Genomic DNA, 57,098 nt, shown 5'->3' on the forward strand with positions numbered 1-57,098 from the left:
TTATGGCCTTGTTGGTATGGCGACGAGAAAACAGCTGAAAGACGGAATCGCTGAGCTGCTGGGCCGGGATAATTTGACTCGCGGCGTCGAGGTTCGTCGTGATCATGAACGACTTGAAATCGATCTTTATATTATTGTCAGCTACGGTACCAAAATATCCGTTGTTGCTGGCAACGTTCAAACGAAGGTTAAATATATTTTGAACGATGTTGTAGGACTTCATGTGAACGATGTGAATATTTTTGTTCAGGGTGTTCGCGTAGCCAAGTAAAAGCCCGGTAAGTAGGAAGGAGAATCGCTTTGAGTAAGCGCTTTATTTCAATAAATGGAAATGACTTCACTGCCATGGTCTTGGCGGGAGCGGATAACCTGCGCAGAAATGTAGATAGGGTTAATGGACTGAATGTGTTCCCCGTACCCGACGGAGATACAGGCACCAACATGAATTTAACGATCACCTCCGGTGTGGAGGAACTGAAAAAGAAGCCATCGTCTCATATTGGGAAAGCTGCCGAGGCATTGTCCAAAGGATTACTGATGGGCGCAAGAGGCAACTCGGGTGTTATTCTGTCACAATTGTTTCGAGGTTTTGCGAAGCATGTGCATGATCTTGAGTCTGTCAATGTTCAGCAGTTTGCTTCGGCGCTGCAGCAGGGAGTAGAAACGGCTTATAAAGCTGTTGTCAAACCTGTAGAGGGCACGATCTTGACGGTTTCGAAGGAAGCGGCCAAACATGCTATGCAGTATAAACGAAGCGGAGATTTGCTGGATCTCATGCAAGAGGTGTTGGATAAAGCGAATGAAGCTCTTGCCCGAACGCCTGAGCAGCTCCCTGTACTCAAACAGGTAGGTGTGGTTGATGCAGGCGGGCAAGGACTTGTTTGCGTCTATGAAGGCTTCGTGGCTGCGCTGAATGGCAGCGACGCAAATGATGATTATGCGATGATGGATACCAAGCTAGATATGGGTTCTTTTGTACCTGTCATGAATTTGGCTAAGGAAGCACACGCGCACCTTCCCGCACAGGCGCACTTAGCCACGGAAGATATTGAGTTTGGCTACTGTACAGAATTTATGTTAACGATTCAGCCGGGCAAGGTCAAAGGACAGACGTTTAATGAAGGAAAGTTCCGCAACCAGCTTAGCAAGCTTGGGGATTCTCTGCTTGTTGTGGCTGACGAGGAGCTGGTGAAAGTGCATATTCATGCTGAATATCCAGGTGAAGTTATGAATCAAGCGATGCGTTATGGCGCTTTGAGCCGCATCAAAATTGAAAATATGCGCGATCAGCATTCACATATATTGGAAGATTACACAGAAGCTTATGCGACTTCGGAGTCCGCATTTGTTGAGACGGTAGCTCCTGCTGCATTCAGCAAACCTTACGGTTTCGTAGCCGTAGCTCTTGGGGACGGCATTACAGATATTTTATCCAGTGTTGGGGTGGATGTCGTTCTTTCTGGCGGTCAGACCATGAACCCGAGTACGGAGGATATCGTCAATGCGGTTAACCGTATCGATGCGCAAACGATTTTTGTCCTGCCAAATAACTCGAATATTATTTTGGCCGCGCAGCAAGCAGTAGAGCTCGTGGAAGAGAAAGTGCTCGTTGTGATCCCATCCAAATCGATTCCACAAGGCTTGGCGGCAATTCTAGCCTTCCAAGAGAATGTAGACGCTCAGGCCAATGCCGAAGCGATGAAGAATTCGCTGCAGCGTATCAAATCAGGTCAGGTCACCTATGCGGTGCGTGATACGAACATGGATGGCATTGAAATCAAGCAAGGTCATTTCATTGGCATTCAAGATGGGCGTATTGTCAGCTCCCAGCCAAACCTGATCGATGCTTGCAAGAAGCTTCTAGAGGAGATGATCGAGGAAGGCAACGAGATCGTTACGATCCTCACAGGCGAAGATGCGAAAGAGGAAGAAACGGAAGAGTTGGAAGCTTTCATTCAGACCCTATATCCGGATATGGAAGTTGAGCTTCACCCGGGTGGGCAGCCGTTGTACGCCTATCTGTTCTCCGTGGAGTAAAAATAGGAATGGGGTGAGCCCTGTTGAAGAGCATTCGAATCGTAACAGACAGTACGGCAGACATTCCGCTATCGGTCAGACAAGAGCTTAACATCGAGATGGTGCCGCTTAAAATTCATTTTGGCAGCGACGATTATTTGGATGCGGTAACGCTGCAGTCCGAACAGTTCTACGACAAACTAAAGACATCTTCTCACTTCCCTAAAACCTCGCAGCCGTCTCCGGCTGAGTTTCTAGATGTGTATCAGAAGCTGCTTGAAGAACCTGATACCGAGGTGATTTCGATTCATCTGTCCGCGGCACTAAGCGGGACGTATCAATCCGCCTTATTAGCCTCGACGATGCTGGAAGAATCCGTAGGCAGCGTTCATGTCGTTGACTCCAGATCTGCTTCGTATGGAATCGGAGCGCTCGTTGTAGCAGCCGCGAAAGCGGCGAAGGCGGGACAAAGCGCGGAACAGATTTTGCAGCTTATACAAACGATGAGAGCGAATTTTTATATATATTTTCTTGTAGACACGCTTGAATTTTTGCATAAAGGCGGGAGAATCGGCAAGGCTTCGGCTTTGTTCGGCTCTTTGCTGAACATCAAGCCAATTCTTTCTCTTGATAATGCGGGTGAAGTTACAGCGATAGAAAAAGTCCGCGGACACAAAAAAGCAATCGCACGTATTTTGGAACTGCTGGGAGTAGAGGTAGCTGGCCGCAGCATCCAAACGCTGCATATTGCGCATGCCAATAATCTGGAAGGCGCGGAGCAGCTGCGCGAAGTCATCATGCAAAACTTTACAGTGGAGCATGTGGACTATATTACGCTAGGGCCTGTTATCGGCGCGCATGCCGGTCCAGGAACAATCGCAGCATTCGTGAGTACGGTGTAAGCATGATGGATTTAAATCAATGTGCAGTACGCGAAGTCCATGGCGTTGGAGCTCAAAAGGTAACCGAGCTCAATGCCATGGGCATTTTTACCGTTATGGATTTACTTGAATATGTGCCGTTCCGTTACGAGGATTACACGGTTCGCGATTTGGCTAGTGTGAAGGATGGCGATCGGGTTACCGTACAAGGGGTTATTATCGGAGAGCCGGTGCTGCAGCGCTACAGCGGAAAATCTCGACTATCATGCAAGGTCATCGTCGATGAGTTTCTGTTGACGGCGGTGTGGTTCAACCGCCACTTTTTGAAGGACCGCTTGCGACCGCAGCAGGACATTGTTTTGACCGGCAAGTGGGATGGCAAGCGCAGACAAATGAGCGTATCCGACTCCGAGTTTCCGGGCGAAGGGGCTACCAAAACCGGCACGGTTCAGCCGGTATATTCGGTTGCAGGCTCCATGACGCAGAAGTGGATGCGCAAGGTGATCCAGCAGGCGCTTACGCAGTACAGCGCATTCATCACGGAAGTGCTGCCGGCAGACCTCGTCAGCCGGTATGGATTCATGTCGCGCAGCGAGGCGATGGCTGTCATTCACACGCCGAACGGTGTGGAGGAAGGAAAGCAGGCGCGCCGGAGGATGGTGTATGAGGAGCTGTTTCTCTTCCAACTCAAACTCCAGGCTTATCGCGCAGTGACACGCAGCCGCGCAGATGGCTTGAAGCAGCAGGTGGATCTGCCTGCTGTGCGTGCTTTCGTGCGCGCGCTACCCTTTCAGCTGACGGAATCGCAAAAAAAGGTCGTCAGCGAGCTCCTGCACGACATGCAGGAGCCTTATTGTATGAACCGACTACTGCAGGGCGATGTGGGCGCAGGGAAGACCGTAGTGGCGGCCATAGGGCTGTTTGCAACGGTGAAAGCCGGTTACCAAGGTGCATTGATGGTGCCTACGGAAATTTTGGCCGAACAGCATAAGCGCTCGCTCGACAATATGTTCGAGCCCTATGGGATGCAGGTCGCGCTGCTAACAGGCAGCTCAACAGGCCGTCAGCGACGGGACATACTGGCCTCCTTGCAATCAGGCATGGTCGACGTGCTTGTCGGCACGCATGCCCTTATCCAGGAGGATGTGTATTTTCGCCAGCTTGGGCTGGTCGTCACAGATGAGCAGCATCGCTTCGGGGTGAACCAACGCAGCATTTTGCGGCGCAAGGGGATGAACCCCGACGTGCTGACGATGACGGCGACGCCCATTCCGCGCACGCTGGCGATCACCGCGTTTGGTGATATGGACGTCTCTACGCTGCGCGAGCTGCCGAAGGGCCGTAAGCCGATCAAGACGTATGCTGTCCAGCACGCGATGCTGGAACGCGTGCTCGGTTTCATTCAGCGGGAGGTCGCGGCTGGTCGACAAGCGTATGTCATTTGTCCGCTCATCGAAGAGTCGGACAAGCTCGATGTGCAGAATGCCATCGACGTCCACATTCAGCTGCAGCAGCAATTTCCGCAGATGCGGATCGGTCTGCTGCACGGGCGCATGAGCGCGCAGGAGAAGGAAGCGATTATGCGCGCATTCAAGGATGGCGGCGTGGAGACGCTCGTATCGACCACGGTCATTGAGGTGGGCGTGGACGTTCCGAACGCTACGCTGATGGTCATTTATGACGCCGATCGCTTCGGTCTGTCACAGCTGCATCAGCTGCGTGGACGTGTCGGCCGCGGCGAGCATCAATCCTTCTGCGTGCTCATCGCCGACCCGAAAACCGAGGTTGGCAAGGAGCGCATGAAGGCGATGACGGACACGACCGACGGCTTCGAGATCGCACGGCGCGATCTGGAGCTGCGCGGGCCGGGTGACTTCTTCGGCACGAAGCAGAGCGGGCTGCCGGAATTCCGCATTGCCGACATGATGGTTGATTTCGAGATCATGGAGCAGGCGCGAGATGATGCGTCTGAGCTCGTTAGCGACTCATCCTTCTGGACGGGGGCGTCGTTTATGCCGCTCAGAGCTTATCTGCAGCGCGCGCAGGTGTTTGATAGCGAAGTGCTAGACTAATTCGTTTAATAAATTAAAAACGCTAGGATGGGCTGATGACAAGTAGCCCATCCTAGCGTTTTTTTTGCAATTCTAATGCTTCTTTGACTTCTGACTTTATCTTATTTCCTAGGATCGAACATTTGCTCTGTATTCCGTGGGTGGGAACCCGGTATCTTTACGAAAGCTTTTCGTAAAATGGTTCGTATCCTCATAACCGGTCTGCTCGGCAATTTCTTTCATGCTTAGCGCTGTGGTCGTAAGCAGAAATTTGGCCTTGTCGATTCGCTTGCGCTGCATATATTTGGCAGGCGGCATACCAAAATGCTTTTTAAAATATTTGATTAAATAATTAGGATGCAGATGTACGGATTTGGCCATTTGCTCCACGCTGATGCTCTTGTGCAGATTCACTTCAATGAACTGTCGCAATTGACTGAGGCGATCCATTTCATTGGCGCGTCTTTGCAGCACCTCTACAGGAACGGCTTCCAGGTAACTGGATAGGATTTGCAGCAGAACGGCTTTTTCTCGCAGCCGGGAAGTAAAGGCTGGTTGGTGATGTAGGGCGGTCAGCTCTTGGAACCATGCCGTCATTTGCGAGGCATCGCTTACAGGGATGCACAAAGGAATGTCCAGCCATTGGAATAAATCGAAAGAACCGATATGGGCTGTGAAATGGCACCAGTATTTTAAAAAAGGGCGATCGCTGATTGTGGCGTAGGATTGCAGCGCATGGGCAGGGAGCAGACATAGCTGATCTGCCAGGGGCTTGAACTCTTGATTTTCGACCTTGAGCCAGCCTTCTCCGTCCAGAATCCAATACAGCTTATTGTGTTCCGGGGTGAAATCCAGTTCCTTCCATGAAACGGTGCACTGTGTAAGATGGGCTTCCAATACGTGGATCTGAAGGTTCTGAAGAAGGTCCGATAAGAAGGCAATCTGCTGTGTGTTCATCATTAGGTTCACCTGAGAATGTTAATTATATCCTGATTAAGGTTAGTTTCGTACCTGTCTATTATAGCACAGCCTTGATAGACTGAAGGTGTGAAGTAGTGAAGATTTCATTGGCGAAAGGTGTGTAGGAGATGTCAAGCAATCATTCAATTATTCAAGAACGAACAGCGCGTACAGAATGGTTTTTGCAGGATCGATTCGGTATGTTTATTCATTGGGGGCTGTATGCGATTCCAGCCAGAGGAGAATGGGTACGCAGCGTCGAACGCATGTCGGTAGAGGACTATCAGACGTATTTTGATGAATTCGATCCGGTTCGTTATGATCCTAAAGCGTGGGCGCGTGCAGCGAAACAAGCGGGGATGAAATACGCTGTCCTGACGGCGAAGCATCATGATGGCTTTTGTTTATTTGATAGCGCTCTCACAGACTATAAATCAACTAACACAAGGGCTGGCCGCGATTTGGTTCGCGAATTTATTGAAGCTTTTCGAGCGGAAGGCTTGAAGGTAGGACTCTATTATTCGCTGCTAGATTGGCACCATGAGGATTATCCCGCTTACGGCGATAGGATTCATCCGATGCGGGCCAACGAGAACTATGCTAGAGAACCAGAGACATTCCATCGTTATGTTCAGTATATGCATGGGCAAGTGAAGGAACTGCTGATTAATTATGGCAGGCTGGATATTATGTGGTTTGATTTTTCGTATGATCACATGAAAGGGGAAACCTGGCAGGCCACAGAGCTGATAGCCATGATTCGATCTCTTCAACCACATATTATCGTTGATAATCGGCTGGATGCCAGCGGGGAGGAAGGTGGAAGCATTTATACGAAAAAGCCGGTGAGCTATTCGGGGGACTTTGCTTCACCGGAGCAAATCATTCCGCCGGAAGGCGTGGTTGACGACGAAGGCAATTCGCTTCCGTGGGAGGCTTGTATCACCCTCAACAATAACTGGGGTTATACCGCCAAGGACATGCAATATAAATCGGCTGCTACTGTTATCCGAAAGCTGGTGGAATGTGTCAGCAAAAATGGGAATCTGCTTTTGAATGTGGGGCCTGATGCACTCGGTGAGATCCCGAGGGAGTCACTGGATATTTTGGCTGAGGTTGGAAGTTGGATGCAGAAAAATAGCGCTAGCATATACGGCTGTGGTCAAGCGAATTGGCCCAAACCAGAGTGGGGCAGGTACACGCAAAAAGGCAACTTGCTGTATGCGCACTTGTTTGAAGAAAGCATAGGTCCGATTAATTTGAACGGATTGGCTGGCAAGGTAGGGAAAGCTAGATTAGTAGCGGATGGTTCCCAGCTCTTTTTAAGCCGTCCTTGGAATGCTGCGCAGTATCCAGACGATGCGTTCCTTAGCTTTGCTAAGCCTGAGAGCGCTAGTTATCCGCTGCCTGATCAGAGAGCTACGGTGGTGGAGCTAGAATTAATTTGAAGACGATTGTAAGGTAATTCTCCAAAAAGAACGAGGATCTGGGCTTCTGCTCAGGTCCTTCTGCGCGCTGCAGCTGCTTGAATTGAATAATTTGACAATGATAATCATTATCACTTATTATGGGGGTAATATCTTCACAGATAACTAGTTATATTGACTTCGGTCTAGAAGGAGCTGAGCTTGTGCTGCCACGTTCCCCCAAAGATGACACAGATGATTTTCTGTTTCATTTTTCTTCCATTAAAATTTTCAAAGAGGAAACACTGGTAGCCGCTCCTATGGGAAAAGGTGTGTTCTTTAAACATAAAGAAGGTGACTGGGAGGGGCTTCGCCACGGGTTACCGGACGGTGTTCATGTGAACCGACTGATCGTTTCGGAGGGGGTGCTCTTTACCTGTACAAATAAGGGCTTGTTCGAATTTGATTCGGTCAGTGAGCAGTGGTGCGATACCGAGCTTGCCATCGGTTGCTATCAGTATAAAGAAGTGAACGGACGACCGTGGGCCGCGACGTCGTATGGCTTATGGAGCCGCACATCCAATGGTTGGCAGAAGATGGCTTATTCCCATGCCATGGTCTATGATTTTCTTTTTTATCCCGAATATATGATTCTGGCGCTCGATTTCGGCATTGCGGTTTATGATCGATTGATGGATGCGTGGATGGATTTTTCTTTTGCACAAGCGGTGACAGGGCTTGCTGTTTACCAAGGGCATATTCTTGGTATTACTGAAGATGGCGCATTGCTTCAAGGGGATAAGAAAGGTGGATTTGAGCAAATCAGGTTCCCTCATCTGTTTCTCTTCTCCTTGGTCACGAAGGGGCCGGATGTATTTGTTTGCTCTGATCATGGTTTGTACCGCATTAGTTATATCCAAAATCGGATTACGCTGCTTTCTGTGCGGCTCGGTTGTCCAGTTACGGACATTGATTGCAACGCGGACTGTTTGTATATGGCTACGTTGTTTCAAGGGATACAAAGGATGGAGAGGTGACGAGGCAAGTCCAGAAATCCTCAAGCGCAAATTAACATTTGACCGTGCCCTCATTCGATTTTAAGATAATAGTAGGCTTACTATTCTTTTGGAAACGAAGGTGTGCGGAATTTGACTTATTTATTGTGTTATTTATTGCTGATCAATATCGTTACGTTTATAGAAATGGGACACGACAAAGGACAAGCCAAGAAAGGCGGCCGCCGAGTTCCCGAGAAGAGGCTGTTTACGCTCGCTGCGCTGGGCGGAGGGATTGGCGGATGGCTTGGTATGCGCACATGGCGTCACAAGACCAAACACCGTTCATTTGTCATCGGCATACCGCTTCTGATTGGGCTTAATGCCATTTGTGTCATTGTGATCGCCATTTATATGTAGAACAGATGGAAGAAAGACGGTTGCCGATAGCGGCAGCCGTTTTTGCGTTTGCTTCAAGGCAAACAGATGACGAGTCAAGTTTGTGGGCTTTGACTCATAAGCTAGGAGCATGACGGTGATGGGGGGTGCGTTCATGAGCTATCAACAGTACGGAATTGATCTAGCCTTGGTGGAACGCGTGAAGTTTAAGATGAAGAACCTGGAGATTAAGGAACGCATGAAGATGCTGCTCCAGGGTATTACGAAAGCGAATTTGCAGAATCGGGGGAAGGTCACCCGCTTGTTGGGTGTTGCAGCGGGTATCTTCGGAGAGAAGCTCGTTGGCGTCAAGTAAGTCAACTTACAGACTTCGTCATCGCGCAGAAAATCGACCCCGCTAACACGTTTCATCTTATTAAGTTATGGGCGATGTTTCGTTGAGGCGTATTTTGACTTTAACCATAGGGGTTCATCTTAGGTGGGACGACTTTTTTAAGTTCCAAAAAATACACTTGCATAACGAATGTATGTTCGGTATATAATGAGTAATACGAATATACGTTCGCATAATGGTGGTGAGAATATGAGTGTTAATCCAAGAATCGAAAGTGAAGAGGATGTTCAAATCATCAAGGAATACACATTGCTGCCTATTTTGTTGGATATGTTAGCAAGGGATATTGAGGAACTCAAGATTAATAAGGATAAGATTGTGTACAATCATATTATTTTTTACCTTAGGGAAGTTGAAACCTCTATTTACCCGGAATTGCAAAGCATCAAGAGCAAGATGAAGAGGCGAGACATGAAGGTTTTGAACACAGACATGAATGCACTCGGCATTCATGTCGAGTATAAAGTCCGTGGTTATATCCATCATTTCACGATGCTCCGAAGTTTGATCAAAGCAGAGCTCATGACCGCGCTCATGAAGAGGAGAGGAGGAGCGCGGTGAGAACATCAAGCGAAAGGACGATCTTTCTAGCGGACTGCCAAAGCTTCTATGCCAGCGTGGAAAAGGTGGATCATCCTGGGTGTAAGGATATGCCTGTCGCTGTGGCAGGCGATCCTGCGCTGCGCTCAGGTATTATTTTGGCGGCATGTCCGATTGCCAAGAGCTATGGCGTATCTACGGCGGAACGACTGGGTGAAGCGCTTAAAAAATGCCCCGATCTGGTGGTGATGCGTCCCCGCATGCAGCATTACATTGATATATCGCTTATCATTACCAAAATTTACGAAGAGTTCACGGATCTCGTTGAAATTTTCAGTATCGATGAGCAATTCTTGGACGTTACCGCAAGCTTGTCCCTCTTCGGTGACGCGGAAAGCCTTGCTGCTGCGATTCAGCGAAAGGTGATGATTCAAACGGGCATACGCATCCGAATTGGCATCGGCTCCAATAAAATATTGGCCAAGATCGCCACCGATATATGGGCGAAAAAAAATGACAGTGGTATCTTCACCTTATCTGCTGCGGAAATTGAAGGCACGTTGTGGAAGCAGCCTGTCAATAAGATGTTCGGCGTGGGATCTCGTATGACTGCCCATTTCGCTCGTCTAGGTATACTTACAATCGGGGATATTGCCAACACGCCGCTGCCCAAGCTCAAGGATAAATTTCGCGCGCGCTTCGGCAAGCAGTCCGACATTCATGCCGAGATCATGTGGCGGACGGCGAACGGCCTTGATGATAGTCCAGTTACACCTGGCACCTTCGATACGCCGCCTAAATCGGTTGGTCATATGATGACCTTGCCCAGAGACTACAAGGAAACGAGTGAAGTGGATACGATTCTGCTTGAGCTTACCGAAGAGGTGTGTCGGGATTGTCGGCGCAAAGGCTATATGGCTTCTATCGTTACGGTAAGCTGTATGTGCAGCCCTTTTGATGCACCGACAGGATTTTCGCGTCAAATGAAGATGCCTGATCCTACGAATAGTACGAATGCGGTATTCCAAGCGGTGAAGCAGCTCTTTTACAAGTTTTGGGATAAGATGCCGGTGCGTCGCGCTGGTGTAATGCTAAGTCAGCTGATGAATGACGATCAATATCAACTTACCTTGTTTGAAGATCAAATCAAGACGAGAGCTTTGGAGAAGGTAACAGACCGGATTAAGGATCGATACGGCAGTGCCGCGATTGTGCGGGCTTCTTCGGTCACAACAGCCGGTCAAGCGGAGGCAAGGTCGCTCAAAATCGGAGGGCACTATAAATGAGTAAGAAACTGGAGGGGAATGGCTTGTGGGAGTCAAGCAGGATGATGCTGCCCCAGCATCGAGAGGCTCTGCAAAACCAGCGGAATGATCGACCTACGCCTCCAAGCAAGCCTACCCCGGAAGATATCGGGATCATGAAAGATTATGTTTTGTTGCCTGTTATGCATGGCATCATTAAAAAAAAAGCGAATGAAATTGAAAATTCCTCCACTATGCTGCGAGCTCTCTATGCAAAAGTGGCGCATGCGCTTGCCGCGCATATGCTGACTGATTTAGCCGAAATCAAAAATCGCATGTCGGTTAAAAGCATCCAGGTGTTTGAACAAGAAAAAAATGACCGTGTGATCCATTATCGATATATATGTCGCGGCTATGAAGATACATTTGCTATGGCTAAAGACTATATGCGAGCTGAAATCAGTGTTAGAACGTCTCGCTATATCGATCATCTGGTGGCAAGCGTCTACACAGCCCGTAGGGGAGATTAGTAAAAGAAGTAAGACATAGAGCAGTCTGAGAGGAATAGTCTCAGGCTGTTTTTCAATAAACTTGAAAGTGTACCGATTAGTCGGTACACTTAAGGCATTCGCAGATGAAAGGGAAGGGTAACGTTATGCGTCAATCCAAACGACAGATCATCTTAGAAGCGGCGACTAAATTTGTTCTTTCTCAAGGCGCTGCCCAACTTACGCTGGATGCGGTTGCCAAAGAGGCTGAGATCAGCAAAGGCGGTTTATTTTATCATTTTGCTACGAAGGAAATATTAATCAAAGCGATGGTCGTGCAGGCAAGGGAACATATGACGGATTCGATCCAAAAATTTTACGACCAAGATAATGAACCTAAAGGCAGATGGACACGCGCCTATTTAAGATGGGCACAGGAAGATTTAGAAAGAAATAAAGAGCTTTACTCAGCTTTATTAATTGCTATGGTAACCAACCCAGGCTTGTTAAATCCGGTAGAACTGTTCTTTCAGCAGCTCTATGAGAAAGTCGAGGTCGATCAACTTGATCCTGTTTTAGCTAATGTGATATGCCTTGCGGCGGATGGTCTCTGGTATGCAGATATGTTCAATTTTAATCCGCTTAGAGAAGAAATGAGAACCAAGGTCATCGGTAGATTGATTGAACTAACGAAGGAGGGGACGCGATGAGCAGTTATATTTTTTTATTCACCTCGATTTTCTGTGAGGCATTCGCTAGCGCGATGATGAAAGCGTCCAAAGGTTATTCACGCGTTTTACCTACAATCTGCATGATTAGTGGATACGCGGCTGCCTTCTATTTTCTTTCCTTAGCCGTCAGAAATATCCCGCTTAGTTTTGCTTATGCCACTTGGGCAGGTCTGGGCACTGTACTTGTGGCGATTATCGGACGCTTCGCCTTCAAAGAAACGATCAGCAAAAAATCTGTTCTTGGCATGACTATGCTCGTGGTTGGCGTTGTGCTGCTGAATCTATCGGGATCCAGTCATTAATTCGTATGCGAGGTGGCACACATTGAATAAATATGCATTGCTGAGCTTGACCATTTTATTTGAACTATTTGCCACGACGATGCTTAAATATTCAGATGGATTCAGCATACTGCTGCCGAGTATCGGCGTTGTCGTTGGTTATCTCTTGTCATTTACATTACTGGGATTCGTGTTGAAAGTATTCCCGCTTAATATGGCTTATGCCATCTGGTCGGGCTCAGGTGTAGCTCTAGCGAGTTTAGCAAGTGTCATTCTCTTCGGAGAAACGATGAATGCGATGGCTATAGTGGCAATTATCTTCATTATAATCGGTGTCGTAATTTTGAGCGGAACGAAAACGGAAGATCACGTTACAGAAAAGGAAATTAGTTAAGCGATTTATTTGCACGGGGAACCTGTAGGCAAGCCTCTGCCGTTTTCTTGCGAATTGACGTGGGTAGTTGTTTTTCTCATAATGGAGGGAGTAGAAAAATGGTTTGGAAGGGTGATCATCCATGTGCGGGCGTTATACGATTACCGTGACGCTAGAGGAGCTCATGCTTCGTTATGATGTGTATTATAAAGTCCCCTCCAAATATAGCCCTAAGTATAATGTAGCGCCTGGACAGCTTGTGATGGCCATTGTCTATGACGGGGAAAAGAACAGACTTGGCGAACTGCGCTGGGGACTTATCCCTGAGTGGGCCAAGGATGAGAAGATCGCCTACCAAACGATCAATGCCAGGGCTGAGTCTTTGACGGACAAGCCCGCTTTCCGCACATCCTTTCAGCGCAAGCGCTGCCTCATTCCTGCCGACTCGTTCTATGAGTGGAAAGGGAAGGGCAAGCAAAAGCAGCCGATGCGGATCATGCTGAAGAGCAAGAACATCTTCAGCATCGCTGGGCTTTACGATACGTGGGTATCGCCGGAAGGTACGCGAATTTCTACCTGTACGGTCGTTACGACGGCGGCTAACGAGCTTGTGGCGGATATTCATGAACGCATGCCAGTTATCCTGCGGCCTGAGTCCGAGGCGACGTGGTTGGATCGCCGCATTACGAACGCTGAAGCGCTAAGTTCACTGCTAAAGCCCTATCCGGCGGATGAAATGCTCGCGTACCCGGTATCGAGCCGGGTAGGAAATGTGCGTAATGACGACGAGTCCTGTGTGGAGGAGTTGAATCTTTTGTTGTAATTGTGCAGCAGAAGTAGCAGCGAGACGGAAAAATGGGAGAGTAGCTTAAATGAAAACACGCACTATAATGAGCCTTACACTCGTCTTCTTGATTGTGTTTGGGATTAATGGATATATCGGCTGGCATGGTCAAATCTTTCTATCAGACCTACTAGGTGTTTGGTTCCATCGCGGCATATATTGGAGTTGTTTCTGGATCGTTGCTTTAGCGTACCTGCTATCGTGGGCAGGTTCTCGAGTGCTTCATGCCCATGTATCTCGGGTATTGAAAATTATCGGTTCGTATTGGTTCGCGATGATGCAATACGGTATTTTGCTTCTGTTGGTAACGGATTTGGTCGCGGGAGTTCTCGCTTTGGCAGCGATCCCCTCACAAACATTTATCCCCGTCCTCGGCTGGCTTGATGTGTTCATTTTCTTGGTTATTTTCGCACGAGGCTCTTATAATGCAAATCATCCTGTCATTCGCAGTTATGACATTACGATTCCCAAAGAAGCGGGCGACTGGAAACAGCTCCGCGTCGCGATCGCCTCGGATATTCACTTGGGTTCGATCGTTGGGAATCGCCAACTATCTAAGCTCGTGGAACAAGTCAATGGGTTGCATCCGGATCTGATTCTGCTGCCAGGGGATGTCATTGATGACGACATCCGTCCGTTTATCCGTTATGAGATGGGCAAAACGATGAGGGAGCTGCAAGCTCCACTTGGTATTTATGCTGTGCTTGGCAATCATGAATATATTGGCGGGCACATTCCTGCCTTTGTGGAACAAATGAGTCAGATCGGTATTCGCGTCCTTATGGATGAAACGGTGCACATCGCAGAACGATTGTACATCGTAGGCAGAAAAGACAAGGCGGCTGAAAGAACGGCTGAAGGACGGCAATCGTTGGACGCCTTGATGGATGGGGTGGATACCACGCAACCAATTATTGTCATGGATCATCAACCTTATCACTTGGACAAAGCCGCGGATGCTGGTGCGGATGTCATGCTGTCAGGTCACACACACAGAGGACAAATGGCGCCGAACCATCTCATTACAAGGAGGCTGTTTGAGCTCGATTGGGGATACTTGCGCAAAGGGAACCTTCACGCTATTGTCTCCTCAGGTTTTGGCACATGGGGACCGCCGATTCGGCTTGGTAGCCGTTCGGAAATTATACAATTGACGATTCATTTTACAACTGAAGAGAGAGAAGAGGCTTAATGCATGCAAGACATACACAAAAAACAAATTAAACCAATCGAAGTGGCTGCAGCGATGATGCAGTTTACGATGAAAAGCATAGAAAACAGTTGGGAAACGATAAAACCAGCCATGTCTGCTTATTTAACAGAGCCAGCGCTGTCGGAAACGAAAGAAGACGAGCTTTTGAGAGAATTTTACATAGCGGCTTTATCACTGGAGATTTATTGTATCCCGCACGCTTTTGCTCCCGAGATCGCTGGTCTTGTAGGATTGGGAATGGGTGAGGTCATGGCTTCTGAAAGCTTATCTTCACATCAATTATCGGAGCCAATCCGTCAGCACTATTTACCTCAATTCGAAAAAATTAGCGCAGCCGCGCCCTCGGACCTTGCGCTTGCACTTGTAGAAACGGCGGCGCGGATTTTATATGATCGCTTAGAGTTGCCGCTAAAACCTATCGAGCCTGCTAACACATTGCTGTGGGTGAAGCTGCTCCCGTTTCTTGCTCAATTGGTTGGGAAATGGCCGATGCTGTTGAGCAAATTTACGATTCAGTCGGAATAGAGGGCGGAATAACGGACTGTATCGCTTGACTAAAAGTAATTATTACGAATAAAATAAAGAGATGGAAATGATAAAATGAATAGGTTAGTTTTCATGTTGTATGGAGGTGGATGTTGCGATGGGAATAAAACGAGTTACGGTTTATATTTTGTCAGGCTTTCTAGGGAGCGGCAAAACGACGTTATTGACGAAGGCTATTGATCATTTTACGGAAGCGGGACGTAAGCCAGCGGTCATTATGAATGAGATCGGCGAAGTCAATCTTGATGGGCAATTGATTGCCAGCGAGGTGCCGATGTCCGAGCTTCTGGGCGGCTGTATCTGCTGCTCAAGTCGAGGGGATCTCGCCACGGCGCTTAACGATCTTGTGACGGACGAGCAGCCTGATCTTATTTTTATTGAATCGACGGGCGTGGCGAATCCGCTGGAAATTATCGATGAAGTAACGGACGCTTCGCTCATTCTTCCAGTAGAGCTTAAGGCCGTCATTACCGTTGTCGATGCGCCACAGCTGTTGGAGCTAAACCGGACGAGTCGCGGTAAGACGTATCGACTGATGAAAGAGCAAATCCGCTGCGCGAATCTGTTGCTTCTGAATAAGGCAGACCTGCTACCCGCCGGAGCGCTGCAGGAGGTAGATGCTCTCGTTCGCGAATGGAACGCTTATGCATCCGTGCACTATACGGTGTTTAGCCAAATCGAAATGCGGCTTATTGAAGCGCTGGAAGATGAGAGCGGGTACAAAGGCGAGATTGAACAGGGGCATGCGCACGAGAGGGAACGCAAGTGCGAACATTCGCACGAAGAAGGTGATCACGCTCACGAAGTTTGTGCCTGCGCTACAGTTCGCAGCGAAGATATGGACGATTCCCATGGGGATCATCATAACGAACATGCTTACGAACAAGGGCATGGACGCGAGAGTCACCACCACTCCCACGATCATGTGATGGCATACACGCATTTTTTTGAGCGGGCAGTTGATAGTAACGCGTTCGAAGAGTTTGTCAGCAAGCTGCCTTCAGAAGTATATCGCGCGAAGGGAATTCTCAGCTTCTCCGACACGGCCAGTCGTTTTTTGTTCCAGTACGCCTACAGGGAGATGGATTTCGTCAAAATCACACCCAAAGGCGAAGTGCCGGATGTTGCTGTATTCATCGGTGAAAACTTTTCCAAAGAAGCGGTTCGAGGAGAACTGCGCAGACTGGAATTATTGGCGGATAAGGATAGCGAATAAAGCCATAAAAGCGAATCCGAGCAGAGGCTCGGATTTTTCTTTTATTTTAACATTTTGAGGTAGGGGCACCTTGCAAACGAGGAGCTTATAAGTTCGTTTTGTCAACAAATCGGTCAGCAGTAGTAGTTGAAGAGATACTACGAACACTCTCCATTTAGCTCAGGAAGCACTTTTTCTCAGCGTATTTAAAGCTTCATAGCTGTGACTCTGACAGGGTATTCGTTAAAGCAGGAACGGTATGAAAGGGTTCTGTTTAAGGGACTCTGAGCGTAGGGGATAGTGTGGATAGACAAGTTTCAGATGATCGATATGTAGTGCGATAGCGAGCTATCGGCAAATCAGATATAACCTAATTGCCCCTAATAAGCACAAAAGCCGCTAAAGAGCCCTTCAAGCAGCTCCCAAGCGGTTTTCGCTAGTCTAATTCTTTGAGGGGTTCGAAATTCGGATAAATATAAGGCGATTCGGGTGCTTTGATTTTTTCAATGTTGCTTGCTTTAATCGTGAAAATATCATTGCCGTTGTAGCTGCCATTTTGAATCGTACCGCTCACTTTCACCCACATGTCTTTGGTGTAGTTTTGGGCCGTTGGGAAGTCAACCATGACACCATAGGGTGTAGCATCGGCGGAACAGCAGCTTACGGCGAAGCGGCCAACAACGAATTGGTCATTTTTCATGTTGTCTTCGCGGTATACGAACCCGCTGAGTTCTATTTTTTTACCTATGAAATTGTTTTTAAATAGGTCGATCGACGATAAAATTTCCATGTAAATCTCTGGTTTGACGACGATCGTATCCTTTTTGTAAAGACGCATTCCGATTTTGGAGAAATCCTCGTCCCATTCATTATCGGCGTGAAACAGCTTTTGCAACTCGGCGTCGGTCTTTACGGCTCCTGGGGCAATGGTCGAAGCAGCACTAGTCGTATTGGTGGCAGCGGAGCTAGTTGCAGAACCAGAACGATTAGGGTCTGAAGCCGTAAATCCAGTACCGGATGAACTTATTTTCGAAGATGAGCCAACATCTATTTTAGGGCTTGGGTTTGTTGTAGAGCTTGGGCTTACCGAAGGATCCGCAACGGTATCTGAACTCGTATCTGCAGTAATCATTGTCTTGTCGTCAATAGTCGTAGTAGATCCAACTTCAGCTGCCTGCTCATTTTGGGTCCCGTTTTGGGCAACTTGCTTGACTAGACTTGATTTGGCTGCCGAAAGATTCATCCCCTTTGCAGCAGCCATTGCGCTGCCGAGCGCTGTGTTCGGCAGAAGGAAACCAATCAGCAGCGGCAAGATGAGCAGTCCATATGCAATCGTATTACGAAAGGCTGAGCGAGAAACGGGGTGCTCACAATCACACGTTACTTGTTTTCCCCAGTAGGCACGTAGTGCAGAGTATCCTTGAAAACAGGCAATGACATATAAGGCTACTGCTGCGCATTTGACATAAATCATCATACGTGGGGCTATGTAATACTGAAGAGCATCTGATTTGGCTAAATATACGATATAACTGGAGAAACCAAGCAAAATAAGGGTCCGAAATAAATAATGAAAACTAATGATTCGATTCTCGCTCATAATAGTTTCTCCCACAGTAATGATCCCGCCAGAACCGTTATGGCAATGAATAGCGACAGGATGAGTACAAATTTGGTTTTAAACACCGAGAGAAGCATCAGTGTACTTTTGAAGTCAAGCATCGGACCGATTACAAGGAACGTAAGCAGAGAACCGGATGTAAAGGAGGTTTGAAAAGAAGAAGCGACGAAAGCATCTGATGTGGAACATAGCGACAACACGTACGCAAAGCCCATCATAAAGAGATGGGAGCTAAGGGGACCTTGTCCAATGGCAACTAGGCTCTCTCGCTGTATAAAGGTTTGGATGATTGCGGTGAGCAGGGAACCGAATACGAGATATTTTCCCATTTCAAAAAACTCATCAGATGCATGCACGAAAAAAGATGTGAATTTGCTGCCTTGATGCTGATGTTCCTCCAGTGCGTTTTGACCTGCAAAATGTGCGCGGCTGATGCGTAAAGGATTGTTTTTGATGAAACGGTACAGCAGTAGTCCGATCACCGCAGCAACAGTGAAGGCTAGTCCCATGCGAGAGTAGGCCAGATAAGGATGATTGCGGAAAGCCATGAATGTCGCTGCAAATACGATGGGATTAATAATTGGTCCTGTCAAGATAAAAACGACTGCGACGTAGACGGGCATTCCTTTCAGGATAAGCCGCCTCACGACGGGAATCATACCGCATTCGCACATCGGAAACAGAATGCCTAGCAAACAAGCAAATAAAATGCCCAACAATGGATTCTGTGGTATCCAGCGACGAATAGTCTGCTCGGAAACGAAGCTTTGCAGTAAGGAAGAGAGGATCACGCCGAGCAAAACAAACGGGATAGCTTCCAGTAAAATACTGATAAACATGGTCTTGAATGCTTGAAGATGGTCTGACGTGAAGAGGGAAAGTTGGGGAATCTCTCTGTTCATCATGATTAAAACAATCAAGAGGAAGCAGATGACAGCCAGGGCGTGAATACTTGATCGAAATAGGGTGGTTGGCATTGCATAAGCTCCTTAATCATAATTATTACTATTATAACCTATGAAAGGCGAAAGCGAAACAGGACAAAATTTACAGGAACTGATCACACAGACTTGACTCGAGTGGATGACTTGCGGCACTATTAGGAGAGAAGATTCCATGACAGAGGGGTAATGCAAGTGGGCACTCATACGCATACGATTGACGAGATGCTGAAGGTGATGGCTAGGCAAGGGTGGAGAATTACGGAGCAGCGCAGGAGCTTGGCAACGTTATTCGCTGAATCAGAGAGCTACCTGTCGCCCAAAGACGTTTATGAATATATGAAGCAACAATATCCGGGTGTCAGTTTTGACACGGTATACCGCAACCTTCGCTTATTAAGTGAGATGGGGGTTTTAGAACAGTTTCATTTGGCGGATGGATTGAAATTCAAAGCAAGCTGCCAAGCGTACCACCATCATCATATGATTTGTGTGACCTGCGAAAAGACGGTTACCTTCGAATTTTGCCCGATGAAGCATTTGAAGGATATACCGGAGAGCTTTGACATCCAGAGTCATCGGTTTGAGATTTTTGGCTATTGCTCGGATTGCAAGTCGCCTTCGGGAGATTCACAAGTTGCACATTGAAAGAAACCGTGGGACTTTTTGTTCTTGCGGTTGATACCCAAAGTGGAAAAGAAGAGCGCCGAGTTCCAACGCTTGCAAATGAGTCATGGTAAACAGCTGGACAGCTGGATCAGTGACGACAACAAGGAAACCCCACCCAGCCAAATTCGGCCAAGTGGGGAATTTTTTATTTACTAAGTTAATCTGCCTTTTTAATGCCTCTTAGAAGTCGTTGAAGAGAGGGGGATTTAATTTGTGTTTTGTAATTTCCAGTTGATCTCCCCGTTACCGGAGCGAATCTTCTTCATCCCCGGTTTTGCGTAGATAATTAGAATCCCGCTGTCCGTGATGTACGAATCTTTATCGAAAATTTGTCTAAATTTGATGAAAATTGAATGCGAATAGGTAAAGTATCGTTTACAATTTGGTGTAATCATTCGAACATAGGAGATTACCATCAGATGAAAAGCTATCTTGGGAGAAGAGTTAAGCAGGATGTCGTAAATACAGTTGGACTCGTTCTTCTTCCTGCGCAGTCTATTATAGGCAGCGAAGAGCTTGAACTTCTAATGATGCATCGTGTCGATCTGTTTTCTATCATTTTTGATGTGGAGGCAGAGGCAACCAAGGTTTCATGCGAAACGCGTATGCAGCAAGTGGTGCAGCACGCGAAAGAATTGTTTAGCGCGATTGAGATGACTCGTAAAATTCCTTTGCTGGAGATCCGAGAAGAAGTAATTCCCAGTGTGCAGCAACTGAGTGAAAATCCGAATGTTTTTCAGCTCTTCGAGGCCGTGCGGGCGAAGGACGATTACACGCATGAGCATAATATTGGTGTCGGTGTGCTTGCAACTTTAATTGGCAAATGGTTGAATCTGAGTGGCAGAGAGCTTACAACGCTCAGTCTGGCTGCTACTTTGCACGATGTCGGTAAGGTCAAGATTCCTGTCGAGATTTTAAATAAGCCTGGGAAGTTGACAAAAGAAGAATTCGAAGAGATGAAGCGGCATAGTCTCTATGGCTATGAGATGCTCAAGGAAACGGTCGGCGTAGGACCGAGGGTTGCAGTTGTGGCCCTTCAGCATCATGAGCGTGAGGATGGCAGAGGGTACCCGTACGGTTTGAAAAAAGAAAAGATCGATTTATTCAGTAAAATTGTGGCCGTTGCTGATATTTTCCACGCGATGTCCTCCAAACGCCCTTACCATGAACCGATGCCGTTCTATGAAGTCATAGGGGAAATGCGCAAGGGGACATTTGGCGAGCTAGAGCCAGAGATTGTTTCTGTCTTTCTAGATAATATTACTCGCCATTTAATTGGGAATCAGGTCGTTCTTTCAGATGGTCGCCAAGGGGAAGTTGTTTATATTAATCCGCATGATGAGGGAAGTCCACTGATTAAAGTCGAGCGGGAATTTATTGATTTGAGTAAAGACCGTCACATTCATATTCAGACTATTATTGCTTAAAAAAGCAGCCCGCTTGAGATGGATTATGAACTCAGCAGGCTGTTTTTATTTTAAATAAGACACCGTATAAACGTTATTGGCTTAACCCTTTTTGCCAATCTTGTTCCAATGTCTCTGCGTCTAAGTCTATGCCAATGAGTATGAGATACGGCTTACCTTCGAAGTGCGTTCGCTGCCAATTCGTACGTTTACCAGCGTACTGCATGATGAAGGATTGACCAGCGGGTTCAAAAGAGAAATAACCTTTGGCGCGAAGCAGTTGAGCGCTCCATCTGGTTAAGTAACGCTCCACAATACGCTGAGTGATGAAATGGGGATAGTCAGCGTTGAGGGTTACCGTTTGAATGCGAGAATAGGAGAGGTTAGACTTGGGCTCGGACTGGCCGCTGTTAGATTTCATATTCTTAACGACTTGCAGCTTGCGATTGAATGTTGGTGAAGCGGGCGTTGGTGCTTCAAGCTGCTTAAGTGAACCGAAAATGAGGCTCAAGTCGAAAAGGCTATGTGTCGTAGGAAGCAGTAAGGAACGTTCATTCCATTTACGAATCGTTTTTTCGATCGAATGTCGCTGTTTGTCCGTCACGAGGTCGATCTTGTTGAGCAGCAGCAGATCAGCGACGGCCATTTGTCGACGGAGCGTATGGACAAGCTCGCGATCAGAGGCAAAGATGCTGTTATAAGCAAGCACGTGTTCAGCGTCGAGGACAGTGATGACGGTTTGCAGCTTAAAGTAAGGGAGCAGGGCAGGTTCTGTGAGCGCATCGGCGATTTCTTCGGGGTTGGCCACGCCCGTCAACTCGATGAGGATGACGTCTGGTTTACGTTTGAGAAGTTGCTTCATCGCATTGTTGATCTCATTCTTTTTGCTGCAGCAAATGCAGCCGTCTAGCAGCTTTTCAACATTGATGTCGGGTGAGGCAGATTGAAGGAAATGGCCGTCTACATCTTGTTTGCCCAATTCGTTCATTAGCACAGCAGGCGTGAGCCCGAATGAAGCTGCTTCTTGCAGCATACGGATCAGGAGGGTTGTTTTGCCGCTGCCTAAAAATCCGCTTAATACAATAACGGGAACTTTGAACACAGAAAAACCCCTTTCCATCACATAAAATAGTAATATTTACGAATAAAAGTATAGCGCAAACAGAGGACCTCTGCAAGGTTGGTCACCCATGTCGACGAGGGGTTTGCTGGGAAAAGATTCGTATAACGATTCTTCCCCTTGTGAGGGGTTAGCGTTATGGTACAATGAAGCCATCTTGGGACAGTTTGCTGATGCTGCCTTCAATGACGCAGACACAGGCGCGTACGATTCTCGGCTGCTTCCTTTTTTCAGGGGAAGACGTGTGTAAACGTATCGGTGATTTGAGTATGGGCGAGCGATGCCGAGTGGCCTTCTTGAAGCTCTATTTCAGTGGTGCGAATCTGCTGGTGCTTGATGAGCCAACAAATTATTTAGACATCGATACGCGGGAACGTATCGAGCAGGCGTTGCTGCACTACCCAGGGGCGATGGTGATCGTCTCCCATGACCGCTTCTTTGTTCGTAAGCTCGCAACGAAGCTGTTATGGCTCAGCGCTGAACGCAGCCCGGTTTCGTTCATAGGCAGCTACGACGAGTATGCGGAAGCGAACAAGCTGCAAGAAAGCTCTCCGGAACGTTTGGAGCGAGCCAATGAGAAACGCCAACTAGAGCTAACCTTGGCGAAATTGATGGCAGAGGGGACATGGCGTCCCGAAATCATGCAGGCTCAACTCCAGCAGATTCGAGACATCAAGTCGCGGCTCGCTGAGCTGGAATAAACGAAAAGCCAGGTACGCATCGGGATGATGCGCATCTGGCTTATTTGCTTTTTGGGACGTGAAGCAGTTCAGGCACAGTGACGAAGGAGTAGCCGGATGTTTTGAGCTTACGGATGAGGGGTTCAATGGCTTGTACCGTCCCAGACAAATCTTGACTGTCCGCACCGCCGGAATGCTGCAGGATGATGGAGCCGGGTTTCGTCTGCTGCATAATGTTTTGCAGCACTTGAGCAGACTTGAGTGATTTCCAATCGAGAGAATCCACATTCCAATTCACGATTAAGTAATGATGGTCGGCCACCCATTTAACCTGCTCTTCATTGATTGCCCCATAGGGAGGGCGGATTAACTTGGGGGTGTATCCGATTAAGTTTTGTAGAACGTTTTCTGTCTGCTCAATCTGGCTTTGGAAACCATCGACACTGAGCGTAGGCAAGTTGGCATGGCTGTAAGAATGATTGCCAATTACGTGTCCCTCGTTGACAATTCGTCTAACCATATCTGGGTGGGCATTTGCTTTTGAGCCCAGTAAGAAAAAAGTCGCTTTCACATGATGCGCTTTAAGCGCATCCAGTACTTTCGGTGTGAACTTGGTATCCGGACCGTCGTCGAAGGTGAGAGCAACTTTTTTCTCATGAGACGAACCGCGCAGCTTGAAGGTTTCGGGATATTTGATGGCGAGCTGGGAAAGTGTGAGTTTTTTCTGTGCGATTTTTGCTCGTCCTTGGTTTTGCTGAACCGGGACGGACGGTTTTTTGGATTCAGGTGACGGTGTAGCTTTTTTAGGAGTCGCCTTCGGTTTAGGGCTTTGTGTTACAACAGGTGATGGTTGAGTCTCAGGTGATGTGGTCGGTACCGACGTGGGCGTAGGTAAAACCGTAGTGGTTGCCCAAGGAGTCGAGTTAGGACGCTCGTCAAGTATGCTTGATTCAACGCCATGCTCGTTCCCAGCTGCCTTCTCCCGTTTATTAATGACTGGATCTTCCTGCCCGTCTGAATCTTGCGTGTAGCGCTGATCGTGATAAGGTTTACTTTTGGATATGCCACAGCCTGTCGCTAAAAGGCAAACGATGGCGATGGACCAGAGCCACTTAGTCATGATAATCCCCCTGAACATAAGACTATACTCTAGGTTTTGCTAAGGCGGGATATCCTATCCAGTGGAAATTAACGAATGGACGAACATCTCGTCCTAGTGGGGAATGAAAGAACGTGAACCATTTTGGAGAAATGACCGTCATTACTAATACCAAAGAGAGAGAAGAGACTTGAAGGAAAGGGAGCGAAGCGAAGATGGCGTTGCAAAGCACGAAGAAATTACTTGTGCTTCTACTTCTTTTGCTATGTGCAGGCTGTTTTTATAAGGAAGTTTCGGTCACTCTCCGGACAGAAACGGCTTCTCCAAAACAGACAATGAAAATGGTGTTTTCAATTACTGCGGGGGTCGACATTACGGTCGATAGCCAGTCCGACGAGGCTCCCGAAATTTATAAGAGGCCCAATAAAGCAATCACCTTCGTGAACGAGCTTCAAGGGTATGGCGTAACCTCACAAAACAACGATCTTCTTATTATGGAAACCAAGGATCGTGGGCAAACATGGCGAAAAGTGAGCAGCTTCACGAATACAGCCGCGTCGTCGTCGCTATCGTTTCTCGATGTGAATACGGGATGGCTGCTCACCAAGGATAGTATTGATAATAAGGCGAAGCTTCAACTGACTTCGGATGGCGGTCAAACATGGGAAGTGATCGCGAGGGATTTACCTGATCTGAGTGGGCTGAATGGAACCCCGGTTTTACGGTTTTTTGACCGACAGAATGGACTAATCGCGGCCAAAGGCAATCAAGATATGCTGCTGCTGCGCACGCAGGATGGAGGGCTGACTTGGACACCTGCTAGTCGCGTAGCGCTGCCGAAGGAAGGCACAGGCGTATTTACGTTTATCTCATCCACGAGTGGATGGTATGTGGCTCAAGGGAAGAAAGGTGATTTATCGAATGTACTCTACCGTATGACCGATGGAGAGACGTGGCAGGAAATCGGGAAGCTTCCAGCTCTATTCAAGCCGCAGGTCATCACATTCTTAAATTCAGAAGAAGGCTGGCTGCTTATGCATAGCGCTGAGCAAGGGGAATTGGCTCGGTGGATGTTACTGCGGACGGAAGATGCTGGAGGTACGTGGAGTCAGCATGAATTTCCGGAGACGTTTCGTTTATTGGCAACGGATGTGCAGATGAGCTTTACTTCATCGGAAAACGGTTGGTTGCTGGGCGCGAATCGGTTGTGGGTGACCGAAGATGGAGGTCTTACTTGGAAGCCGTGCGCGCCCTGACAACCTTTAAATGATTTTCTGAAAAGTCACAATATCAAGAAATTTCCCCCATTTAAAGCCAACTTCACGAAAATGTGCACATTGGAAGTAACCATTTTTTGCGAAAGAGTGGATACTGGGGGCGTTGTCTGAACATATCGTCGAGACAAGCACGTGAAAACCATGTTGTTTGGCGATAGGCTCAATATGCTGCAGAGCGGCAGTTCCGACGCCCTTACCCACACATTCCGGATGCAAATAAATCGTAATCTCACCTGTCGTATCGTAAGCTTGTTTTTTCTTGTGAGGCATGACCTGCACATAACCTTGTAGATTCCCATCCAACAGGATGGTGAAGGTTCGATAACGTGGGTTAGTATGAACGAGACTCTCGGTAAATTCCGCTAGCGCGACTGGTTGTGCGTGGAGTGACACGGTCGTATGCGTCACATAGTAATTGTAAATATCCATGAGCAAGGGAATATCTGTCTCCTCTAGTTCCCTAAAAATAATATCTGTTATCATGCGCGAACTCCCAACGGGTTGTAGTGTTAATACTTCTTGGGAAATATCCTACAGAAGAGAGGTAACTCCTTTTTCTCGTTAAACATATAGCCACCATGTATGGATATTGGATATAATGTGAAAAGAAGATAGAGGCATAACAGAGAGAATCGGGGGAAATCGCATGTCGGGAAATTCGGGATACATACTCGTCATACTCATTGGAGTTATCGTACTAGCAGGTCTTACCATCATGAATCTTCGCAAAATTAGCAAATCCACAGCCGATCTGACGATACTCAAAAAAAGGACACTGCTTTGGACAGAAATTTCATTGGCCTTGTTTGTTGTCCAATTATTTTTTCGAGATCGTCAAGGTGGTTTTCTTTTGTTTTTTGGGATTTTAACCGCATTCACAGGCGCCCATTATCTAGGGGTTCTGTATTACTCCAGAAAAAAAGGCAAGTAAAAGCGAAGAGGTTAACCATTGTAGAGATTCTACGAAAGGGTGGCCTCTCTTTTATCGCATAATTAAATTGAACAGGAAAATTTTGTTATCTATAATCCCGCCGAGAGGCGGGTGTTTTTGTTTTACTATAAAATACCCATGTCAATATGTAATCCCTTGCAATTCCGGGATAGTTCCAGAAATCGTAATCGAATCCATCGACGAAGGAGTAATGTTCTCGAATCTGGACAATAAGTTTGACAACAAACTAAAGCGCGCGATCGGCAAACTCGATAGGAATATGGATTGGTGTACGATTTGGCTGTTCATGCTCAAAATGTTTATAAGTGGTAGGAACTTGCATAAGGCACAAGATGAACCGAATGAAGTGATGGGTGTGGTCGATTTGCAAGTAGCTTTACTTCTTACCCATAGCGATTCTATACAGACACACGCTGCCTTTATTAAGGGAACCGCAGTTATTCGGGGCGCTAATAAATAACCGTCATCTATGCTGGCTGAAGCATTTTCAAGACGGATATGTGGGGTTTGGGTTAAAAACCAACTTGACTGACAGTCCAATCACCTCGAAGCATATGGAATATAATTCTAAATGTTGAATACAATTGTCATTACTAAATAAAATGTCGAGGTGTAGAAATGAAGGTATTGCTTGAGACTAAAATAATGCCGAACACAGAGAAGAAGGGGGATGTAGTTAATTTCTTGAAAATGAACTATAAGGGGTTGTATCACATTAACGATTTGATTGAAAATCGAAAAAAAGCAAGTGTTAAATCATTGTCAAGCTGATTAGGATATCTGATTGCTAACCAGTCGTTTGAAATTTTATGAGCGGCATATGCAGTGGAATATCTATCCCTAACTGATTTGGGTGATACTTACGATTCGAAGATAATAAGCTAACGAACACATTTCTTGGGTTCTATGTTTAATCATTTTTTTTTCAAGGTTCCAAGCGCGCGGAATTTACAAAGAGGCTGTCCCAAAAGTAACAATTAAAGATGTGTGGGACAAATCCAAGCGTTAAAAAAATTAATAGTTAAACGGAAAAGGAGCTAAGCGGCTTGTATGTGCTTAGCTTCTTTGTTTTTGGCATTCACTGCTGCTTTTTTCAGGTGCAAAGAAACCGTCTCCTTCGAAATGGGGTGGTACCTCCATTTTACCAAAGAACGGTTTCTTTTTGTTGCATAAAATGAAAAAGTGGCCCTCCCTCAGTCATTATTCATGACTTTTGGGACAGCCTCATTTTTTAATTTCTTAAAGCTTTTGTGAATTTTCTCGCTCCATGTGTTTCTTCATATAAAATATTCAATCTATGGTACCAATCCTGAATGTCATAGTGACCATTATATAAGAGGAAGATCATATAGTCGGTGACTAATGGGTGAGCATTTGAATAAAAATATCAGTCTGTTATATTTAAAATCTAAAATAATAACGGCGACTGCTTGCGCAGCCGCCTCATGGGAGAGGAGAAACCGGACGAAGAGCTTATGGGGAAACGTAAGTCTTCTCCGCGGTTGTCTACGACATTCTCTGATGTCGATAATTCAAGCATTTCCGGTTTACAGGAAATTTATACATGGCAAGGATAAAATTTTTGTGTACAATTAGAGCTTGTGGTACGATAGCAACGTAAATGAGCCAGCTAGAAGGGAATGCGTAAGGATGAGAGTCATTTCAGGCAGTGCTAAAGGCAGGTTGTTAAAGGCTGTACCCGGTACAAGCACACGACCGACAACGGATAAAGTGAAGGAATCAATCTTTAGCATGATCGGACCATATTTTGATGGTGGACAAGTGCTGGATCTATTTGCTGGCACGGGAGGACTAGGCATCGAAGCGCTAAGTCGCGGGATGAATAGGGCCGTGTTTATTGATATCGAAAAGAAGAGTGTCGATACGATTCAGCACAACTTGCAAGCGACGGGTCTTAAGGAGCAAGCTGAAATTTATCGCACGGATGCTACACGAGCGCTGAAATCGCTGGCGAAGCGGGAGCAGCAATTTGAGCTCGTTTTTCTAGATCCGCCTTATAAGATGAAGGTCATTGCAGAACTTATCAGCTCGATGGAAGCCCAAGGGCTTCTGGAAGCTCAAGCGATCATTGTCGTGGAGCACGATGTTAAGGATGTGCTTGTTGAAAGCATTGGTGAGTTTGTGCAGCAGAGAAGAGCTGAGTATGGTGACACTGCTGTCACCATTTATAAGAGAGTCATACAGCACCTGCAACTGTAAGCTTACGATGCCGGTTATTGTGGCAAAATGCAAAGGAGATGAGCAGCATGAAGCAAGAACACGGCATTACGGTCGCCGTTTATCCTGGAAGCTTCGACCCGGTGACGTATGGTCATCTCGATATCATACATAGAGCGGCCAAGGTATTTGACAAATTAATTGTAGCAGTTCTCAATAATACCTCTAAGAATCCCCTATTTTCTTTAGAAGAACGAATGGATTTAATTAGGCAAGTGACGAAAGATCTCCCGAACGTGGAGGTCGATGGTTTTCGCGATTTGATGGTCAATTATATGAAAACTCGTAATGTTCATTTGATTGTTCGTGGACTTCGCGCAGTTTCGGATTTCGAGTATGAGCTTCAAATGGCATCGACTAATCACAAGTTGAACGAAGATGTGGAAACGTTCTTCATGACCTCTAAGCCCAAGTATTCCTATTTGAGCTCTAGTATTGTGAAGGAAATCGCTCGTTTCCATGGCCCGGTTGGGGATCTCGTGCCACCTGAGGTTGAAGAGGCGTTGAAGAAGAAGTTCCCGGTGATCGAAGTGGACGATAACGTTTAAAGTTAGCGGGAAATTCTGTTTCTAATTATTTGGATAGACACAGAAGCCATGAGCATAACAATTAGTAATAGCATCAACTGAGAGAGCATAGGTCCCAAGAGGCCCCATGCCGTTTCGCCGTTCAAAGGGAATGTTGTCGCTTGGTGCTCGCTTACCGCCGAATCCAACCAAAGGAAGCTGGGCTCTGCATCTTTAAGCAGCCAAACTAATGGTTTCCATAGGAATACCGTTAGCACAAATGCAAGCCCTGCATGCAGGGCGCGAGCTAGTAAGAATGATACATAGCGCGCGTCTGTTTTCTGATGGAAACTGGCTACTTGGGCATGGGTGGACAAGCCTCCCCACCCTAGAAATGCCCCAATCAACGCCATTTGCGGAAGCAAGGGAAAATCCTCTATCTGGCTGAACGCGTATGCGCCAAGATGAATCTCGAACACACCTTTGATCCATTGAGGCGCCGTATCGGTGGTGATGTTTAGAAAACCAAGTAGGCTACCTGTTACAAAGCTAATGCTTTGTGTCAAATGGACGATGTTCACGACATTGATCAGTACGGAGAAAATCATCATGTATCCGCCAATAAGCATCAAAGTTTGAACCGAGGATGTTACGGAGTCGCCTAGGAGTTTGCCAAATGCTCGTCCGTCGTGCAAATAAGCTTCGCGCATGGTAGTTAGCGCGCGTTTCCAGATCGAAGTCGAAACTGGTTTTTTCGTTGATTGAATAGATGCCGAGAGCTCGGGAGACGATTGCGTTATTCCCCGATTTTCTTTGCTGTTTCTCATTAGGAATCCGGTAAGAAGAGCTGATGTGTAATGAATAATTGTCAGCAAAATACCAAGCTGTGCATTATGCAGGAAACCTACACCAACGACCATAATGATAAATATGGGGCTGCAAAGATGAGATAATGCCGTTAATCGTTCTGTTTCAATTCGAGTGATGAGGCCTTTTTCTCGCAGGCTAGCAGTAATTTTGGCTCCCGTAGGAAATCCTACAATAAGACCGGAAGCAAGCGCCCATCCGCTAACGCCAGGAAGTCGAAAAAGGATGCGCATAAGTGGCTCGAAAAGTGTTCCAGCTCCTTGTATAACGCCGAATCCGATTAACAACTCGGTCATGATGAAAAAAGGCAGCAGCGCTGGAAACACGAGCTTCCACCAGATGGTAAGTCCCTCAAGCGAGGATTGAAACGCCAGATCAGGGAATAAAATGATAGACACAACAACAAGGGCAGCCAGGGCCCCCAACAGCAGCGTTGTGAGTGTACTACCGGACTTCGAATGCATGCGCTGCATGAAATTCACCTCATCCTACTAAATATGCTACATTTGTACGCGTGTAGGCGAGGCTTTAGACCAAGCTTTTGCTTGTTGAGGGACAGGAATTGTCAATTGTAATTAGCAACAGGAGGGGAAACCTGTATGAATGAGAAAGATGAAAGCAGCATACGCACATGGTCGAGCGATTCGTACAGCCATCCCAAAAGAACGGCGACCAGACGCTATTTACTTTCTTTTTTGGTTGGTATTGTTATTATTTATTTGATGTTTTTTATCCAGCTTCCTTATTTTATTTTCATGCCTGGGACAGCGGAAGAAATAAAGCCGATGGTAAGCATTCCCAAGGGTTCTGATCCCGAGAAAGGCGCACTTATGCTGACGACAGTAAGAGTCGCTGATGCCAATTTGGTTAATTACTTAATTGGTCTCGTGCACCCGTATGAGGAAATTCAACCGAAAACAAGTGTGTTTCGAAAAGGGGAGTCCGAAAAAGAGTATTCGCAGCGGCAAGAATATGTTATGCTCACTTCCCAGGCCAGTGCTATTCAAGCTGCTTATACGAAAGCGCAAGTTCCTTTTCATATTAGCCATGAGGGGGTAATGGTGCTCCAAACGCTTCCGGGCTTAGCTGGAGAGAAAGCGTTAAAGCCAGGTGACGTTTTGCTGAAAGCCGGAGACAGGGATGTTAAGGTCGCTCAGGATCTATTGGATTCGCTTAAAGGCAAGAAGGTCGGAGATACGGTGGAGATTACGTTTACGCGTAATAAAATAGAACAAAAGGTTACCCTCACACTCGGTCCGTTACCTCAACAAGAGGGCGATAAGGGGGAGCAAAAAGCAGGTATTGGCGTGGTGCCGGCTGACATGCAGTTGGTAAAAGCTGATCAAACGGATCAGCAAGTGTCAATCAAAGCCGGCGAAATCGGCGGGCCATCCGCAGGTCTGATGTTCTCTCTTGAGATTTATAATCAGCTTATCCCTACGGATATTACCAAGGGTCACCGCATCGCGGGAACTGGAACAATTGATACGAATGGCATTGTTGGGCCTATTGGCGGTATCCAGCATAAGATCATCGCTGCGGATAAAGAAGGGGCGGAATTTTTCTTTGCGCCTAAAGACTTGAACTATCCCGATGGTACGAAAATTCAGAATTATTCGGATGCGGTTGCTAGAGCAAACCAAATTAAAACCAAGATGAAAATCGTGGAGATTGGCAGCTTGGATGACGCCATTAAGTTTTTAGAGGCATTACCGCAGAAGTAATTGTTTACTAGCGAAAATAATATATTTATAATTGACAAAAGGTAAGCAAACTGGATATAATAATCTTTGTTTGTTTGGGGTGATAAACATGCAAATTCGTTTTAAAGAGTTAGCTCTTAAAGGACTACCGGTGCACATGACACAAGATATGAATTTGACCGCGCCTTTTGAGGGGCGTCATGATATCCTTGGCTATAGTCCCGTACATGTCGATCTTCATGCCGTGCATGAAGGAGGAGCAGCGAAAGTTAACGGTACGTTAACGCTAGACTTGGAGTTAAGCTGTTCACGATGCTTATCCCACACTAATCAAACAATCGAGCTTCCTTTCAAGGAAGTCTTCATGCAGAAGCCAGAAGATGATGCCGAGATCGACGAGGATATTCATCTGGTGATTGGAGATAAAATCGATTTAGAGCCTTACGTTGTAGAAAATGTAGTGGTGGGTTTACCTTACATACCACTTTGTGACGAAGCGTGCAAAGGTCTCTGTCCCGTGTGCGGAGAAAATCGCAATCTCTTGGATTGCGGCTGTAAGCAGGAAAAGGTTGATCCTAGACTTGCTGGGCTCGCGGACTTTTTTAACAAAGAATAAGGCAACATTGAAATTCGTTTAAGGAGGTGTTTTGAATATGGCAGTACCTCAAAGAAGAACGTCCAAAACTCGTCGCGACAAGCGCCGTACTCACTTTAAATTGGAAGTTCCAGGCATGGTGAAATGCGAACAATGTGGAGAACTGAAGCTAGCACATCACGTGTGCAAAACTTGCGGAACTTACAAAGGTAGAGAGATCGTAAAAGCATAAGAAAAGACATAGTACTTCATCCTAGTGTGAGGTGCTATTTTTTTTGCTTTCTTTTTGGTGGTAAATTTAATATACTACAGTTTAGTATCTGGTAATAAGATGAGATATAAGGCAACTTGATCCAAGATTGAAGCGGGCAATTTGTCATTCATAATCACAATGCCATATAAATAGCATCTCACGAGATAAGGTGGTGCTTGCCATCGAACGTCTTCCCAAACGACAGAGGCAGCAACAGCTGCTTCAAGCGATTGAAGCGAATCCATTTATGACGGACGAGGAGCTTATGCGAACGTTTCAAGTGAGTATCCAAACCGTTCGATTGGATCGTCTGGAGCTTGGTATTCCCGAATTGCGGGAACGAATGAAGCATATGGCGGTCAAAACGCATGATCAAGTGCGATCCCTGCCGATTGATGAAGTCATTGGAGAAGTGATCGATTTGCAGCTGGATCAAAGCGGTATTTCGATTTTTGAAATTAAAGAAGAGCATGTCTTTTCAAGAACCAAAATTGCTAGAGGACATCATATATTCTCGCAGGCCAACTCCTTGGCTGTTGCCGTCATCGACGATCCAATTGCTCTAACAGCTTCTGCTGATATTCGCTTTATTCGTTCTGTGAAGTTCGGAGAGAAATGTATCGCAAAAGCATACGTGCGTTCTGTTTCCAAAGGGAAAGCTCGGGTAGAAGTGTTTTCGTACGTGGGCGACGAGGACGTGTTTCGGGGCAACTTTGTGATCTTTCATTCGAAGAAAGAGCAACATCTAGATAAGGAGGACAAGCTGCATGCGGATTGCGATTGATGCAATGGGGGGCGATCATGCCCCTAAAGTTGTAGTAGAGGGTGCGCTCGCAGCGGCCAAAGAGTGGAGCGACGTAGAAATTATTCTTGTTGGTAACTCGGCTGCGATCGAGGCGTGTCTGACTGAGAGGCCATCGAACTTGACTATCCGGCATACGGAAGAAGTTATTGAAGCCGACGATGAACCTGTGAAAGCAGTACGTCGCAAAAAAGACGCTTCCATGGTGGTAGCAGGTAGACTTGTGCGTGAGAAAGAAGCGGAAGCGATGATCTCCGCAGGTAACACAGGTGCGTTAATGACAACCGGACTACTTATCGTTGGAAGAATTCCAGGCATAGAGCGCCCGGCGCTCGCACCAATGCTGCCGACGACCAATGGCAACGGTGTGCTGGCACTTGACTTAGGTGCTAATATGGATGCAACGGCTGAACATTTGACGCAGTATGCGATCATGGGAAGTATTTACCGTAATAAAGTGCACGGCATTGCCGAGCCGCGAGTAGGACTCTTGAACGTAGGTACGGAAGCGATGAAAGGGAACGAGCTAACGAAGGCTGCCTATCCTTTATTGGAACAAGCGCCTGTTCGTTTTATCGGGAACGTTGAATCGCGTGATGTGCTTCGCGCAGAGTGCGATGTCATTGTTTGCGATGGGTTTGCGGGTAACATTATGTTGAAATCGCTAGAGGGCGCCGCTTCTGTATTTTTCTCCGTTTTAAAGGCGGAATTTACGAAAACTTGGTATTCCAAACTAGCTGCGGCTATACTAAAACCGGGCATAATGAAATTTCGTAAACAATTTGACTATAAAGAGCACGGCGCGGGACCTCTCTTAGGGATCCAAGGCTTAGTACTGAAATGCCACGGATCGTCTGACGCCAATGCGATCAAAAATGCAGTCCGCCAAGCGAGAATCGCCTTACAGAACGATTTGGTTGGTGCGATATCTGCAGAAATCAATCACGGGAAGTGAGAGAGAACAACATGAACCTTATACCGGTTGGGGTACTCGGAACAGGCAAATATGTGCCTGATCGCATTTTGACGAATCAAGAACTTGAAACCATGGTTGAAACGAACGATGAGTGGATCGTCACCAGAACTGGAATTCGTGAAAGAAGAATTGCAGCGGAAGGACAAGCAACATCGGATCTCTGCTATGAAGCTTCACTCGTCGCACTTGCGAATGCTGGAATCACGCCAGAGCAACTGGATTTAATCATTGTGGCTACGATTACGCCGGATATGTCATTTCCGTCTACGGCTTGTATCCTTCAAGAAAAGCTAGGCGCCAAGAAAGCGGCAGCATTTGACCTGTCAGCTGCATGCTCGGGTTTCGTTTATGGATTAGCTAATGCATCGAACTTCATTGCTACGGGTACATACCAATACGCGCTTGTTATTGGCGCTGATTGTTTGTCCAAAATTACGGATTATACAGATCGTAACACTTGCATTCTTTTCGGAGACGGTGCAGGCGCGGTTGTGATCGGTGAAGTGCCGGAAGGCAGAGGATTCAAGTCATTTGAATTAGGAGCAGACGGCACAGGCGGTCCGTTGTTGAAGATCGAGGGCGGGGGTTCTCGTAACCCGGCTTCACAAGCATCTCTTGACCAACGTTTACATTATATATACATGGCTGGCGCTGAAGTGTTCAAATTCGCGGTTCGTATTATGGGGAATGCAGCGGATGAAGTGCTTCGTAAAGCAGGCTGGGAAAAAAGTGAGATTGATCTCCTTGTTCCGCATCAAGCGAACATGAGAATTATTCAAGCGTCCCTCAACCGTTTGGACATGACGGAAGATAGATGTATGATTAACTTGGACAAGTACGGCAACATGTCAGCTGCCTCCATTCCGGTAGCATTGGCTGAAGCTGTTGAGCAGGGCAGATTGACCGAAGGCGAGCGCATTGTACTTGTTGGCTTTGGCGGGGGTTTGACATGGGGCGCATCTGCGCTAGTTTGGTAAGAAAAATGCAATTATATTTAGCCTAAAAGCAACAAATTAGCATAAGAAATCAACAACATGATAACATATGAACTGATCGCGGAAGGGAATTTTTTCTTGTATGGGTAAAATTGCTTTTGTTTTTCCAGGGCAGGGTTCGCAGTCGGTCGGAATGGGGTATGATTTATATCAAAACCATCCTGCTGCTAAAGCGTACTTCGACCGCGCCAATGAAGCGCTAGATTTTTCTCTTTCAGACCTGATTTTCCAAGGTCCGGAGGAAGAATTGAAAATCACGTATCACACGCAGCCGGCGTTGTTGACGACAAGCATCGCTTGTCTTGAAGCGTTCAAGGCTGCGGGAGTTACTCCAGACTACGTCGCAGGACATAGTCTGGGGGAATACAGCGCGCTCGTCGCAGCTGGCGTGCTTAAGTTCGAGGACGCTGTCCGCACGGTACAAGCCCGCGGCAAGTTCATGGAGCAGGCCGTTCCTGGCGGCCTGGGCGCTATGGCGGCCGTTCTCGGAGCCGAGCGCGGAGCGCTGGCGGAGCTTTGCGCGGCCATCACGAGCGGCGGCTCCGTTGTGGAGCTCGCCAATGTGAACTGCCCGGGACAGATTGTCGTCTCGGGCAGTAAGGAGGGCGTTGCAGCGGTCGTAGAGCGCTGCAAAGAAGCAGGCGCGAAGCGTGCTATCCCGCTTGAAGTGAGCGGTCCTTTTCACTCATCGCTCATGAGGCCGGCTTCCGAACATCTCGCAGAGGTACTCGCGTCTGTTGAAATGAGTCAAGCGTCCGTACCGGTTGTAGCCAACGTAACAGCACGGTCAGTGACGCAGCCTGGCGACATTCGCGGGCTGCTGGTCGAGCAGGTTTACTCCCCGGTTCTCTGGGAAGATACCGTTGCTTACTTGATTGGTCAAGGCGTTGACACGTTCATTGAGCTTGGCTCGGGTACTGTGCTCGCAGGATTGATCAAGAAGGTCGATAGGAGCGTTAGAATCATTTCTATCGGAAGTTTAGAAGCTTTGGATAAGTATTTGCAGGAGGTTGTTCACGAACATGCTAACGGGTAAAGTGGCACTTGTAACTGGCGCATCTCGAGGTATTGGCCGCGCGATCGCTTTGCATCTAGCTGAATCTGGAGCAGATGTGGCTGTTAACTACGCTGGCAGTGAGAACGCTGCCCAGGAAGTTGTGGAACTGATCGAAGCGATGGGGCGCAAAGCCGTTAAACTTCGTGCAGACGTCAGCAGCTTCCAAGAAGCAGATGATTTAGTGAAGCAAACGCTTGAGATTTTTGGTAAGATTGATATTCTTGTGAATAATGCAGGCATAACAAGAGACAATTTAATCATGCGAATGAAGGAAGAAGAGTTCGATCAAGTAATCGCTACGAATCTGAAGGGCGTGTTTAATTGCGTGAAAGCCGTTACTCGTCCGATGATGAAGCAGCGCTTTGGTCGAATCATTAATATATCTTCCGTAGTAGGTGTGCTCGGCAATCCGGGTCAGGCCAACTATGTGGCAGCAAAAGCAGGCGTCATTGGGCTGACCAAAGCGACTGCAAGGGAGCTTTCTTCTCGAGGTATTACCGTGAATGCGGTTGCGCCAGGTTTTATTGAAACCGATATGACCGACAAGCTGTCGGCCGAGATGCGTGAGCACATGTTGAAGCAAATACCATTGGAGCGCCTAGGACAGCCTGAAGAAATCGCTAAGGTTGTTCGCTTTCTAGCCTCCGACGATGCGTCTTACATGACAGGCCAAACGCTTCATGTGGATGGCGGCATGTACATGTAAGTTTTTCCAAAACGGGAAACTCAAAATTGCCTACTGGCAATCTGTCAAAGATTCTCGTATAATACCAAAGAGGAGGTGAACCGGATGTCCGACGTATTGGATCGTGTTAAACGAATTGTAGTCGATCGTCTAGGGGTTGATGAGGCTGAAGTCACCCTCGAAGCATCTTTCAAAGAAGATCTAGGTGCTGATTCTCTTGATGTAGTAGAATTAGTAATGGAATTAGAAGATGAGTTCGATTTAGAAATTTCAGATGAAGATGCTGAGAAGATTACGACAGTAGGAGAAGTTACGAATTACATAAAATCTCATACGTAATAGTCTACCAAGTCCCGTTCTCTTTCAAGACGGGACTTCTCTCCATTTTCCATTCACAAAAAAACGATGCTTTTCTACATAGAGGTGGAACAAATGAACAGAGTTGTAATTACAGGTATGGGCGTAGTTACTGCCCTTGGTCAAGATTTAGAAACGTTTTGGGGTAACCTGACATCAGGGAAATCGGGCATCAGCAGCATTGAAAACTTTGATGTAAGCGAATACCCAACTCGCATTGCCGCTGAGGTAAAAGATTTTAATATTGAGAATTATGTAGATCGCAAAGATGCACGCAAGATGGATCGTTTCGTCCAATTCGCAGTTGCAGGAGCACTCAACGCGCTTAAAGACGCGAAATTAGACGTGAAAGCAGGTACTGATCCTGAGCGCGTGGGCGTCTCTGTAGGTTCTGGTATTGGTGGCTTGAATACGTGGGAGGAACAGCACCGCATTCTGTTGGAAAAAGGACCTAAGCGTGTTTCGCCTTTCTTCATTCCGATGATGATTGCGAATATGGCATCTGGCTATATCTCAATGATTACCGGAGCGAAGGGGCCCAACAGTACAGCGGTAACTGCCTGTGCAACAGGCACGCATTCCATTGGAGATTCGTTCAAAATGATTCAAAGAGGCGACGCCGACGTGATGATTTGCGGCGGTGCCGAAGCGACGATTACGCCTATTGGTGTCGCAGGCTTCTGTGCACTTCGGGCGATGTCTACGCGTAACGAGGAGCCGCATTTGGCAAGCCGTCCGTTTGATACCGATCGTGATGGTTTTGTCATGGGAGAGGGCGCCGGAGTTCTTATTTTGGAGTCGCTTGAACATGCGGAGCAGCGCGGAGCTCATATTTACGCTGAAGTGATTGGTTACGGAATGAGCGGCGACGCTTATCATATGACTGATCCAGATCCAGACGGCGCTGCGCGTTGTATGGCTAAAGCGATCAAAGATGCAGGCATTGCACCAGAAGCAATTAATTATATTAATGCCCACGGAACTTCAACGTCAGCTGGAGATAAATCAGAAACTATAGCGATTAAGAAGACTTTTGGGGATCACGCGTACAAAGTGGCTGTGAGCTCTACGAAATCCATGACAGGTCACTTGCTTGGTGCTGCAGGAGGCGTAGAGGCTGTCGTTTGTGGTTTGACTATTTCTAATAATCTGATTGCGCCAACGATCAATTTAGACAATCAAGATCCTGAATGTGATTTGGATTATGTGCCGAATACAGCACGTGAGGCGCAAGTCGACATCGCAATGTCGAACTCCTTCGGTTTTGGCGGACATAATGCAACGATTATCTTGAAAAGGTTTGAAGCATAAATTGCCTTCCTACGAAGAAAGATAACGGAATATCATTCTCTCTGGGTGGTGAAACAAGGAAATGAACCGTGATATTAAAGAGCTGCAGCAACGAATAGGCATTAGTTTTCGTAAATCGGAGCTGCTGAAGCAGGCATTTACACATTCCTCTTATGTCAACGAACATCGCATCGCTGGACATAAGGACAACGAGCGTTTGGAGTTTCTGGGGGATGCCGTTTTGGAGCTGACCGTTTCTGAATTTTTATATGATACATATCCAAGCCGTACGGAAGGCGAGTTGACCAAACTCAGAGCGTCTATCGTGTGTGAGCCTTCCCTCGTTACGTTCGCTGAAGATTTGGATTTTGGCGCGTTTGTCCTACTGGGCAAAGGTGAGGAGTTGACAGGAGGACGCTCGCGTCCAGCACTTCTTGCCGATGTATTCGAGTCGTTTATCGGTGCGCTTTACTTGGATCAGGGGCTTGATAGTGTAAAAGTGTTTCTTAAGCGCCATGTATTCACTAAAATTTCCAGTGAAGGTAAGCTGCTTGTCATCGACTACAAGACACAACTGCAAGAGCATACACAGCATCACAACATGGGATCTCTAGAATACCGCATCGTTAATGAACGGGGCCCTGCGCATGAACGTGAGTTTGTAGCAGAAGTATACATGGAGGCTTCGCTTCTAGGGACTGGCGTTGGCCGTTCCAAGAAGGAAGCTGAACAGCAGGCTGCCGCTCAGGCGCTGTCCAAGCTTAATGTTGCTGTTGAGCGGTAATGGATGTACATTGTTGCTAAAAAAGGCGGCTGCGGCTGCCTTTTTTGTTTTTATGTCTTATTTCATAAGGGATATGTTACAATAATTTTTGAGGTGAGACCATGTTTTTAAGGCGGATTGAATTATCCGGATTTAAGTCTTTCGCGGACCGGACAGAGCTGGAATTCGTGCGCGGGATCACCGCGGTGGTAGGTCCGAACGGCAGCGGTAAAAGTAACATTTCTGATGGTATTCGCTGGGTGCTTGGGGAGCAAAGTGCGAAGTCTCTACGCGGCGGTAAAATGGAAGATGTTATTTTTGCAGGTAGTGATGCACGTAGAGCGGTTAATTATGGTGAAGTATCCCTAACGTTGGATAATAGCTCGCAATCGCTTCCTTTGGATTTTAACGAGGTGACGGTTACTCGAAGAGTGCATCGCAGCGGGGAAAGCGAATATTTGATTAATAAGCAGCCCTGCCGCCTGAAAGATATTACGGAGCTCTTTATGGATACAGGTATTGGGAAAGAAGCCTATTCGATTATTGGGCAAGGACGTATCGAAGAGATATTAAGCACAAAGTCGGAAGATCGTCGGGGCATTTTTGAAGAAGCATCCGGGATTGTAAAATATAAATCACGTAAACGTGAAGCTGAAAAGAAGCTGAGCGATACAGAGCAAAACTTATTACGGATTCATGATCTGGTGTCTGAGCTTGAGGATCAAATTGAACCGCTTCGCGATCAATCAGAGAAAGCCATCCGATTTAAAGAGTTGCGTGAGAAGCTGAAAAGCAGCGAGATCTCCATGTATGTGCACCAGATCGATCAGATTTATCTATCATGGAACGAAGCAACGCAAAAATTGGAAAAGCTGCGTATAGAACAAACAGAGTTGGCCACAATTGTGAATCAACACGATGCTCATTTGGAAAAGCATCGATGGGAAACGCGCAGCCTCGAAGAGGAACTTGAAAAGCTGCAAGAGAGTTTACTTCAATTAAGTGAAGAATTCGAAAAAAGCGAAGGTCATGGCGAGGTTCTTAAAGAACGTAAAAAGAACTATGTCGCCAATCGACAGCAGCTAATGAGTGTAGTTGTTTCGCAGGAGCAACGCAAAGCTGATAAGGAAGCAGAGCTTGTGGAGCAGCGTGAAAAGATCATTCAAATTGGTGCCCAGCTTTTTGAGTTTCAAGCCAAATTAAATGCAGAAGAACAGCGATTGCTTGGGGTCAATGGAGGGATTAGTTCAGCACCCGAAGATCAGTTAAAGGGCGAATTGCTGGAAACGCTCAACCGGATGGCGCAAGCGCGCAATGAAATTCGTTATGCGGAGCAACAAACGGAAAGTATTGGACGCAGATTGGAAAGACTCGATGAGGAACGCCAAAAGTGGGCGGAACAGCGGGAGAAAATTGCGCATCGCAAGCAAGAATTAACGGCAAAACTAGAAGAGACCGTAGCAGAAATCGAAAATGATCGTCAGCGGTATGTCCAGTTGTCACAAAACCTAAAATCTAAGCAGGGCTTATTAGATGAAGCGCAAAGTATGGTGCGCAAATGGGAGCAAAAGCTCGACGCATTAACTTCACGCCGCGACACGATGAAAGAAATGGCCAATGATTATGATGGCTTTATGCAAGGTGTTAAAGAAGTTCTGAAAGCGAAAACACGCAAAGACTTGAAAGGGATTCGTGGGGCTGTAGCCGAGCTTGTTAAGGTGCCTGCTGACGTGGAGATTGCTATCGAAACAGCGCTTGGCGGTGCGTTACAGAATATCGTCGTAGAGACGGAAGCCGACGGACGAGAGGCGATTGCTTTTCTGAAGCGTCGTCAAATGGGACGAGCTACCTTCCTGCCAATGAATGTTATTCGTGGCCGCTCCATATCGGATCATGAAATCGGATCCTTGAAATCGGCTAAAGGTTTTGTCGGTATCGCAGTTGATTTGATTGAGTTTGACCCTACTTATCAAAATATTTTCTCCAGTTTGCTTGGTAACGTGGTTGTAGCGCAAAGTCTAGAAGAAGCCAACCATATTGCGGCCAAAGCACAATATCGGTATCGCGTTGTTACGTTAGAAGGCGATGTTGTCAATCCAGGAGGATCGATGACAGGGGGAAGTTTGCAGAAGAAGACGACTAGCTTGTTAGGTCGACAACGGCAAATTGAGGAGCTTGACCAAGAAATCAAGACCTCTGAGCAGCAGTTGGGCGGTTTGCGAGATAAAACCTCCTCTATGAAACGTGAAATCACAGACGATATGATGACGATTGAACAGCTTCGCCAGCTTGGGGAACAGAGACGGATTGCTGAACAGCAAATTCTTGCGGAGCTTAACCCGTTGGAGGCGGAGAATAGAACGGTAGAGGAACAACTCACGCTAGATAGTCAGGATCGGGGCTCACTCCTTGCCGAACAAGCTGATTTTGCGCGGAAGAAAGTGGAGTCCGAGGATAGCTTGGCTGAGCTTCAGGAAGAAGAGGCCTCTTTGCAGCAAGCAATTCGTGAAGCTGAGATCTCCCGTAAAGCAAGTGAATCGGAGAAGGAAGAGCTGCAGAGCCAACTCACAGATTTGAAGGTGAGTGTGGCGTCAACTTCACAAGAGAAGCAGTCATTGCAAGATCAGCAGCGCCGTTTGCAGCAGGACTTATCCGACGTGCTTCGAGAGCTGGAAACAAATGCTCAACTATTGCAACAGTTGGAACAGGATATGGAAGCGCTCGAGCAAGAAACGGTGCAGCAAGTGGAACTGCTCAATGATCTCAAGCTCAAAAAGCAACAATGTGCTGAACAAATTGATTACAAGCGTGCAGGACGAGCAGACTGGCTCCAGAAGTTGGAGCAAGAAGAAAATGAAACTCGCGCTCAGCGTATCCAGCTCAAGCAGGTGGAGGAGAGTTTGCACCAAACTGAGGTTCGGGTCACCCGACTTGATGTCGAGCTTGATAACCTATTGAAAAAGCTCGGAGAAGAATATGAGCTGAGTTATGAGCTTGCCAAGGTACGTTATCCTGTTCCTGAGGACATCGCAGGCACGCAAAATCGTGTCCGCGAGCTGAAACGAGAGATTTCATCGCTAGGTGAAGTAAATCTCGGAGCCATTGAAGAATTTGCACGCGTGTCAGAGCGTTATGATTTCTTGAACAGTCAGAAGAATGATTTAATTGAAGCGAAAACGACGTTATATCAAGTCATACGTGAAATGGATCAAGAAATGTCCAAACGTTTTAAAACAACGTTTGACGCTATTCGTTCCCATTTTGGTATCGTATTCGCTAAGCTGTTTGGCGGCGGACGTGCGGACTTGATCTTATCGGAGCCCGAGAATCTTCTTGATACTGGAATTGAGATCGTAGCCCAACCGCCTGGCAAAAAACTGCAAAATCTTCAGTTGCTTTCTGGCGGTGAGCGCGCACTGACAGCGATCGCGCTGCTGTTCTCGATCATTCGTGTCAAACCTGTGCCCTTTTGCGTACTTGACGAAGTCGAGGCTGCCTTGGATGAAGCGAACGTATCCCGGTTTGCAGAGTACTTAAGGGAATTCTCAGAGATGACTCAGTTTATCGTCGTGACCCACCGTAAAGGCACAATGGAAGAAGCGGATGTGCTTTACGGTGTAACGATGCAGGAGGGCGGCGTTTCCAAGCTCGTTTCTGTTCGTTTAGAAGACGAGGAAGCTGTCGTGTCCGCATAGAATAACGAACGATATCATTTACTCATACTTACTTAACGAGCTGCGAATAAGTTAAATGAAGAATATGCTTGGGAAGTTAGTTTTCTGTTTTAGTAGTCAAACTTTTAGGAGGAACCATGAGTTTTTTTAAACGATTAAAAGATAGTATTTCCAGTAAGGCTGAAATCGTGACTAACAAGTTTAAAGAGGGACTTGCGAAGACGCGGGACGCGTTTGTGGATCGTGTTGACGATTTGTTCAGCCGCCGCAAAAAGATTGACGAGGATTTCTATGAGGAGCTTGAAGAGATTTTGATTGGCGCTGATGTTGGGGTTAACACAGTGCTAAAGCTGATCGATGAACTTCGCGTTGAAGTGAAAAAGCGTAAAATTGAAGATCCAGGGGAGCTTCAGCCAATTCTTTCTGAAAAGCTTATTGAATTACTCAAAGGCGACGCGGGCACTGGACTCAACCTAAACCCGAACGGATTGTCCGTTATTTTGTTTGTCGGCGTCAATGGTGTAGGCAAGACGACAACGATTGGTAAGATGGCTCATATGTTTAAGTCCCAAGGGAAAAAAGTGCTTATGGCTGCAGGCGACACATTCCGTGCAGGTGCTATTGAGCAATTGGAGACTTGGGGCCAGCGCGTCGGCGTGGATGTCATTAAGCAGCAGTCTGGTGCAGATCCTGCCGCGGTCATGTTCGATGCGGTACAGGCTGCGAAGACGCGTGGCGTCGATATTTTGTTGTGTGATACGGCAGGTCGCTTGCAAAATAAAGTGAACTTGATGGAGGAGCTAAATAAAATCTATCGCGTTATTCAACGCGAGGTGCCGGATGCTCCCCACGAGGTTATTCTCGTTTTGGACGCGACTACAGGACAAAATGCACTCAGCCAAGCGAAGCTTTTTGGCGATAAAACAGGTCTTACGGGCCTAGTGCTGTCTAAACTCGACGGAACTGCTAAAGGAGGAATCGTTGTAGCGATACGCCAGGAGCTCTCACTTCCTGTTAAGTTTGTAGGGCTAGGTGAAAAGATGGACGATCTGCAACCTTTTGATTCCGAGCAGTTTGTTCATGCTCTTTTCGGCAAGTGGATGAATGAGCCAAAAGAAAACAACTAACGTTATATTTTCATAGTAAAATCCTTGCTAACCGGGTGTTGGAAAGCGAGGATTTTTTTCTTAACAACTGACAAGGTCAATTGCTTGACATTGGTCTTGGAATTCAGTATGATAGGTTCTGTTGTGCTGCTGTCAAGGGTTCAACCTTTACGGAGGTGGCTATGGTGCCTGTGGATCAAATGTTGGAAAAAACGAATAGGATTAACCTACTGTTTGATTTTTATGAACCATTATTGACTGAGAAGCAGCGAACATTTCTCCAATTGTACTTCCATGATGATTATTCACTCGGAGAAATTGCCGAGAATTCAGCAATTAGCCGCCAGGCGGTTTATGAACATATTAAAAGAGCCGAACAAACGCTGCATGAGTATGAAAGCAAATTGAAGCTCTTACATAAGCACGAACTTCGTATGAAGCTTCGAGAAGAGTTAATACAGATCTTGGATACGTGCGAACCGGAGCTAAAGAGGAAAACGAACGAGCTTTTTGATACAATGGTAGGGATCGATTGAAGCAAAGGTAGGGGTGAAGCGCATGGCATTTGAAGGATTAGCGAGCCGACTGCAGAACGTGTTTGGCAAGCTGAGAAGCAAAGGTAAGCTGTCAGAAGAAGATGTAGGCGAAGCGCTTCGCGAGGTTCGATTGGCACTGCTTGAAGCGGACGTTAACTTCAAAGTGGTGAAGGACTTCATCGCTAAGGTGAAGGAGCAAGCAATCGGCCAAGAAGTGATGAAGTCTTTTACACCGGGCATGGTTGTTATTGATATAGTAAACAAAGAGCTTACAGCGCTCATGGGCGGTACGCAAAGCAAGCTTGCTCGCTCTAACCGTCCGCCAACCGTTATTATGATGGCGGGTTTGCAAGGGGCAGGTAAGACAACAACATCTGGTAAATTGGCAAAGCTATTGCAAAAACAGAATCACAGGCCGCTTCTTGTTGCTTGTGACATCTACCGTCCGGCTGCTATCAAGCAGTTAGAGGTGCTTGGCGAGCAATTGAAAGTTCCTGTGTTTGCGATGGGTGACCAAGTTAACCCGGTGGATATCGCTAAAGCTGGCTTGCAGCATGCTAAAGATAACGGCAATGATTATGTCATTATCGATACGGCAGGACGTTTGCACATCGATGAAAACTTGATGGACGAGCTGAAAAATGTCCGCATAGCTGTTGAGCCTGATGAGATTTTACTCGTTGTGGATGCGATGACAGGGCAGGATGCTGTTAATGTAGCAGAAAGTTTTCATCAACAACTTGAGCTGACGGGTGTTGTCTTGACGAAGCTGGACGGAGATACTCGCGGTGGTGCGGCGTTATCGGTTAAAGCTGTGACGGGTTGTCCGATCAAGTTTGCCGCAAGCGGTGAAAAGATGGATGCTCTGGAACCCTTCTTCCCAGATCGGATGGCTTCACGAATTCTCGGCATGGGTGACGTACTAACGTTGATTGAGAAAGCGCAAGCGGGAATCGATATGGATAAGGCGAAAGAGATGGAGCGTAAGATGCGCAACGCCGAATTCACCTTCGAAGATTTCCTTGATCAAATGGAGCAAGTAAAGAAGCTAGGTCCTCTTGATCAAATTATGGATATGCTCCCTGGTGCTAATAAAATCAAGGGCATGAAAGATATGAAGGTTGACGAAAAGCAGATGGCGCGCGTTGAAGCTATTGTGAAATCGATGACCAAGGAAGAAAAGCGCAAGCCTGAGCTCCTGAATGCGAATCGTCGCAAACGGATTGCGATTGGCAGCGGTAATTCCGTGCAAGAAGTCAACCGCTTTATCAAGCAATTTGATGATATGCGCAAGATGATGAAGCAATTTTCTGGCATGATGGGGCCAAAAGGCGCCAAAGGAATGAAAAAGTTAGGCAAAGGGTTTAAATTCCCTTTTTAAATAAAGTTTGCTTTTATTCTAAGTAGGAGGTGATTTTTCATGGCAGTACGTATTCGTCTTAAACGTATGGGCGCTCACAAAGCTCCTTTTTACCGTGTGGTTGTTTCGGATTCCCGTTCCCCGCGTGACGGTCGTTTTATCGAAGAAATCGGTACTTACAATCCAGTTGCTCAACCAGCAGCAGTAACTCTTGATGAAGAGAAAGCGCTGAAATGGCTTCAAACTGGCGCGCAACCATCCGATACAGTTCGCAGTCTGTTTAGTAAAGCAGGTCTGATGACTAAATTTCACGAACTGAAATTACAGAAGTAATCTGTTATCTTTCGGAGGGTGTGTTCATGAAGGATCTTATCACGGTAATTGCTAAGGCTCTTGTTGATCATCCGGAAGAAGTGCGTGTCACTGTTGTGGAGAAGGATGACAAGATCGAGTACAGGCTTTCCGTTCACCCTGACGATGTCGGTAAAGTGATTGGTAAGCAGGGGAAAATTGCGAAATCGCTCCGCACGGTTGTCACCTCGGCAGCAGTGAAAGAAACTAAACGTGTTGCTGTAGAGATTGTTTCATAAGGGAGAGGGTTAGGAGTTTGTTCCTAACCTTTTTCTTGTATTATAATGGTTGTATAGGTATGGAATAAATGATGGAGGTCGGTCAAAACAAGTATGAGTGAGAAGCTTTTTACGATAGGTAGAATAGTTAATACACATGGCGTGCGCGGCGAACTGAAAGTAGTGTCTGAAACGGATTTTCCAGAACGATTTGATCAAGGCAATACACTGGTTATTGTAGATTCACAAAACAAGCAAACGCCGGTGACCATCCAAACGTCCCGCTTACATAAAAATATGTATATTCTGCAGTTCAAGCAATTTTCCGATATTAATGAAGTCGAGAAATTCAAAGGCGCTTTGCTCAAAATGGAAGAGAAGTATCAACAACCTCTAGATGAGGGAGAATATTATTACCATGAAATCGTAGGGTGTAAGGTCGTAACGGAGGAAGGCCAAGAATTAGGTCTCATTTCCGAAATATTGACCCCGGGCGCTAATGATGTATGGGTGGTATCTTTAGCAAAGGGCAAACAACTGCTGCTTCCGGTTATTGATGAGGTTGTGCTGAATGTGGACGTTGCGAATAAGACAATTCTCATTCATTTGATGGAAGGGCTGTTGGAATGAGGATTGATGTATTAACCCTGTTTCCTGAGATGTTTGAAGGTGTTTTTTCATCAAGTATTTTAGGGAAAGCGCGAGATAAGGGAATTGTTTCATTAAATACTGTTAATTTTCGAGATTATTCGAATAATAAGCATAACACCGTTGATGATTATCCTTATGGTGGCGGTGGCGGGATGGTTCTGAAACCTGAGCCTATATTTGCCGCAGTAGAGGAGTTGTCTGCTCATTATGTAGCTGAGCAAGCCGAGTCGGTCAAACCAAGAGTTATTCTGATGTGCCCGCAAGGAGCTACATTTACACAGCGTATCGCAGAGGAACTTTCTTCTGAGCAGCATCTTGTTTTCATATGTGGTCATTATGAAGGTTATGATGAACGTATCAGACAGTACCTGGTGACCGACGAGCTATCTATAGGTGATTATGTATTAACTGGTGGGGAATTGCCCGCTATGGTCGTTATAGACAGCGTAGCGAGGCTTCTTCCTGGTGTGCTTGGCAATGAACTCTCAGCGGTGACCGATTCTTTTAGTACAGGCTTGCTGGAATACCCCCATTACACAAGACCTGTTAAGTTCAGAGAATGGGAAGTGCCTGAGATTTTGTTATCTGGTCATCATGCGAATGTGAAGCGTTGGCGGATGCAGCAATCGCTGTTTCGAACCTTGGATAGAAGGCCTGATTTGCTTCAAGGCCGTGCGTTTACCAAAGAAGAAAAGCTATGGATTGAAGAATGGAAAAAACAGAACGAAGAGTAGCGGCTCGCCCCCAAAACTTCTCTATTGAATTTCTAGTTTCTATATGGTAATATATATTCTGTTGTGAATTTTTAAGTTTGAGTCTGGTGGTCCTCTACGCATAGCAACTAAGACTGACATCGTAGATTAGCGGAATGAACACCTGTGTGGAAGGAGGAAGTCAACTATGAATCTGATTCAAGAGATTACGAAGGAACAACTGCGTACGGATATCCCTAATTTCCGTCCAGGCGACACACTGAAAGTACACGTAAAAGTTATCGAGGGTACACGTGAGCGTATTCAACTATTCGAAGGTGTTGTTATTAAACGCCACGGTGGTGGAATTAGCGAAACATTTACCGTTCGTAAAATTTCTTACGGCGTAGGTGTGGAAAGAACATTCCCATTCCACTCTCCGAAGATTGACAGAATCGAAGTGGCTCGTCGTGGTAAAGTTCGTCGTGCGAAACTTTATTATCTGCGTGGTCTTCGTGGTAAAGCAGCAAGAATTAAAGAAATTCGATAAGAAACTGGGGGGCTTGTTCAGGCAAGTCTCCTTTTCGTTTCTAAAAGCTTATACATACATAAACCAAAACTGGAAAAGAGGCAATCAGTGATGGAACAGAAAGATCAAGAGCAGCCTATTCAAGAGTCAGGCTCATCATCTACCGTAGCCGTTACCAAATCAACGAAGAATGAGACGTGGGAATGGATAAAGGCATTAGTCATTGCCGGTGTGTTGGTCATAATCATCCGCTGGTTCCTATTTTCTCCGTTTATCGTTGATGGGGACTCGATGCGTCCCAATTTCTTTACCGGTGAACGACTCATAGTGAACAAAATTGTTTATGATATTCGTACGCCTAAGCGTGGAGAAGTTATCGTGTTCCATGCGCCAGAAGGGAAAGATTACATCAAACGAGTTATTGGTCTTCCAGGCGAAACGGTAAAAGTCGATGGAGATAAAGTTTATATCAATGGGCAAGAGATTGATCAAGCTTTTATCAAAGAAGCGGTTGAGCAAGCCGCTAAAGAAGGACATGCATACAATACATTGGCTAACTTCCCAGAGACGAAAATACCAGAAAATGAAGTGTTTGCAATGGGGGATAATCGCTCGAATAGTAAGGATAGCCGCGATAAAAGAGTAGGTTTCGTTCCTTTTGACAAAATTGTTGGCCGTGCTGAAGTCATTTTCTGGCCGGTGAACAAAATCAGTTTTATACATTTTTGAGGTGATAAAATAATATGACCATTCAATGGTTTCCCGGCCACATGACTAAGGCTCGAAGGCAGATTGAAGATAAGCTTAAGCTTATCGATGTCGTAATAGAGCTCTTGGATGCCCGCATTCCACTCTCCAGCCGGAACCCAATGGTAGATGAAATATTAAAGGGTAAGCCGAGATTGGTGCTGCTGAATAAGCACGACTTGGCTGATCCGCAAGTAACGGCGGACTGGGTTCGTTATTTTGCAGATCAAGGTTTTCAAGCTTTGCCTATTGATGCAGCGACGGGTACGCAAGTGAAAGAAATATTACCCCGCGTCAAAGAGTTATGGGCTGACAAAATTGCTACTCAAATTCGTAAGGGGATCAATCCTCGTGCGGTAAGAGCACTTATTGTTGGGATTCCGAATGTTGGGAAATCGACGCTTATTAACCAATTAGCAGGCAAGAGAATTGCCGCGACTGGCGATAAGCCAGGTGTAACCAAAGGGCAGCAATGGATTAAAGTCGGTACGGAGATGGATCTTCTCGACACGCCAGGTATTTTGTGGCCTAAATTCGAAGACCAGATGGTTGGCATGAGATTGGCTGCTACGGGAGCGATTAAAGAAGAGCTTCTTCATTTGGATGAAATTGCGCTTTTTGTGATTAAATATTTGGTTCGTAACTACGGCCGCGGCCTACAAGAACGATTTGGCATTGAAGAACTTCCGCATGACTTGGAAAATATCAATGAAGTCGTTAAGGTAATGGAAGCTATTGGACGTAAGCGCGGAGCGATCGTGAGCGGTGGGCGAGTGGATTTAGACAAAGCTTCTTTGATCATTCTTCGTGATCTTCGCGCGGGTAAGATGGGACGCATTTCGATGGAAAGACCGTCCGAATTATAATCCGTTCAGTAATGAACAAAAAAGGTCACTTCCTGTTTCAGCTGGCGAAGCTGCTTCAGGGGTGGTTTTTTTTATGTAATGTGAGAATACGCGTTACTGAAAATAATACCAAATTCTTTTTGATGGCTCGACTGCATGCCAATCCATTATAATAAAGAGATTGAAAGGGGCGGGAGCCGTTGCTTGAGCATGAAAAACAATTTTGGGGGCAAGGTTTTACGCATATAGCAGGGATTGATGAGGTAGGCAGAGGATGTTTATTTGGCGCTGTTGTGGCCGCAGCTGTTATCCTTCCTGTCGGATATGTGTGCGATGGAATTAATGATTCGAAAAAGCTTTCTGAAAAGAAGCGTGATCTTCTTTACGATCAAATTATGTCTGAGTCAATAGCCGTAGGTATAGGTATTGTCGATGTTGAAATGATTGAAAAGATTAATATAAAACAAGCATCAAGACTCGCGATGAAGCAGGCTGTCGAGAAGTTAAAGGAAGTGCCTGACTTTTTGCTTATTGATGCGGAGAACATAGATGTAGACATCGAACAAAGCTCAATTATTCATGGAGATGCATGCAGTCAGTCCATCGCAGCAGCTTCTATCATTGCTAAGGTGACAAGAGATCGAATGTGTTTAGAGTGGGACAACCTTTACCCCGAATACGGAATTGCTGTACATAAGGGATATGCGACCAAACATCATAGAGAAATGTTAATTCGTTATGGTCCAACAGCGTTACATCGTAAGTTGTTTATTCGAAAAGTGATGACTCCAATTGAGCAGGGTTTCGAAGAGCGAAAGGAACAGCAATTAGAGTTGTTTTAATGACCTGAGTATGAAAATCAATGGAATGTTTCCTGTGTAAACAAAAGGTAAGCAGTTACCGATAATATACATAAATGTGCAAACGAAGGCTTGAGGTGACTAGATTGAATATTAGTGGATTAATTCGGGGCCTGGTTGGAGAGCTAACGGCTTCTGAAAGTAAAGTGTTGGAATTAAAAGTAGGTCAAATTGTGAAGGGCGTTGTTCTGCAACTGCTCAGTGATCAAGATGCGCTTATTAATATAGGTGGTGTGCAGGTTCGGGCAAAATTAGAGACGCCTCTTAAACAAGGGGATGTGACGATGCTCCAAGTTCAGCCTGAGTCTAACAATGGTCAGATCATGTTGAAACCGCTTATGGCTTCGGATGTACTAATTGCCGATGAGTCGTTTAACGAGCTGCTTAAGGCTTTTTCTTTAAAAGATACGGCATCTAACCGCCAAATGCTTCAAACCATGCAGCAGGCAGGCGTTCCGATATCCAAAGAAAATGTCGAATCTTTTGCTTCCTTGCTAAGCAAAGTGCCTGAGGGTAGTAAGGAGGAATGGGCACAAGCCGCTGTTCTTGCCTTTAAGAAGGATTTACCCTTGACGCAGGCAACTGTATCTGCAATTCGACAAGCGACAACAGGGCCTGCCGTTGGGCAATTGCTCCAGCGTCTGGAGCAGGAAGCGTCAGCCCTGCTTGAAGCGCAGCCAGCTCATCCAGAGGGAGACACGATGAAGCAAGTGGTATCTCTGCTGAAGGAGCTACGGGCTACCGCCGCAGCAACGTGGCCCCCTCGTCAGCCGGAGGCTGCGGCTACGATTCCGCCTGCTGTTTCGCAGGCAGGTGGCATTAAGCCGACAGTGGCTCCTACAGGAGCGCCACTGTCGGCTATCCCTAGCGGCAGTGCTCCCGCTCCTGCCGCTTCTGTGACACCCGCAGTCATTGCTGCTGCGGGTGAAGCCTTGACCTCCGCTGCGCCTCGCGCGGAGGCTCCTGCCGCTGGCGCGGCGCAGCCGCCCGTGCCGACGCAAGCAACAACCATCCGCCCAGCTCTGGCGGCAGAGTTACTCAAGGCGCAGTCCCTAAGCGCTGAGCCTGTGGTTGAAAGTGAAGCGCCCAAGGTGGCTTCGCCAGAGCTTACGCCATCAGTTGCTAAGCCGAAGGCAGCAGAGTCCTCAGAGACTCAGCAGCGAAGCGCTGATCTTAGTAAAGAGGGTACTGATCCAGAGCCGAACTGGATCAGCAAGATGCTCAAAGCCGTAGGCGTCGAGCATGAGTCGCATCTAGCGAAGCTAGCAGACGATCGAGTGGGTGCTACTATTAACCCAAGAAGTGAAATGGATGATTTGCAGAATGCGATTCTCCGACCGGATTCACAGCCAGACTCCGATTCCATTAAACCCGCAGCAGATACACTTAAGAGTCTTCTGCTTCAATTGACGGCCTCAGATGACACGCCTGCGCCACTCAAAGAAGCCGCTCAGCAAGTCATTAACCAAATAACCGGTCAGCAGCTTATGTTAACCGGTGATAAAAGTTCTATGTTTGCACACCTGACCTTATTTATCCCTTTTATGGATGGAACAGGTCAACAATCTGCTTCAGTTCACATTCAATCGCGTAAAGGGAAACGAGGAGAAGTGGATGCAAACAATTGCAGGCTATTGTTTGATTTACAAATGAAAGCCATGGGCAACACTTTATTGGATGTTCATGTCGTGAATAAAATTGTTAGCTTGAACGTTCATAATGACCATCCTGCCATCGCTGCTCTAATGGAAAGCTCGAAGGAAGAAATAACGTCTGCCATGCAAAAGGTAGGATACCAATTCCTCTCTTTAAAATGCTCACCTTATCCGACACTTCCGGCTGTTAAAGATAGCGATGGTGCGAAACAAGGACAGGGAATACTAGAAGGAAATAGAGCGGATCTTCGATCTTTGTATGAGCCTAAGCCCTACAAAGGAGTGGATTTCCGCGCATGACCTATCAACGAGATCCAAAGGCTGAACAAAATCAGACACCCATCAAGAAAGCTGTTGCTCTGCGATATGCACCAGACGCGCAAAAAGCGCCAACGATCATCGCTAAGGGTAAAGGCCATCTGGCAGATACTATTTTACAAAAAGCTAAGGAAAACGGGGTTCCGATCCAAGAGGATTCGTCCTTGGTCGAGGTGCTTTCGAAACTTGAAATAGATCAAGAAATCCCCCCTGAACTGTATCAATTGGTGGCTGAGGTGCTTAGTTTCATTTATCGTTCAGATAACCGGATGAATCGAGCGAGGAATCCGTTATGATGCGTTCGCACAAAGATGATCGAAGGCAGCTGGGTAAACATGGCGAAGAGCTTGCAGCCCATTTTCTTAGCGAACAAGGGTATGCCATTGTGGCCCGAAACTGGCGATGTCGAACAGGTGAACTTGATATTGTTGCGGAGTTTGAGGGGGTATTGGTGTTTGTAGAAGTCAGAACGAGAAGACCTTCTTCAAGCTTCGGAATAGCCAAAGAATCAATTGATTATCGGAAGCAATTGAAGGTTAGAGAAACAGCACAATATTATTTGCACCGCTATAAGAAGCATGAAGCGCGAGTTCGTCTGGATGTCATAACCGTAGAACTATCTCCAGAGAGAAACGAACCTCAAATTGAGCATATGCAAGGAGCCTTTTGACCCATCTCTGTCGGCGCGATGAGTCTGAAGGCTCTTTTTGTCTATTGTTGTAACTTTTGGCTGTAATCTTAGCATCGTGATCCCTTAACTCGTTATACCCATTCATGTAGGAGCTTAAAGCATAACCTGGAGGTTTTTAAAAGCTTTCTTGAACAGCATGCTTTTTATCGAGATTTCGGTATTGGATCGCCTCGGCGACATGTTCAGGTAAAATGATGTCGCTTTGCTCCAAATCTGCAATAGTGAGAGCTAATCTTAATATGCGGTCATGGGCTCTAACACTTAACCCCAATGATTCAAAAGAAGCACTTAACAAAATATCGCCTTCCGATGTTAATCTACATAGTTGGCGAAGCATTTTTCCGCCAAGCTCGTTATTGTACTGAATACCTGTACCTGTATATCGCTTCTGCTGCCTATCATGGGCGATTCGTACTCCTTCAAACATATCATTAGACGACAAGGGATTAGATTGTTCTTTCAATTGTGTATAGCTTGGTTTAGGTACTTCAACATGAAGATCAATTCGATCGAGCAGGGGGCCTGATATTTTAGAGCGGTATTGAATAATTTTTAAAGGACTGCATGTACATCGATTTGCTTCCGTTTCAGAACCCCAGTAGCCGCACGGACAAGGGTTCATGGCCGCCGCAAGGATGAAATGAGAGGGGAATGTATAAACAGCGCGTGCCCTAGCAATAGTTACATAACGTTCTTCCAGCGGCTGTCTCAGAACTTCTAAGGCATTGCGCGTAAATTCGGGCAGCTCGTCGAGAAAAAGGATGCCTCTGTGGGAGAGACTGACTTCACCTGGTTTGGGCACTGTGCCCCCACCGACAAGACCTGCAGCAGAAATTGTATGATGAGGGGCCCGAAAGGGTCGCTTGCGCATGAGAGACGTTCGGTCGAGCAGTTTGCCGGAGGCACTGTATATTTTAGTAACCTCCAAGGCCTCTTTGTCGGACATAGCTGGCAGGATGGAAGACATACGCTTGACTAACATTGTTTTACCTGTGCCAGGAGGACCGATGAGTAAAATATTATGCATGCCAGCAGCTGCGATCATCATCGCCCGTTTTACTTGATGCTGTCCGCTAACGTCGGCGTAATCGTCGGCAGCGTTGGCGTCGGTGTAAAAAGTTGAATTTTCGTTCTTCTTAGGAGTGGTTTCATTGTATATAAATTCGTTCAGAGAAAGCTCATCCCATCGTTTGAAATCGGAAAGATTTCTTACTACACAAACCTGCATATCAGAGATAAGAGCCGCTTCGGCAGCGTTTGCAGTAGGTAAGCAGACACGGTTCATCCCAATTCGTTTGGCGGCGTGTACCATAGAGAGAACACCTGGAATAGGCCTCAGTGTACCATCTAGGGCAAGTTCTCCAACGAGCACTGTAGTTTGAAAGTTGTCCATAGGAACTTGTCCAGTTGTTATGAGAATCCCTAATGCAATGGCTAAATCGAAAGATGATCCTTCTTTACGGAGGTCGGCTGGAGCTAGGTTGACAGTAATGCGATCCATTGGAAAGGTAAATCCGCAATTTTTGATTGCAGAACGGACCCTCTCGACGGATTCTCGCACTGCGGAGTCCGGCAGACCGACTAAATTAATTTGGGGCAAGCCACTCGAAATGTCAACTTCAACCTCTATAGTTTGCCCTTCTATGCCTTGTAGGCAAGCACTCATCACTTTTCCGTACAAAAAAACACCTTCCCTCGATAAGTTGAGCAGCGTATGCAACTGCTTTTCCAAAGGATAAAAGGTGCTTCCTTATTGATCCGTTTATTTAATAATCATTGTACACGAAAATGGTAAAATTACGCAATTATTAGAGTCAGGATGGTGTTTTAAAATACAAGAACATGCACATACTGGAGCTAGAGGTGATAATGATGCAGGAAAAACCGTATTTTTGTCCCAATTGTCGCTCGAATCGAATCAAGTTCAGCGTTATTACTAGTTATGCACAATCATTCCTGAAAGACGCTCTTTCCGGTGGCATTATGGAGTTTAAAGAACCCGATCCTATAGCAGAAGCAGAGCCAACGATCCAATGTTTGGTCTGCAATTTTATAGGTAATGAATTACGCTTCATTAAGCAAGCTGAGCGCGAGCCGCGAATTAACACGGTAACCACAAGCATTTATTAGGATGATTTCGTGGGACGTATTTTTCAATTAATGAAAAATACGTCTTTCTTTTTGCATCGGAAGTGATAGCTAAAGTTTTTCAGCGTGAAAGGAAACTTCTAACGGATTAACGAAAAAAATAAGGAAACTGTCGAAAATTAGTGATACAATGGTTAGGGCTTGTGAAGAAGTGTGATACTAATTCCGGCAACAAGATTTATTTCGTGCACAGTGAAATTAGGGAATTACACTTTTCCCCTGTATAGCACGTTTAGAAAGTCCATACTGATAGGAGGATTTTAGGAAATGAATATCCATGAGTACCAAGGCAAAGAAGTCCTGAGACAGTACGGAGTCAGCGTTCCTAAAGGCAAAGTTGCTTTTACTGTTGACGAAGCCGTTGAAGCGGCAAAAGAACTCGGAACATCTGTCGTCGTTGTAAAGGCGCAAATTCATGCCGGAGGTCGCGGTAAAGCAGGCGGCGTCAAGGTAGCCAAAAACCTCGATGAAGTTCGTACATATGCTACTGAAATTCTTGGAAAAGTGCTTGTTACACACCAAACAGGACCTGAGGGTAAAGAAGTAAAACGCCTTCTAATCGAAGAAGGTTGTGACATTAAAAAAGAATATTATGTAGGTGCTGTTGTTGACCGCGCTACAGGTAGCGTTGTGTTGATGGCTTCTGAAGAAGGCGGTACTGAAATTGAAGAAGTAGCCGAGCATTCTCCAGAGAAAATTTTCAAAGAAGTTGTGGATCCAGCAATCGGTCTTCAAGCTTTCCAAGCGCGTAGACTTGCTTATTCCATTAACATTCCTAATGAACTTGTAAACAAAGCGGTTAAATTTATGCTCGCTCTTTATAAAGCATTTGTAGAAAAAGATTGTTCTATCGCAGAAATTAATCCACTTGTTGTTACGGGTTCAGGAGACGTTATGGCGCTGGATGCAAAACTTAATTTTGACTCCAATGCATTGTTCCGTCATAAGGACATTGTTGAGCTTCGTGACCTCGAAGAGGAAGATGCGAAAGAAATTCAAGCTTCTAAATATGACCTTAGCTACATTGCTTTAGATGGGAATATCGGTTGTATGGTTAACGGTGCAGGACTTGCAATGGCCACTATGGACATTATCAAGCACTACGGCGGAGACCCTGCTAACTTCCTTGACGTAGGGGGCGGTGCTACGAAGGAGAAAGTAACTGAAGCTTTTAAAATCATCCTTTCCGATGATCAAGTTAAGGGTATTTTTGTTAACATTTTTGGTGGTATTATGCGTTGTGATGTTATCGCTGATGGCGTTGTGGCGGCAGCTAGAGAGCTTGGACTTTCTCGTCCGCTCGTTGTT

Annotated in this window: 62 protein-coding genes and 1 pseudogene (2 of these 63 only partly in view); 55 read left to right on the forward strand and 8 right to left on the reverse strand. The window is 46.4% G+C overall.

Features of this window, described 5'->3' with window-relative positions; translation table 11 throughout:
• The 4 genes in view from GK047_RS05485 to recG are tightly spaced (at most 29 nt apart) and all read left to right on the forward strand, a layout consistent with a single transcriptional unit that may run on beyond the window.
• Positions 1-271: the 3' portion of an Asp23/Gls24 family envelope stress response protein gene (locus GK047_RS05485; RefSeq protein ID WP_163942267.1), read on the forward strand. Its footprint begins 89 nt before the window's first position; the window shows 271 of its 360 coding nt (coding positions 90-360); the start codon falls outside the window, past its left edge; its stop codon occupies positions 269-271.
• A 29-nt stretch (positions 272-300) separates the two neighbouring features.
• Entirely contained in the window at positions 301-2,037 is a 1,737-nt protein-coding gene (locus GK047_RS05490; protein WP_163942270.1) for a DAK2 domain-containing protein, read from the forward strand.
• A gap of 23 nt (positions 2,038-2,060) precedes the next feature.
• Positions 2,061-2,918 (forward strand): DegV family protein, encoded by an 858-nt coding sequence (locus GK047_RS05495; protein WP_163942273.1) that lies wholly within the window; start codon positions 2,061-2,063, stop codon positions 2,916-2,918.
• A gap of 2 nt (positions 2,919-2,920) precedes the next feature.
• Positions 2,921-4,969, forward strand: coding sequence for an ATP-dependent DNA helicase RecG (gene recG / locus GK047_RS05500; RefSeq protein ID WP_163942275.1), 2,049 nt, complete (start codon positions 2,921-2,923; stop codon positions 4,967-4,969).
• A gap of 108 nt (positions 4,970-5,077) precedes the next feature.
• Here recG and GK047_RS05505 read toward each other — a convergent pair whose 3' ends face one another.
• On the reverse strand, positions 5,078-5,908 hold the full coding sequence (locus GK047_RS05505; RefSeq protein WP_163942278.1) for an AraC family transcriptional regulator: 831 nt from the start codon (positions 5,906-5,908) through the stop codon (positions 5,078-5,080).
• Between the two features lie 128 nt (positions 5,909-6,036).
• On the opposite strand from GK047_RS05505, the gene GK047_RS05510 reads away from it, so the two are divergent.
• From GK047_RS05510 to GK047_RS05575, 14 genes and pseudogenes are all read left to right on the forward strand, one after another.
• Positions 6,037-7,356, forward strand: coding sequence for an alpha-L-fucosidase (locus tag GK047_RS05510; protein ID WP_163942281.1), 1,320 nt, complete (start codon positions 6,037-6,039; stop codon positions 7,354-7,356).
• A gap of 119 nt (positions 7,357-7,475) precedes the next feature.
• The gene (locus GK047_RS05515) at positions 7,476-8,351 is read left to right on the forward strand and encodes a hypothetical protein (protein WP_163942284.1); all 876 of its coding nucleotides are present in this window, start codon (positions 7,476-7,478) and stop codon (positions 8,349-8,351) included.
• Positions 8,352-8,462: 111 nt separating this feature from the next.
• Positions 8,463-8,729, forward strand: a complete 267-nt coding sequence (locus GK047_RS05520; protein ID WP_163942287.1) for a DUF1294 domain-containing protein — start codon at positions 8,463-8,465, stop codon at positions 8,727-8,729.
• Between the two features lie 133 nt (positions 8,730-8,862).
• A pseudogene (locus GK047_RS05525) lies at positions 8,863-9,149 on the forward strand (stage VI sporulation protein F).
• 100 nt (positions 9,150-9,249) lie between these two features.
• Positions 9,250-9,663: a YhjD family protein gene (locus GK047_RS05530; protein ID WP_163942289.1), complete on the forward strand. Its 414-nt coding sequence runs from the start codon at positions 9,250-9,252 to the stop codon at positions 9,661-9,663.
• The gene (locus GK047_RS05535; protein WP_163942292.1) at positions 9,660-10,928 is read left to right on the forward strand and encodes a DNA polymerase IV; all 1,269 of its coding nucleotides are present in this window, start codon (positions 9,660-9,662) and stop codon (positions 10,926-10,928) included. Before GK047_RS05530 ends, GK047_RS05535 begins: the two co-directional genes overlap by 4 nt.
• Positions 10,925-11,416: a YhjD family protein gene (locus GK047_RS05540; RefSeq protein ID WP_163942295.1), complete on the forward strand. Its 492-nt coding sequence runs from the start codon at positions 10,925-10,927 to the stop codon at positions 11,414-11,416. Before GK047_RS05535 ends, GK047_RS05540 begins: the two co-directional genes overlap by 4 nt.
• A 125-nt stretch (positions 11,417-11,541) precedes the next feature.
• Positions 11,542-12,084, forward strand: a complete 543-nt coding sequence (locus tag GK047_RS05545) for a TetR/AcrR family transcriptional regulator (RefSeq protein ID WP_163942299.1) — start codon at positions 11,542-11,544, stop codon at positions 12,082-12,084.
• Positions 12,081-12,407, forward strand: a complete 327-nt coding sequence (locus GK047_RS05550) for a DMT family transporter (protein WP_163942302.1) — start codon at positions 12,081-12,083, stop codon at positions 12,405-12,407. Before GK047_RS05545 ends, GK047_RS05550 begins: the two co-directional genes overlap by 4 nt.
• Positions 12,408-12,429: 22 nt before the next feature.
• A complete protein-coding gene (locus GK047_RS05555) occupies positions 12,430-12,780 on the forward strand; it encodes a DMT family transporter (protein WP_163942305.1) in 351 nt (116 codons plus the stop codon).
• Positions 12,781-12,901: 121 nt separating this feature from the next.
• Positions 12,902-13,582 carry an SOS response-associated peptidase gene (locus tag GK047_RS05560; RefSeq protein ID WP_163942308.1) on the forward strand — a complete coding sequence of 227 codons (681 nt, stop codon included), beginning with the start codon at positions 12,902-12,904 and terminating at the stop codon, positions 13,580-13,582.
• A 49-nt stretch (positions 13,583-13,631) separates the two neighbouring features.
• Complete coding sequence (locus GK047_RS05565; RefSeq protein ID WP_163942311.1) at positions 13,632-14,795, forward strand: metallophosphoesterase; 1,164 nt, start codon at positions 13,632-13,634, stop codon at positions 14,793-14,795.
• A 3-nt stretch (positions 14,796-14,798) separates the two neighbouring features.
• A complete protein-coding gene (locus GK047_RS05570) occupies positions 14,799-15,341 on the forward strand; it encodes a hypothetical protein (RefSeq protein WP_163942314.1) in 543 nt (180 codons plus the stop codon).
• Positions 15,342-15,459: 118 nt separating this feature from the next.
• The gene (locus GK047_RS05575; protein WP_163942317.1) at positions 15,460-16,578 is read left to right on the forward strand and encodes a CobW family GTP-binding protein; all 1,119 of its coding nucleotides are present in this window, start codon (positions 15,460-15,462) and stop codon (positions 16,576-16,578) included.
• 415 nt (positions 16,579-16,993) lie between these two features.
• Here the strand turns inward: GK047_RS05575 and GK047_RS05580 are convergent, their stop codons facing one another.
• Together GK047_RS05580 and GK047_RS05585 are read right to left on the reverse strand one after the other, a co-directional pair.
• Complete coding sequence (locus GK047_RS05580; RefSeq protein WP_163942320.1) at positions 16,994-18,157, reverse strand: TIGR03943 family putative permease subunit; 1,164 nt, start codon at positions 18,155-18,157, stop codon at positions 16,994-16,996.
• Positions 18,154-19,155, reverse strand: a complete 1,002-nt coding sequence (locus tag GK047_RS05585) for a permease (RefSeq protein ID WP_163942322.1) — start codon at positions 19,153-19,155, stop codon at positions 18,154-18,156. The genes GK047_RS05580 and GK047_RS05585 overlap by 4 nt, the downstream gene beginning before the upstream one ends.
• Positions 19,156-19,308: 153 nt before the next feature.
• Between GK047_RS05585 and GK047_RS05590 the strand changes: the two genes are divergently transcribed.
• Positions 19,309-19,767 carry a Fur family transcriptional regulator gene (locus GK047_RS05590; RefSeq protein WP_163942325.1) on the forward strand — a complete coding sequence of 153 codons (459 nt, stop codon included), beginning with the start codon at positions 19,309-19,311 and terminating at the stop codon, positions 19,765-19,767.
• Positions 19,768-20,207: 440 nt separating this feature from the next.
• Positions 20,208-21,215 (forward strand): HD-GYP domain-containing protein, encoded by a 1,008-nt coding sequence (locus tag GK047_RS05595; protein WP_163942328.1) that lies wholly within the window; start codon positions 20,208-20,210, stop codon positions 21,213-21,215.
• Between the two features lie 73 nt (positions 21,216-21,288).
• On the opposite strand, the gene GK047_RS05600 is transcribed toward GK047_RS05595, so the two are convergent.
• The gene (locus GK047_RS05600) at positions 21,289-22,296 is read right to left on the reverse strand and encodes a CobW family GTP-binding protein (protein ID WP_346010284.1); all 1,008 of its coding nucleotides are present in this window, start codon (positions 22,294-22,296) and stop codon (positions 21,289-21,291) included.
• A gap of 164 nt (positions 22,297-22,460) precedes the next feature.
• On the opposite strand from GK047_RS05600, the gene GK047_RS29480 reads away from it, so the two are divergent.
• The gene (locus tag GK047_RS29480; protein ID WP_240343761.1) at positions 22,461-23,015 is read left to right on the forward strand and encodes an ATP-binding cassette domain-containing protein; all 555 of its coding nucleotides are present in this window, start codon (positions 22,461-22,463) and stop codon (positions 23,013-23,015) included.
• Positions 23,016-23,055: 40 nt separating this feature from the next.
• Here GK047_RS29480 and GK047_RS05610 read toward each other — a convergent pair whose 3' ends face one another.
• Positions 23,056-24,114 carry a polysaccharide deacetylase family protein gene (locus GK047_RS05610; protein ID WP_163942336.1) on the reverse strand — a complete coding sequence of 353 codons (1,059 nt, stop codon included), beginning with the start codon at positions 24,112-24,114 and terminating at the stop codon, positions 23,056-23,058.
• Positions 24,115-24,308: 194 nt separating this feature from the next.
• Between GK047_RS05610 and GK047_RS05615 the strand changes: the two genes are divergently transcribed.
• Positions 24,309-25,349 (forward strand): WD40/YVTN/BNR-like repeat-containing protein, encoded by a 1,041-nt coding sequence (locus GK047_RS05615; RefSeq protein ID WP_163942338.1) that lies wholly within the window; start codon positions 24,309-24,311, stop codon positions 25,347-25,349.
• A gap of 6 nt (positions 25,350-25,355) precedes the next feature.
• Here GK047_RS05615 and GK047_RS05620 read toward each other — a convergent pair whose 3' ends face one another.
• A complete protein-coding gene (locus GK047_RS05620) occupies positions 25,356-25,853 on the reverse strand; it encodes a GNAT family N-acetyltransferase (protein WP_163942341.1) in 498 nt (165 codons plus the stop codon).
• 163 nt (positions 25,854-26,016) lie between these two features.
• On the opposite strand from GK047_RS05620, the gene GK047_RS05625 reads away from it, so the two are divergent.
• The 5 genes from GK047_RS05625 to coaD all read left to right on the forward strand — a co-directional run bounded on the left by GK047_RS05625 (position 26,017) and on the right by coaD (position 29,108).
• Positions 26,017-26,301, forward strand: a complete 285-nt coding sequence (locus GK047_RS05625) for a hypothetical protein (RefSeq protein WP_163942344.1) — start codon at positions 26,017-26,019, stop codon at positions 26,299-26,301.
• A gap of 211 nt (positions 26,302-26,512) precedes the next feature.
• Positions 26,513-26,782 (forward strand): hypothetical protein, encoded by a 270-nt coding sequence (locus GK047_RS05630; protein ID WP_163942349.1) that lies wholly within the window; start codon positions 26,513-26,515, stop codon positions 26,780-26,782.
• A gap of 985 nt (positions 26,783-27,767) precedes the next feature.
• Entirely contained in the window at positions 27,768-27,899 is a 132-nt protein-coding gene (locus GK047_RS30105) for a hypothetical protein (RefSeq protein ID WP_275901632.1), read from the forward strand.
• Positions 27,900-27,972: 73 nt separating this feature from the next.
• Positions 27,973-28,542, forward strand: coding sequence for a 16S rRNA (guanine(966)-N(2))-methyltransferase RsmD (gene rsmD / locus GK047_RS05635; protein ID WP_163942352.1), 570 nt, complete (start codon positions 27,973-27,975; stop codon positions 28,540-28,542).
• Between the two features lie 38 nt (positions 28,543-28,580).
• Entirely contained in the window at positions 28,581-29,108 is a 528-nt protein-coding gene (gene coaD, locus GK047_RS05640) for a pantetheine-phosphate adenylyltransferase (RefSeq protein ID WP_205516314.1), read from the forward strand.
• A gap of 2 nt (positions 29,109-29,110) precedes the next feature.
• On the opposite strand, the gene GK047_RS05645 is transcribed toward coaD, so the two are convergent.
• The gene (locus GK047_RS05645; RefSeq protein ID WP_163942359.1) at positions 29,111-30,406 is read right to left on the reverse strand and encodes a nucleoside recognition domain-containing protein; all 1,296 of its coding nucleotides are present in this window, start codon (positions 30,404-30,406) and stop codon (positions 29,111-29,113) included.
• A 126-nt stretch (positions 30,407-30,532) separates the two neighbouring features.
• Here GK047_RS05645 and GK047_RS05650 point away from each other — a divergent pair, with 126 nt between their 5' ends.
• The 26 genes from GK047_RS05650 to GK047_RS05775 all read left to right on the forward strand — a co-directional run bounded on the left by GK047_RS05650 (position 30,533) and on the right by GK047_RS05775 (position 53,621).
• Positions 30,533-31,657, forward strand: a complete 1,125-nt coding sequence (locus GK047_RS05650) for a SepM family pheromone-processing serine protease (RefSeq protein WP_163942375.1) — start codon at positions 30,533-30,535, stop codon at positions 31,655-31,657.
• Between the two features lie 88 nt (positions 31,658-31,745).
• Positions 31,746-32,252: a YceD family protein gene (locus tag GK047_RS05655; RefSeq protein WP_163942378.1), complete on the forward strand. Its 507-nt coding sequence runs from the start codon at positions 31,746-31,748 to the stop codon at positions 32,250-32,252.
• Positions 32,253-32,289: 37 nt separating this feature from the next.
• A complete protein-coding gene (rpmF, locus tag GK047_RS05660; RefSeq protein WP_163942380.1) occupies positions 32,290-32,463 on the forward strand; it encodes a 50S ribosomal protein L32 in 174 nt (57 codons plus the stop codon).
• Positions 32,464-32,653: 190 nt separating this feature from the next.
• On the forward strand, positions 32,654-33,268 hold the full coding sequence (gene fapR, locus GK047_RS05665) for a transcription factor FapR (protein WP_346010285.1): 615 nt from the start codon (positions 32,654-32,656) through the stop codon (positions 33,266-33,268).
• Positions 33,252-34,241: a phosphate acyltransferase PlsX gene (gene plsX, locus GK047_RS05670; protein ID WP_163942385.1), complete on the forward strand. Its 990-nt coding sequence runs from the start codon at positions 33,252-33,254 to the stop codon at positions 34,239-34,241. The genes fapR and plsX overlap by 17 nt, the downstream gene beginning before the upstream one ends.
• Positions 34,242-34,252: 11 nt before the next feature.
• Positions 34,253-35,239, forward strand: a complete 987-nt coding sequence (locus GK047_RS05675) for a beta-ketoacyl-ACP synthase III (RefSeq protein WP_163942388.1) — start codon at positions 34,253-34,255, stop codon at positions 35,237-35,239.
• Positions 35,240-35,339: 100 nt separating this feature from the next.
• Positions 35,340-36,293, forward strand: coding sequence for an ACP S-malonyltransferase (gene fabD / locus GK047_RS05680; RefSeq protein WP_163942390.1), 954 nt, complete (start codon positions 35,340-35,342; stop codon positions 36,291-36,293).
• A complete protein-coding gene (gene fabG / locus GK047_RS05685) occupies positions 36,280-37,020 on the forward strand; it encodes a 3-oxoacyl-[acyl-carrier-protein] reductase (RefSeq protein ID WP_163942393.1) in 741 nt (246 codons plus the stop codon). Before fabD ends, fabG begins: the two co-directional genes overlap by 14 nt.
• 84 nt (positions 37,021-37,104) lie before the next feature.
• On the forward strand, positions 37,105-37,338 hold the full coding sequence (gene acpP / locus GK047_RS05690; protein ID WP_028558238.1) for an acyl carrier protein: 234 nt from the start codon (positions 37,105-37,107) through the stop codon (positions 37,336-37,338).
• Between the two features lie 93 nt (positions 37,339-37,431).
• Positions 37,432-38,667 carry a beta-ketoacyl-ACP synthase II gene (gene fabF, locus GK047_RS05695; RefSeq protein ID WP_163942396.1) on the forward strand — a complete coding sequence of 412 codons (1,236 nt, stop codon included), beginning with the start codon at positions 37,432-37,434 and terminating at the stop codon, positions 38,665-38,667.
• A gap of 61 nt (positions 38,668-38,728) precedes the next feature.
• Entirely contained in the window at positions 38,729-39,430 is a 702-nt protein-coding gene (rnc, locus tag GK047_RS05700) for a ribonuclease III (RefSeq protein WP_163942398.1), read from the forward strand.
• Between the two features lie 101 nt (positions 39,431-39,531).
• A complete protein-coding gene (gene smc / locus GK047_RS05705) occupies positions 39,532-43,104 on the forward strand; it encodes a chromosome segregation protein SMC (RefSeq protein ID WP_163942401.1) in 3,573 nt (1,190 codons plus the stop codon).
• A gap of 116 nt (positions 43,105-43,220) precedes the next feature.
• Complete coding sequence (gene ftsY, locus GK047_RS05710) at positions 43,221-44,210, forward strand: signal recognition particle-docking protein FtsY (protein ID WP_163942404.1); 990 nt, start codon at positions 43,221-43,223, stop codon at positions 44,208-44,210.
• 179 nt (positions 44,211-44,389) lie between these two features.
• A complete protein-coding gene (locus tag GK047_RS05715; protein ID WP_205516489.1) occupies positions 44,390-44,725 on the forward strand; it encodes a putative DNA-binding protein in 336 nt (111 codons plus the stop codon).
• 22 nt (positions 44,726-44,747) lie between these two features.
• On the forward strand, positions 44,748-46,106 hold the full coding sequence (gene ffh, locus GK047_RS05720; protein ID WP_163942407.1) for a signal recognition particle protein: 1,359 nt from the start codon (positions 44,748-44,750) through the stop codon (positions 46,104-46,106).
• 39 nt (positions 46,107-46,145) lie between these two features.
• The gene (rpsP, locus tag GK047_RS05725; RefSeq protein ID WP_163942410.1) at positions 46,146-46,418 is read left to right on the forward strand and encodes a 30S ribosomal protein S16; all 273 of its coding nucleotides are present in this window, start codon (positions 46,146-46,148) and stop codon (positions 46,416-46,418) included.
• Between the two features lie 26 nt (positions 46,419-46,444).
• A complete protein-coding gene (locus GK047_RS05730; RefSeq protein ID WP_163942413.1) occupies positions 46,445-46,675 on the forward strand; it encodes a KH domain-containing protein in 231 nt (76 codons plus the stop codon).
• 93 nt (positions 46,676-46,768) lie between these two features.
• The gene (gene rimM, locus GK047_RS05735; RefSeq protein ID WP_163942415.1) at positions 46,769-47,284 is read left to right on the forward strand and encodes a ribosome maturation factor RimM; all 516 of its coding nucleotides are present in this window, start codon (positions 46,769-46,771) and stop codon (positions 47,282-47,284) included.
• Positions 47,281-48,039 (forward strand): tRNA (guanosine(37)-N1)-methyltransferase TrmD, encoded by a 759-nt coding sequence (gene trmD, locus GK047_RS05740; protein ID WP_163942418.1) that lies wholly within the window; start codon positions 47,281-47,283, stop codon positions 48,037-48,039. The genes rimM and trmD overlap by 4 nt, the downstream gene beginning before the upstream one ends.
• Positions 48,040-48,205: 166 nt before the next feature.
• Positions 48,206-48,547, forward strand: coding sequence for a 50S ribosomal protein L19 (gene rplS, locus GK047_RS05745; RefSeq protein ID WP_079408683.1), 342 nt, complete (start codon positions 48,206-48,208; stop codon positions 48,545-48,547).
• Positions 48,548-48,637: 90 nt separating this feature from the next.
• A complete protein-coding gene (lepB, locus tag GK047_RS05750) occupies positions 48,638-49,255 on the forward strand; it encodes a signal peptidase I (RefSeq protein ID WP_163942421.1) in 618 nt (205 codons plus the stop codon).
• A gap of 14 nt (positions 49,256-49,269) precedes the next feature.
• A complete protein-coding gene (gene ylqF / locus GK047_RS05755) occupies positions 49,270-50,139 on the forward strand; it encodes a ribosome biogenesis GTPase YlqF (RefSeq protein ID WP_163942424.1) in 870 nt (289 codons plus the stop codon).
• 179 nt (positions 50,140-50,318) lie between these two features.
• Positions 50,319-50,960, forward strand: coding sequence for a ribonuclease HII (locus tag GK047_RS05760; protein ID WP_163942427.1), 642 nt, complete (start codon positions 50,319-50,321; stop codon positions 50,958-50,960).
• 95 nt (positions 50,961-51,055) lie between these two features.
• The gene (locus tag GK047_RS05765; RefSeq protein ID WP_163942430.1) at positions 51,056-52,933 is read left to right on the forward strand and encodes a type IV pilus assembly protein FimV; all 1,878 of its coding nucleotides are present in this window, start codon (positions 51,056-51,058) and stop codon (positions 52,931-52,933) included.
• Complete coding sequence (locus GK047_RS05770; protein ID WP_163942433.1) at positions 52,930-53,247, forward strand: EscU/YscU/HrcU family type III secretion system export apparatus switch protein; 318 nt, start codon at positions 52,930-52,932, stop codon at positions 53,245-53,247. The genes GK047_RS05765 and GK047_RS05770 overlap by 4 nt, the downstream gene beginning before the upstream one ends.
• Positions 53,244-53,621 (forward strand): YraN family protein, encoded by a 378-nt coding sequence (locus GK047_RS05775; RefSeq protein WP_163942436.1) that lies wholly within the window; start codon positions 53,244-53,246, stop codon positions 53,619-53,621. The genes GK047_RS05770 and GK047_RS05775 overlap by 4 nt, the downstream gene beginning before the upstream one ends.
• Positions 53,622-53,757: 136 nt before the next feature.
• Here the strand turns inward: GK047_RS05775 and GK047_RS05780 are convergent, their stop codons facing one another.
• Positions 53,758-55,323: a YifB family Mg chelatase-like AAA ATPase gene (locus tag GK047_RS05780; RefSeq protein WP_163943683.1), complete on the reverse strand. Its 1,566-nt coding sequence runs from the start codon at positions 55,321-55,323 to the stop codon at positions 53,758-53,760.
• A 188-nt stretch (positions 55,324-55,511) separates the two neighbouring features.
• Between GK047_RS05780 and GK047_RS05785 the strand changes: the two genes are divergently transcribed.
• Together GK047_RS05785 and sucC are read left to right on the forward strand one after the other, a co-directional pair.
• Entirely contained in the window at positions 55,512-55,772 is a 261-nt protein-coding gene (locus GK047_RS05785) for a hypothetical protein (RefSeq protein WP_240343763.1), read from the forward strand.
• Positions 55,773-56,057: 285 nt separating this feature from the next.
• Positions 56,058-57,098, forward strand: the 5' portion of a protein-coding gene (sucC, locus tag GK047_RS05790) for an ADP-forming succinate--CoA ligase subunit beta (protein ID WP_163942438.1). Its footprint extends 120 nt past the window's final position; the window shows 1,041 of its 1,161 coding nt (coding positions 1-1,041); its start codon is at positions 56,058-56,060; its stop codon lies beyond the right edge, outside the window.

It is taken from the genome of Paenibacillus sp. SYP-B3998 (assembly GCF_010820665.1).
Classification (GTDB): domain Bacteria; phylum Bacillota; class Bacilli; order Paenibacillales; family NBRC-103111; genus Paenibacillus_E.

Bases quoted from the DNA above. Each gene is read 5' to 3' on its own strand.
- rnc (WP_163942398.1), top strand. From the start codon at position 38,729: ATGAACCGTGATATTAAAGAGCTGCAGCAACGAATAGGCATTAGTTTT.
- GK047_RS05540 (WP_163942295.1), top strand. From the start codon at position 10,925: ATGAGTAAGAAACTGGAGGGGAATGGCTTGTGGGAGTCAAGCAGGATG.
- GK047_RS05505 (WP_163942278.1), bottom strand. From the start codon at position 5,908: ATGATGAACACACAGCAGATTGCCTTCTTATCGGACCTTCTTCAGAAC.
- fabG (WP_163942393.1), top strand. From the start codon at position 36,280: ATGCTAACGGGTAAAGTGGCACTTGTAACTGGCGCATCTCGAGGTATT.
- fabF (WP_163942396.1), top strand. From the start codon at position 37,432: ATGAACAGAGTTGTAATTACAGGTATGGGCGTAGTTACTGCCCTTGGT.
- rpmF (WP_163942380.1), top strand. From the start codon at position 32,290: ATGGCAGTACCTCAAAGAAGAACGTCCAAAACTCGTCGCGACAAGCGC.
- ylqF (WP_163942424.1), top strand. From the start codon at position 49,270: ATGACCATTCAATGGTTTCCCGGCCACATGACTAAGGCTCGAAGGCAG.
- rpsP (WP_163942410.1), top strand. From the start codon at position 46,146: ATGGCAGTACGTATTCGTCTTAAACGTATGGGCGCTCACAAAGCTCCT.
- GK047_RS05615 (WP_163942338.1), top strand. From the start codon at position 24,309: ATGGCGTTGCAAAGCACGAAGAAATTACTTGTGCTTCTACTTCTTTTG.
- GK047_RS05620 (WP_163942341.1), bottom strand. From the start codon at position 25,853: ATGATAACAGATATTATTTTTAGGGAACTAGAGGAGACAGATATTCCC.
- GK047_RS05595 (WP_163942328.1), top strand. From the start codon at position 20,208: ATGAAAAGCTATCTTGGGAGAAGAGTTAAGCAGGATGTCGTAAATACA.
- recG (WP_163942275.1), top strand. From the start codon at position 2,921: ATGATGGATTTAAATCAATGTGCAGTACGCGAAGTCCATGGCGTTGGA.
- GK047_RS05610 (WP_163942336.1), bottom strand. From the start codon at position 24,114: ATGACTAAGTGGCTCTGGTCCATCGCCATCGTTTGCCTTTTAGCGACA.
- trmD (WP_163942418.1), top strand. From the start codon at position 47,281: ATGAGGATTGATGTATTAACCCTGTTTCCTGAGATGTTTGAAGGTGTT.
- GK047_RS05510 (WP_163942281.1), top strand. From the start codon at position 6,037: ATGTCAAGCAATCATTCAATTATTCAAGAACGAACAGCGCGTACAGAA.
- plsX (WP_163942385.1), top strand. From the start codon at position 33,252: ATGCGGATTGCGATTGATGCAATGGGGGGCGATCATGCCCCTAAAGTT.
- ffh (WP_163942407.1), top strand. From the start codon at position 44,748: ATGGCATTTGAAGGATTAGCGAGCCGACTGCAGAACGTGTTTGGCAAG.
- GK047_RS05715 (WP_205516489.1), top strand. From the start codon at position 44,390: ATGTTGGAAAAAACGAATAGGATTAACCTACTGTTTGATTTTTATGAA.
- GK047_RS05575 (WP_163942317.1), top strand. From the start codon at position 15,460: ATGGGAATAAAACGAGTTACGGTTTATATTTTGTCAGGCTTTCTAGGG.
- GK047_RS29480 (WP_240343761.1), top strand. From the start codon at position 22,461: ATGAAGCCATCTTGGGACAGTTTGCTGATGCTGCCTTCAATGACGCAG.
- GK047_RS05775 (WP_163942436.1), top strand. From the start codon at position 53,244: ATGATGCGTTCGCACAAAGATGATCGAAGGCAGCTGGGTAAACATGGC.
- GK047_RS05530 (WP_163942289.1), top strand. From the start codon at position 9,250: ATGAGTAATACGAATATACGTTCGCATAATGGTGGTGAGAATATGAGT.
- acpP (WP_028558238.1), top strand. From the start codon at position 37,105: ATGTCCGACGTATTGGATCGTGTTAAACGAATTGTAGTCGATCGTCTA.
- GK047_RS05650 (WP_163942375.1), top strand. From the start codon at position 30,533: ATGAATGAGAAAGATGAAAGCAGCATACGCACATGGTCGAGCGATTCG.
- GK047_RS05625 (WP_163942344.1), top strand. From the start codon at position 26,017: ATGTCGGGAAATTCGGGATACATACTCGTCATACTCATTGGAGTTATC.
- GK047_RS05645 (WP_163942359.1), bottom strand. From the start codon at position 30,406: ATGCAGCGCATGCATTCGAAGTCCGGTAGTACACTCACAACGCTGCTG.
- smc (WP_163942401.1), top strand. From the start codon at position 39,532: ATGTTTTTAAGGCGGATTGAATTATCCGGATTTAAGTCTTTCGCGGAC.
- rplS (WP_079408683.1), top strand. From the start codon at position 48,206: ATGAATCTGATTCAAGAGATTACGAAGGAACAACTGCGTACGGATATC.
- GK047_RS05730 (WP_163942413.1), top strand. From the start codon at position 46,445: ATGAAGGATCTTATCACGGTAATTGCTAAGGCTCTTGTTGATCATCCG.
- GK047_RS05585 (WP_163942322.1), bottom strand. From the start codon at position 19,155: ATGCCAACCACCCTATTTCGATCAAGTATTCACGCCCTGGCTGTCATC.
- GK047_RS30105 (WP_275901632.1), top strand. From the start codon at position 27,768: ATGGGAGAGGAGAAACCGGACGAAGAGCTTATGGGGAAACGTAAGTCT.
- GK047_RS05675 (WP_163942388.1), top strand. From the start codon at position 34,253: ATGAACCTTATACCGGTTGGGGTACTCGGAACAGGCAAATATGTGCCT.
- GK047_RS05580 (WP_163942320.1), bottom strand. From the start codon at position 18,157: ATGAGCGAGAATCGAATCATTAGTTTTCATTATTTATTTCGGACCCTT.
- GK047_RS05565 (WP_163942311.1), top strand. From the start codon at position 13,632: ATGAAAACACGCACTATAATGAGCCTTACACTCGTCTTCTTGATTGTG.
- fabD (WP_163942390.1), top strand. From the start codon at position 35,340: ATGGGTAAAATTGCTTTTGTTTTTCCAGGGCAGGGTTCGCAGTCGGTC.
- GK047_RS05655 (WP_163942378.1), top strand. From the start codon at position 31,746: ATGCAAATTCGTTTTAAAGAGTTAGCTCTTAAAGGACTACCGGTGCAC.
- GK047_RS05560 (WP_163942308.1), top strand. From the start codon at position 12,902: ATGTGCGGGCGTTATACGATTACCGTGACGCTAGAGGAGCTCATGCTT.
- GK047_RS05515 (WP_163942284.1), top strand. From the start codon at position 7,476: ATGGGGGTAATATCTTCACAGATAACTAGTTATATTGACTTCGGTCTA.
- GK047_RS05785 (WP_240343763.1), top strand. From the start codon at position 55,512: ATGATGCAGGAAAAACCGTATTTTTGTCCCAATTGTCGCTCGAATCGA.
- lepB (WP_163942421.1), top strand. From the start codon at position 48,638: ATGGAACAGAAAGATCAAGAGCAGCCTATTCAAGAGTCAGGCTCATCA.
- GK047_RS05570 (WP_163942314.1), top strand. From the start codon at position 14,799: ATGCAAGACATACACAAAAAACAAATTAAACCAATCGAAGTGGCTGCA.
- coaD (WP_205516314.1), top strand. From the start codon at position 28,581: ATGAGCAGCATGAAGCAAGAACACGGCATTACGGTCGCCGTTTATCCT.
- GK047_RS05770 (WP_163942433.1), top strand. From the start codon at position 52,930: ATGACCTATCAACGAGATCCAAAGGCTGAACAAAATCAGACACCCATC.
- GK047_RS05630 (WP_163942349.1), top strand. From the start codon at position 26,513: ATGTTCTCGAATCTGGACAATAAGTTTGACAACAAACTAAAGCGCGCG.
- GK047_RS05590 (WP_163942325.1), top strand. From the start codon at position 19,309: ATGCAAGTGGGCACTCATACGCATACGATTGACGAGATGCTGAAGGTG.
- rsmD (WP_163942352.1), top strand. From the start codon at position 27,973: ATGAGAGTCATTTCAGGCAGTGCTAAAGGCAGGTTGTTAAAGGCTGTA.
- GK047_RS05550 (WP_163942302.1), top strand. From the start codon at position 12,081: ATGAGCAGTTATATTTTTTTATTCACCTCGATTTTCTGTGAGGCATTC.
- GK047_RS05545 (WP_163942299.1), top strand. From the start codon at position 11,542: ATGCGTCAATCCAAACGACAGATCATCTTAGAAGCGGCGACTAAATTT.
- rimM (WP_163942415.1), top strand. From the start codon at position 46,769: ATGAGTGAGAAGCTTTTTACGATAGGTAGAATAGTTAATACACATGGC.
- ftsY (WP_163942404.1), top strand. From the start codon at position 43,221: ATGAGTTTTTTTAAACGATTAAAAGATAGTATTTCCAGTAAGGCTGAA.